Genomic DNA, 57,671 nt, shown 5'->3' on the forward strand with positions numbered 1-57,671 from the left:
AGCCAATGGAGCCAACCCCATTCCGGTACTGCTGCCGTGTCATCGCATTATCGGTGCCAATCGCAAGCTGACCGGTTTTCGCGGAGGACTGGAGATGAAGCGAAGACTGCTGGACATTGAACAAATCGAAGGCGTGACCGATGACGGGCATGCGCGGTTTAATTTCTGATTATCATATTTTCATATAAAAAAGAAGCGGTTTGAACTATTAGCTAAGTGCTTCGCTCGGTTCTCAAATGTGCAGGCACTCCCTAGTGCCTGTTTTTTGCATTCTCTACGGTTAACGGTTAGAAGAATGGATGCTGAACGGAAATATCGCGGAAGTTTTCTTTTCCTTCTGAGTCACGACGCTACCGAATCTCCTACACCTTATTGTGAGCAATAGCGTGATATGCAAAAGCTAACGAACGTCAGGCGCTTTATTCCGGTAAAAACCAGCAGATTGATGCGGTAAGACTCACAAAGCAAGGGTATAAGCTGTCTATGGTTCATTACGATGATTGATCCGTGGAATTACGCTAAATAGGGTGTTCTGGATTCGTTAAAAAATAATGATTGTCTGAGAGCTGAGCTGTCACTGTAAATGGCTTAAACGATCCTAAGATGTACGCATATACCACATTTTGGGTTATGATGGACGTAGATTATTAGGAAGGCGAAGTCATGGTTCATTTATGAAATCGATGATCAGTGGATCCGGACTGCTCAGGCATAACACCAAGGAAAGGGAAATGGAAGCGAAGAAATGAACAATCATAAAAATACATTTTATTTAAAATTGAGTAGTGTTTTAATCGTTGCTACCATAGGCTGTCTGCTAGTTGCTTTCTACTTGCGTACCAAATCAAACACAAACGTGTATCAATTTTTGACGTGGGACATTTTCTTGGCATGGGTTCCATTCATCATTTCATCAACGATTAGTTATGTAAGCAATAGGAAACTTACAAGAACGAGCATCGCACTAGTCGGGGTAATGTGTGCAGGCTGGTTGTTATTTCTACCGAATTCGGCATATCTTTTCACAGAAATTTTGCATGCATTCAGATACTTTGATCCTCAAGGGCAAACTAAATTCTGGGTTAATATTGATTTTTGGTATAACCTCACCCTAACGTTTGTCGTAGCTATACTGGGTTTAGTTCTGTCCATTTGCTCGATACATCAAATCCACAGATTGTTAAATAAACGATTAAACCCATTTAGCAGTATGGTAATTGTAGGCGTTATTTTACTCCTGAGCAGTCTAGGGGTATACATCGGGAGATTTAATCGGTGGAATAGTTGGGATATCTTGAAGCAGCCTGGCCTTATTTTGAAGGATATCATGACTGATTTAAGTGCAGGCAACAGCATTCTGGTTGAGTTTGTGGCTTTGGTATTTGTGATTCAGGCTTTGGGATATATCTCACTTCGTATACTAACGGGGAAGTCCAATAATATCTAGACGATAATCGTATGGAACACCAACGTTTTAACTATTTTTGCTGAATGAAGTCCTATGGTACCATTGACCACAGATGAATCGGTACTCGATGCTCGATAGACCGAGTGGAAAGAGGGAGTGACTATGTTGAAGCAGGAATACTGGTTAACCAACGTATCATTGGAGCAAAGTTATGTAATGGAAGACGGGCAGGTAACGGGCACCCGGACAAGCCTTGGTCATCTGCGGATTGAAGATGGAGTCATTGCAGCCATCGTGGATGGGGATACGGACTTAACAAGTGAGTTGCCACAGGTTGATGGTAAAGGACTGCTGCTGCTGCCTTCGTTCGAGGAAGGCCATATTCATTTGGATAAAACGTATTACGACGGACCATGGAAAGCGGTTCGACGCATCTCCAGCATTTTCGAACGGATCGAAGAAGAGAAAGTGTTGCTGCCCAAGCTATTACCCGATGCAAAGCGTCAGGCGGAGAGCATTCTGAGCCTGATTCAGGGATACGGTTCCACCCATGTGCGCAGTCATTGCAATATTGAACCAGTCAGCGGGTTGAGACGGCTGGAAGCGACAAAGCAGGCATTGGAGACATTTTCGGGCAAAATATCCTCTGAAATCGTCGCTTTCCCGCAGCATGGACTTCTCCGCTCTAATTCGGTTGAACTCATGCGTCAAGCCATGGCGGAAGGGGCTACTCATGTAGGTGGACTTGATCCTCACACTGTGGACGAGCATATTGAGAAATCGCTAAATGCAATGGTCGAACTGGCTGTTCAGTATCAGGCAGGCATCGATATTCATTTGCATGATTCGGGAGAACCGGGTAAACAAACGCTGCTGCGATTGGCTGATTTGACCGAAGAAGCGGGACTTCAGGGCAAAGTTACCGTAAGCCATGCGTTCTGGTTCGCCCGTGCGGAACAGCAGGAAACGGAAGATATGGCCCAGCGAATGGCCTCCCTTGGTATGAGCGTTGCTTCGACCGTGCCTATCGGTAAAATGATGATGCCCCTTCCGATGCTCCATCGAAATGGGGTGAACGTGAAGCTGGCGACAGATAGCTTGACGGATCATTGGTCTCCGTTTGGCAATGGAGATCAACTGGAGAAAGCGGGACGTTTCGCCGAACTGTACGGGTTTAACGATGAGCTGTCCTTGTCTCAGTCGCTGGCCTTTGTCACAGGTGGGATGACAACGCTAGATTCTAAGGGACAACAGGTGTGGCCGAAGGTAGGGGACACGGCTAGCTTTATATTAGTTCACGCAAGTTGTTCTGCGGAAGCTGTTGCCAGAAGATCTGCACGACAGGCGGTATGGTACAGAGGGCAGTTGGTGAGCGGATCTTTGTAGGTCATAGGGACATGGTACCGACATATGAAACCACGAATATTCGTGGTTTTTTGTGTTGCGTATTCCACATTTTGGGTTATGATGGACGTAGTTTATGGGAGGAGCAATGACAATGAAGATTATACATGCTGATGAAACCGATTACAGTTATATTCTTGAACGAGATCGACATATCCATCCTTCGCTTGTGGAGACAAAGATCAAAGAGAACGAAATTCTGATGATATGGGAGCAAGAATCAAGAATTGGATGGATGAGGTACGGGTATTTTTGGGATAACATTCCTTTCATGAATATGATCTGGATCGACGAGCCCTATCGGAGTGGAGGGATTGGCAGAGCCGTCGTGCAGCACTGGGAGCACCTGATGAAGCAAAAAGGGTTTGATACGGTGATGACTTCTACACAGTCAGATGAACATGCACAACACTTTTATAGAAAGTTGGGGTATGTTGATGCAGGCTCTCTATTGTTGGACACGCAGCCTTTGGAGATTATTTTGATCAAAAAAATCTAGCTGTTTAATTCAAGGGGAGATATGAGCATGAATGGAAGGCAATTAACACTACAACCTATAACCAAGGGAAACGAATTAGCGTGCATTCAGCTTCAACTGCGCGAAGATCAACTGAATTTGGTAGCAAGCAATGCAGATTCCTTAATACATGCGACGAAGGAGATCACCTCGAAGCCATATGGAATTTTTGCAGAGGACCGCATGGTAGGCTTTATTTTATTTGATAATGAGATGTATAATGATGGATATTATTGGATACTTCGATTCATGATCGATGAGAAATACCAGGGGAAAGGATACGCCAAACTGGCGATCAAGGAAGTCATTCATAAGTTAAAAGAGAGATCCGATTGCAAGCAAATTAGGGTATCTCATGTGCCGCATAACATGGTGGCAAACGCTTTATATAAGAAATCCGGGTTTCAGGAGACGGGTGAATTCGAGGACAATGGTGACATCATATTAAGTTATTATATAAGCTGAGGAGTGGAACCTGATGATCAGAGAGGCCGAAGCAAGGGATGTCGAGGTTATTGAAAGGCTGTACAAAGAATTATTACCGAACAATCTGAATACGAAGGTACTGGCGGAGCGGATTGAAGAAGTAAGGAATAATCCCAACAGTTTCTTATTTGTTTACGAAGTCGGTGATCAGGTTATTGGGACTGCTCATTTACATATTTGTCTGGATGCTTTAGTGGAAAATAGACCGTTTGGCGTGGTGGAGCGGGTTATCATTACCGAGCAAGTGCAGAGCAAGGGATATGGATCTGAGCTTATGAAGTATATAGAGGATGTATGCATACAGAAAAATTGTATAAAAGTGTTTCTTACCAGCGGTTCATCCAGATCCGAGGCACATAGCTTTTACACGAAGTTAGGATACGATGGGGAATCCAGCAAGGCTTTTAAGAAATATGTATAAAACGAGTTCAAGCTTCAGCTTGATTGTATATTCGTTCCAAGTGTTACGTAGGGGTATTGAGCCATATTGAAGGGATTTTAAGACGTTCACTACAAGCAGGAGGCAAGAGATGCACGCTTTAACCAAAGAAACAACAGATACATTATTGGAAGCGATGGACACGTACAAAAGTATTGCACAAGAACTGATCGACAAATTGATTTCGGAAACCAGCCAGGCTGAAAAGGAAGAGATCATCAATGGAGCGTACTACTACTTGCTTTCCAATGAAGAAGTATTAAATGGTGAAGAACTTCTGAGTGGAGAATGGCATTTCGATGTTCATGGAGAGCATTGCATGTTCGAGAATGCAGAAACAGGGCAAACGTTGGAGGTTTCTCTTGGCAGTAAAGAGGATGTGGGAAACATGGACCCTTATTTTTTTATAACTATTTGAAATCCACTGCAAATTATGAACACCTGATTGCCTATTTCGAAAATCCCTTTGGGGATATGTTGGATTTTTTCGAAAGGTTGGCAGCCCAGAATGTGCTGATTCATGTTCATGGTGTTGAATATAGAAAGCTTCTTTAACTGCGTACAGCAGTATCCCGTTCATTCAAATTGGGAATGCGTTAGAAGAGAAGAACGGGATTATTCGTTACTACATAAAGAAAGATTAGCGTTGTACGCGTATGACAATATCTTGGTCATGATTGCCGAACCCGGAACCATAGAGTGTTAATCCCCCGACGTTGGCCCCCTCCTCGTCAACCGTGAAACGAAGCGTCCAAAATGGCTGCTCCAGTTGGATATCCTCGATCGTCACGTCTGACATCCGCTCTCCATCCATATACGTACCCGAGCTATCAACACGAATTGTCTTTAATAATCCATATTGATTCACATTACGATGCCACCATGTTGGTGTATATTTGCCTCGGGCAGCTCTTCCGAAGTCAGCGGGGCTTGTCCACGTTCCAAGCGAAATGCCGTTAAACGTAAATTGGATATCCGATGGCCAATGATCTCTTAAACCCGGGGCTTCAGAAGCCAGTTCCACTGAAATCTCAATGGAGTTAGCAGTCTCGTCAGGAAGCATATAGTTAGGTGTTTTGTATTCGACATAACCTCTTCCGAACCAGAGGATGGCAGCGTGAACCCGCTCAGGATCAAGAAAGTAGCGTGGGTCGTCCCAGACTCCAATTTCTTTCTCGTGCGTCCCAAGACCACAGGTAGGATGAACTTCAAACGCAGTATAGTGCCCCACTGAAATAGTCTGTTCTCTAATTCTTGCTGTCCGACTGGCGGAGGGCAGTTCGATCTCGATGTGATTTTGTTTGAGGAAACATAATTTGTGCGTGCCTCCATTCAGGCGTATCCTACGGCTATCGATCAGTCCAGCTTGCTCAAGCTTGCGTATATGCATCGTGACGATGGAGGGGCTAAGTTCTAACGCAGCCGCAATATCCTTCACATTCATTTCGCTATCTGCAATCAAATCCATGATTCTCCATCTAACCTCGCTTGCCAGCGCTTCGTATAACGGTATAAATTTTGGATCTCCGTTCGCTTTGATCATCCTTAACCATCTCCTAACCCGATCTATTGAAATCATATATATATTAATTTAATGAAATTAACTTGACCCTTCAACTCTAACGCATTGAAAGAATGATTGCGATAGTGTTTAATTTTTTTATCTGCTCATGAAGTTGGATTCTTAAATATATGAATTAGAGAAAAAGAGGTGCCTCAAATGAAATACAATAATCCGGTCATTAAAGGGTTTTATCCAGATCCAAGCATCTGCAAGGTGGATGACACTTATTATCTGGTGTGCAGTTCCTTTCAATACTTTCCGGGTGTTCCGCTTTTTGAAAGCAAAGATTTAGTGAACTGGACGCAAATTGGCCATTGTTTAACCCGAAAAAGCCAGATTGATTTGGAGACGGTGGGCAGCTCTGGAGGTGTCTTCGCCCCTACAATTCGATACAATAATGGGCGATTCTATATGACCACGACGAACGACACCACGCGTCAGAATTTCTACGTATGGACTGACGATATATACGGGGAGTGGTCAGAACCGATTATGGTGGATCAAGGGGGGATCGATCCGGATTTGTATTTTGAAGACGGTAAGGCCTTCTTTATGAGCAATGGTACCGACGATGAAGGAATTGGGGGAATCATTCAGTGTGAAATTGACATTGAAACAGGTCACAAAAAGACCCCGAGTCGTTCTGTATGGCAGGGATCAGGCGGACGTTATCTGGAAAGTCCACATTTGTATAAAATGAATGGATACTATTACCTCATGGCATCTGAAGGCGGAACCGAATACGGTCATATGGTCACGTATGCACGGGGAGATTCTCCTTCCGGTCCTTTCGAACCCTATGCCAAGAATCCTGTTCTGACCAACCGTAATCTTGGCGGTTACGAGTTGCAGGGGGTTGGTCATGGCGACCTGATTCAGGACGAGGCAGGCCATTGGTGGATCTTTCATTTGGGATTCCGTCAGAGTGGACAATGGCTTACCTATCATCATCTGGGCCGGGAAGTTTTCCTTACGCCCGTTACCTTTGACGAGGAAGGCTGGTTTACGGCAGGACATGATGGTACGACGCTTATGAGTTTTGACACGGATCGTATTTCCGACACAGTCATTCAACAAGAGAAGAAAAGCTATACGTTCGAGAACACGGATTGGAATCTGGACTGGTGTTATCTTCGTCATCCCAATACAGAAAATTACTTGTTAGCGCAAGGCAACATAAAGTTAAAAGGAACCGAAGTGACACTGGATGTTCCAGCATCCCCGACATTCATTGGCCTACGTCAAAAAGACTTTGACGCGACCATCTCTGTTGACGTTAGTCTTACGAATGGCGAGGCAGGCATCACCATCTACATGGATGAACAGCACCATTATGACTTGGCCATTCGCAAAGAGCGGAGCGGATATAAGGTAATTGAGCGTCTGAATATTGGGGATATCAAATCAGTCGAAAATGAAGTGGATCTGGGAAGTGATCATCATGCCACATTGGTGATACAGGCAAGCCATGAACGCTACAGCTTCCTGATTCATACAGATGGCAAGGATATCCTCTTAGGGACAGCACAGACGAAATACCTTTCCTCGGAAGTTGCCGGGGGATTTACAGGGGTGCTCATTGGTCTATATGCGAGCGGAGAAGGTTCTGTGGCTGAGTTTTCTAAATTTAAGTGTGATTACATTTGAGAAGGTAAGGGGAAGGACTTTTGTTCCTTCTCTTTTTTAACTTGCGTTAATATATAGAATAGGAATGGTATTAGTTGTTAAAAGAGAATTGTAATGATAGCGATGTGGGTATTACGCTAAATATAATAAATAAATCTTCGATAGACTTGTACATAGTTATGATATCAGGAAGAGGTGTTTAACGTGGAAATAAATTATGAAATCCCTGAAACATTAGTAGACATCGTCCGAATAGATAAGGAACTACGTGAACGACATGATAGAACCTTCCAGGATTATGTGGGTTTTTATATTACTTTTAATAATAATGATGATAGATATTACTGTACGCCAGATGATGCCATCGTATTTGGAAGAACTGGAGTAGATGGTGACCACTTTGCTTTTCTAACGTTTAACGGATCAATTAGTGATCTGGAAGAAGCTCCTATTATTTTTATTCAGCCTATGGCATCTGGTGATCAAGTAACTTTAGTGGCCAGAAATCTGAAGGAGTTATTAGCTTTATTCATTAATCTTAAGGAAATTTATGTATTGGAACGATTTCGACTTTATAAGAACAAATTAGATTTTATTAATGACTATAATGATAACTACATAAAAGATATAAGGCTGAGGGAGAAGGATAGTAATTTTATCATTGATCTATTGAGGAGGAATATTGAAGGTATAGTAAATATTGATGATGTATACGAATACATAACTGAGTTAAAGAAGCAAATAAAACTAGGAGAATATTAATGATGATTTTTAGTTTTCGAAGACATGGGTAGTCAATCGAATAATTTAAAATGTGACAAAAGTATTGAAAGACTTGTTGTTCTTTATATAGCTGGATTAGATAACTAAGGGAGGACTTCATGGAAGATCAATGGAGAATTGCAACGTATGATGCTGCCTGGAGGCACATGTTCCTCGAAACCGGGATGAGATTAAGAGAGGCGTTGGGAGAGACGGCTGTGCGGATTGACCATGTCGGATCAACTTCCATCGTCGGAATGGATGCCAAGCCGATCATAGATATACAAATTTCCGTATCTAAGTATGATAGTTTGCTTAACTACAAGCATGAAATTGAAGCGTCCGGCTTCGTATTCAGAGAAGAAAATCTGGATAAAACCAAGCGATATTTTCGCGAAATACCCGGAAGTAGGAGAACGCATGTACATTTAAGACAAGCAGGGAGTTTCTCTGAGCAGATGAACTTGCTTTTTAGAGATTATTTGAGGGAACATCCAACGGATCGCTTGAAATATGCGGAAGAGAAGCACAGGCTTATGGCATTATACAAGGACCAGCGTCCAAAATACGTGGAAGGCAAAGGACCGATGGTGTGGAGCATATTAGAGAAAGCTCATATATGGTCCCAAGAAATCGGGTGGCAACCGGGAGAATCTGACGTATAGGAATATTCATTGTATATGGATAACCTTATGGGAGTGGTGAGATGAACATTGGTAGAAAGCTGCTGACGACCGTTCTAACCATCATTAGTTTTACTTTAATTGCAAGTATCATATCCATGAATCAATCCTACAGCTTTGATTTTTATACTCTTGTTTATCTTGTATATGCAACGCCCCTGATCACATTGATCGGGCTACCGTTATCCTTATTGGTGGATTATCTGTTGAGCAGATCTCGTTTCGGAAATTATGTCATTTATCTAATTTTGAGAATAGTGGGTTACGCATGTGCTGGAGTCTTAGGGATGTATATCTATTATTTGTTCATGGGCGCGGGGCATGAAATTATAAATTTTAAAGAGTCGATAGTTTTGACCTTACTTGGCGTCCTAGCTGCTATACTATTTTTGTTGATCGATCTGGGATTGGAAGGTTGGTTAACGGTGCGAAAAAGGAAGACGTAGTCATAACAATTGCTGATCTAATATTATTTTCAGGAGGAATATAAGATGCCAACCCACTGTGCACTTCTTGTAATCGATGTTCAGGTAGCCATGTTCGATGAATCAGATCCCGTATATCAGGGGGACGTATTGCTTCAGAAAATACAACACGTCATTTCCAAGGCTCGGGAAAAAGGTCACTCCGTTATCTACAATCAGCATAGTGAAGGAGCAGGCAGTCCCCTTGAGCGTGGAACGGCAGGTTGGGCGATTCATCCGTCCATTGCGCCGATCACGGGTGACCTTATTATTGAAAAGCAAACACCTGACTCGTTTCACGAAACAGATCTGAATCTGAAATTGCAAGAAAACGGAGTGACTGATCTTATTCTGACTGGCATACAGACGGAAATATGCGTGGATACGACTTGTCGCAGAGCAAGTAGCCTTGGCTATGCACTAACCTTGGTTCGTGATGCTCATAGCACGTGGAATTCCAACATTCTTCAAGCTGAGCAGATTATAGAACATCACAATTCGGTTCTGAGCATGTTTGCGAATGTGGTGGATACCGAAAATGTAATGAATGGATGAGATAAATTGACGTTTAATAAAAGAATATTTAATCTTTCGGCTTGGCTTGCCATTTTAGCTGTGGTCTTTATTCCAGGAACGACCTATACGGAGGAGCCTTTGCGAACAGAGTATGGTTTTCCTTTGCGATTTTTCACTGATTATCATTATAAGAAACCTGATGATACGATCTGGTTCCTTTCCAATGTATATGTGAATGCCCTTCTGTATGTAATTAATGTCCTGTTTATATACGCTGGAATTCACGTTTTACTCTATGTAAAGAAGAGAATGACGAAGCCAAAAGAGTAAGTAGAATTCCGTTTATCTCGAATTTTTGTATATCCATAGTGAAATCCAGAAGCAGGGTTATGGACAAGAAATGATGCAAGCGTTAACCCGATTGTTTTCCGAGCTGGGTTATAAGGAAATCAGAATCAACGTGGCGCTCAAAAATTGGCCTGCCTTACGATTTTGGACCAAGTCGGGATTTGATCAGATTAGCGGGATCTACGGAGACCTTGAGCATTCGGGCAAGACTTTTGCCAATATGGAATTGATCAAAACATTTAAATCGGATGATATAAATTGAACTAAACATTTACACGAGAACGGAGAGGACAGAAATAACCTGAAGAAGCGGAGCTACAAGCTTTCTGAAAGAAAGCTCCATCGGAAGCATACACCTCGCCTTTATCCCCGGATTTTCCCCTTTGAAAAAGGGATTCCAAAAAATCTGGGGATAACAGCGATCGGAAGGTTGTTCTGTCATCGGAGTACAAGTGTAAATATTCTTTAGTTCAATTTATATAAAAAAGGAGATTGGCTAATGGAATCTTTCTTTCGTTATAACTGGATTGTGCGAGAGCAGTGGTTTCAGTGGTGTGAGGATGTACCGCTGGAAGAGCTGCTTCGGCCCCGAACAGGCGGAGTAGGCAATATATTGCAAACGTTTTTTCATATCATTGATGTGGAGTGGAGCTGGCTTCAAGTATTACAGGGCAAACCGGATGGTATGGAGAATTTTGATAACTATAAAACACTGGAAGCTATACGACAGTTTGAGCGCAAACTGCGACCCGAAGTGGAGGCATTTGTTCTATCCTGGGACCCCAGCATGGAAAAGAGACCTTGCATCGATCCCGAATGGGATAGCTCCGTCGCCAAGGAATCGTGGGGAGAAGTGATGCGTCACGTGATTGCTCATGAGATTCACCACATGGGGCAATTATCGGTATGGTCCAGAGAATTGGACAAGAAGCCTGTGTCTGCCAATTTCATTGGTAAAGGACTTATTACACCTGATAACTAGAGTGAAAAGGATACAGAAAGATTCAAATTCTAATTTCACAGAGAAGGGTCGGGCAAAATGAGTATAACGCTGGAAAATATCCGTTAGATGGAGTTGAGCGAAGAAATTCGCTGTCTGCTTGAAAAACCATACAAGATGCTTCCCCTGTCACCAGGGCTGGAAGCAGACGTTGTGAAGATAGAATGTACAGATCACAATTATGTGTTAAAGATATGGAACAAGGACTCCAAACCCAATATTCGCAACCAATATGAACTATTATCTGAACTATACCAGAGTGGAATACAAGTCTCCAAACCGTACGGTTGGGGCATGGATGTGGATTCTAATCAAGTCCTATTAACGAGTTATGACGGTGAGCCTATAGCCAAGTTAAGCAAAACCAAGTTGCAGCAATTGGCTCAAAAGTTAATTCAAGTCCATGGTTATGATGTAAAGGATACAGGTAACGCGGCTGCAAATTACATACCACAATATGATTTCGTTGGATATTTTTTTCCCTCCATTGAACTGCATGGGGATATGCATCAGATTCTGACGACCCTTCTTCAACGGACTGAGTTGAGGCAAGATCATTTGATCCATGGTGATTATAACCTGGGAAATGTTCTGGAGGCAGGTGATCAATATACGATCATCGATTGGACAAATGGGCAGCGTGGTGATCCGAGGTACGATATGGCATGGTCCATTTTTTTGATGATGGTCTATGCGGGGGAACGAAACGGTAAGATGTACAGTGCTCTATTCAAGAGTTTGACGGAATACACACCAGACGATGCGGAGATTTTTGAAGCGATGGCTTGTTTGCGCTGGATCTTATTAAAGCGAGTGTCTAATGTTCCAATGGGTCAGGGTGTGATGCAGCGGATTAAAAAGATTATTGGCAATAATTCATATTTAAATGATGATCTGCTGTAGTATTGTCCTAAACTATCCTTCACTGCATACCTATGGTATAGAGGAGCGTGATGGGTATGGAACAGAAGGTGCAAACCTATTTTGAACTGAAACAGCAACAAAAAGAAATTGAACAACGTCTATCTGTGTTACGAGATGAGATTGTGGGGTATTGTGAGGAGCAGGGTGTCTATGAGACGCAAGTTGGTGGATACGCCGTGAAAACGGTGCTTCAGCACCGCAAGGAATATGATGATCAGAAGCTGTATGCTTCCCTTCCCGATCCGGACATCTGGCGACTGCTGTCCAAGGTGGACAGTCATAAGCTGAAAAGCCTGATCAAACTGAACATACTGACTGAGGAGCAGATTAGTCCAGCTTGTACGGTGAAGCCGGTAACATTATTACAGGTGGACAAGTTGTAACCCTTCGCACGGCATTATATATTAACCATTCTATATTGTTATCACAAAACACCTTCCAAGGCCTATTGCTCTGTTGCCATCTGCAACGGAATACGGAGGTGTTTTTGTTTTGTGTGGATGCAAAAGTTAGCTTTTGGTGTTCGATCAGCAGTTAAAGCCGAAGGAGTGGTTCTGGACTATCATTAAGGAGTAGCAATCATACTTTCTTTTCATTCGAACATATATCCAACGCTCCCCCAGGAGCGGATTGAATCGGTCACGAGGTGGCCGGTTTTTTTGTTAGGCCATATGTTGCGCCAATCCCAGCCGTGCGTTTTAAGGCATCTGTAAGCATAGGCCTGATTCAGTGCCGTAATGAAAGTAAGTGAATTGCTTTAAACCGTTATGCGAGTAGTTTATATGTTATAATTTGTAATTAATTCATATGCCATCTTTGATAGGGGGGGAATGAAGACTTTCCCATCCCTGTCCATATTCAATGGAATGAAGATCAGGAAGAGACTGCATATCTTCAAAAGTTGTAGACCGATAAATTGAGGAGATGGGCCATGAAGAAAAAAATCATTTCGATCGTGCTTGCCATCTGGGTATTGATGATTGTGATCAGTGTGATTCTTCTGTTTCTGCCCAGAACGATCCATCTTGATGGTGTGGGTGTAAAATATCGGCTGGGGGGAGAAGACAACAGGGAACCAGAGCAAAAGGTTCATATCAACATGGATGGCAAACGTTATCTAACGACCTCGGGTGATTACATATTCAGAGGAACTATTGATATTGAAGGTGAGCCTTTCCCTGTACCCGAAGATCAAAAGGCACTCGAAATTCGTTTTCATAAAGGATACGGATCGATGGAATACATCATTTATGAAAATGGAAAAACGGATATCTTCGTGTACGGAACACTATTTGTTGATCGTGCATTCAGCAAACTCACCATCGCCATTTCGGAGGAGGATTCAAGCGGAGAGCAGAACAGTAAAAGCTGGAGTTCCGAAGATGGGCTCATGCTCTCGATGCCCGCAACGAATCGTTCCGAAGCTATTCAGCTCTCTAATGAACTGATGGAAACTTATCTCGGGGGCTATACATTAAAATGAGAAACAAAATCATAAACATAAACATAAACAGGCATGCATTTACGTTGAGGGCCTTCCCCCTTCATGTAAACGACATGCCTATTTTTTTTTATTTATGCTGCAAATCTCTAGTCATCTTGCGTTCAGTTTCCAAGTAAAGCTTGTTCTACTTCATCCAGAACCTGACCATAGGCTATCGGTCCAAATCCAGCTACCCAGACCATGTTGTCCACCAGGTATACCTGGTTGCTCTTCACAGCCTTCAAGCCTTTCCAGACCGCATTGTCACGCAGCTTGGTGAGTGCTTGTTCGTTATCTGCTTCACTACCGGAGATGATCATGAAAATACGATCCGGATTCAATTCAGGCAACAATTCGAGCGACACATTCTCAATAACTTCATTCATGACGATGCCTGCTTTGGCAAGATCAGGTGCATGGAGTCCGGCTATATCGTACAGCAGGTTCGGAGAATAGAAGGCGTCAGGTGATTTGTCACTTGGAGCAAATACCTGAATCTGCTTATCGGTCAAACGAAAAATCAGAATGGTATCATCAGCGGCATCGCTGGCAGCAACCTTGGTGCCCAGATCCTTCGCCTTTTGATACAACTGATCCACGATTTCGTCTGCCTCTTTTTCTTTGCCCAATACTTTGGCTGAATCCTTGAACCATTCAAGCGAATTGCTGAAGTAGCTACTCATATAGACCGGTCCAATTGCGCTGATCGCGTCGTATTCATCAACAAGTACTTCATTGGACAGGATGAGATCCGGCTCTGTGTCCAGAAGTGCTTCCTTGTTGAATTCATTGACGGAACCGAGCGGTACGACGCCTTCGAGCTTGTCCTTCAGATAGGCAGGCATCTCCTGACCGACTTGGGTCACCATGGCGTATGGTTTCATGCCCAATGCCACGAGGTGATCGGCATACGCATAGGTCAAGCCAGCGATACGCTTGGGTTCAGCAGGAATATCAACAGGACCCTTAATACCCTCAACGGTACGTGTCTCCGTACTGGTTGCCTCACTATCCGACGATGAGGTGCCGTTGGTGCTCTCTGTTGACTCACTGGTTGAGGAAGTGGATTCACCCGTAGAAGCCTGTTCAGCCTTGGCGCACCCGGCAACCAGAATAAGCATCAGCATCAGCATGATGCTTGCCTTCAAATTGGTTTTAAATCCTCGTTGGTTTCTTCTATCGGTATTCATATGTGCATGTTCCCCTTTACTGATTATCATTCTCAATTACTAGTATAGGAGAGAAGATTCCGTGCGTCGAGGCACAAAAGGAACCATTCACATGCACGATAGTGACCGAAGGCGCTCGGGAATTTCCCGTAATAACAGATCATGCGAGAAGGCATTATAGCTGCCGAGTACATAATTCATCTGATCCAAATAAACCCGCCCCCGCTTCACCGCTTCCCGCGCTTTCCACCAGGGTGAGTTCAACCATCTCTGCCGCTCGGCATCACTGACAGAAGGGTGGAACACTAGCATGATGTAATCGGCGTCCAGATCGTCCATTTTCCAATCCTCAGCAATATAATGGCTCTGCTGTTCATGGATCAGGGAAGGGGTGGACAATTGCAGATCCTGATACAGGACCGCACCCATATGGCGGTAGCCGGCAACAAAACAATCCTGACTTCGAACGAGTAATGACACGATTGAAGCAGAGCCGATCTGCTGACGAAGATGGGTTGCAGCCTGATGGGATTTCTCATCATATTCATCCAGCCAGCTGCAAGCTTGTTGATTTCGTCCGGTAGCCTCAGCAATTTCGAGGAACTGACTGCGCCAGTCCTGGGATTGAAAAGCAATCGTCTGTGTAGGTGCAATCTGGTGCAACTGCTGAACATGTGCCTCGTCTGCATATTCACTGGTCAGAATCAGATCCGGTTCAGCCCGAAGCAATGTAGTTGAATCGGGCGCATCCCCTTCATAGGCATTCATGAAAAGCGTATGATCCAGCAAAGAGGTTTCGGCTTTGAAAGAAGGACCCGTTGCGGCGCAAGGCTCCAGTCCCAGTGCTAGCAGATGACCTGTATATTGATTATTCATGGCGGCCACCCTGATCTGACGTGGATTCGAATGAATATAGACGGTGGGCGAGAGGCCCACGGTTTTTTTGAATATGCGACTGAAGTATAAAGGGTTGTTATAGCCCACTTGAGCGGCTACATCCTGTATGGAGCTTTGTTGCCTGGTGAGCAGCCGTTTGGCATGATGCATTCGAATGTCGGTCAGATATTCTTGCGGACTTTTGCCCACGTTTTTCTTGAAAAAACGGGAGTAGTACCCCTCGGAGAAACCTGCCCGTTCGGCAAGCTGTTGGCGTGTAATCGGCGTCTGATAGTTCTGCTCCATGTAACGCAGCGCATCCAGTACAAGACTGGCCGAGTCATAATCGGAGGTGGCTTCAAGCCGTTCTCCTACATCTGCGACCCATTGCAGAAATTGTCCTTGGATACGAATCTGCTGCCAATGATTATGCTTCTGCCAGAGTATATGCAGTTCTTTGATTAACTCGCGTTCATGGGATTGCAGAATACCCACACGGTTATGCTCAAAAAGGGGAGGAAGATTAAGAGCCGCCTCTTCGGAATCCTCTCTATTCGAGACTTGCCCCTCGATCTCCAACGCGATGATGCGTAATGGATCTGCGGAAGTCTGTCTAATCTGCAACTGCTTGCCATCCTGGAGAAAAATAAAATACCCTGCCTTAAGATCGCAATGCTGACGATTCACGGTCAGACAGATCTCTCCATCCTCCAGCAGCAATAACAGTTGTCCTTCTGTATGTGTGAACGGGTTGCCGTTAGAGGGCAGCCTGGTGTGGTGCTCAATGGATGTAAGATTGTACATTGGCATATCCCTCTCTATGAAGCCGATTTGAGTATGTGTTAAAAGGCATTAAAGTCAAAGCCTATGTATTATCTTATCATTCTAGCGAGTAACAGAAATGCTATCAATCATCTTCGTCATCTTCGATGTTCACTTCGTTGTTCTCCCATCCTCTTTAATGATCCAGTACGCGATGATAATTGCTTTAATAGCGTTTACATTGAAATTCGAAGTGAAACACCGAAATTAAATGGATTATCCTTATAAAACGCTCGATCTGCCGTTGATTATGTATGCCAAATGTGGGTTCGATTTTATAAGCTTATTCTGTAGGCCAGAGGCTTCTGGATTATACAAAAATAAAGAATAAAGGAGAGTCTTTGTGAACGCGAACAAAATCGCAAAAGAACGCCTCCCCTGGTCAGCTCTGCTCGCTTTGGCCATGGCTGGATTTATATGCATTCTTACAGAAAGCCTGCCGGCGGGGCTGCTGCCGCAAATAGCACAAGATCTGGAGATCGGGGAAGGTTTGGCTGGACAGCTCGTCACTTTGTATGCGGTGGGATCTCTTCTGGCGGCAATTCCCCTGACGACATCAACTCGTGGATGGAGACGCAGGCCGCTGCTGCTATCATGCATCTTCGGTTTTCTGATTTTCAACACGATTACGGCCGTATCCTCGGTATATGGTTTGACCCTTGCTGCACGCTTCATGGCGGGTGTATCTGCTGGAGTGTTGTGGGGGATGACTGCAGGTTACGCACGCCGGATGGTTTCAGACTCGCTAAAGGGAAAAGCGATGGCTGTCGCCATGGTGGGAACACCGCTCGCCCTTGCATTGGGCGTTCCCTTGGGAACCTTTTTGGGCAATTACGCAGGATGGCGTCTTATTTTTGAAACAGTCTCATTATTGACGCTAGTACTTGTATTGTGGGTGCTCTGGAAAGTACCTGACTATGAGGGGGAGCCTGCACGTCAGCAGCTTGCGCTTCATCGGATCTTTGTTATACCGGGGGTTCGCCCCATATTGTTTGTTGTTCTGACCTGGGTACTGGCCCATAACATTCTGTACACGTATATCTCACCTTATCTGGGCGAGACGATGCTGTCCGAAAGGGTGGACCTGGTTCTGATGATCTTTGGAGTGACTTCGGTAATCGGTATATGGATTATTGGACTGTTGATTGACCGTTACATGAGATTATTGATTCTGGTTAGCCTTGTTCTATTTGCGCTGGCATCGCTGGCAATGGGGATCTTTATCCATCAACCGATAATGATCATTCTGGGAGTAGTCGCTTGGGGGCTTACATTTGGCGGAGCGGCTACGTTATTACAGACTGCAATTGCGCAGGCCGGAGGCCAAAGTGCCGATGTTGCCCAATCCATGCTGGTGACAGCATGGAACCTGGGGATCGGAGGGGGAGGGATTGTTGGAGCTATCCTGCTGGACCAGACAGGCGCTCGTTTCCTGCCCATTTCCCTGATCCTGTTGATCGTTATGGCCTTACTCGTCGCCTGGTCCGCCAGTAAACATGGTTTCCCAAGATAGGTTATTGAACAGAACATTTACACAAAAACGGAGAGGCCAGAACAAGTCTGGAGAAGCGGAGCGTTCGCCTTTATCACCGGATTTTCACTTATGTATAAGGGATCAAAAAATCTGGGGATAACAGCGATCGAAAGATGGTTCTGACCGCGCAGTGTTCCAGTGTAAAATCATTTGTTCAACTTATTTCGATGAAGCATTTACACCGGATTCGTTCCTTCGATGAGATTTTTGGTTGCAATAGGTGAGGACATCGCGATGAGGGTGGTGTAGGTACCGTATTGATCGCATCGGTCTCCAAATGCTTCAAGACCAGCAATCGAATCCGTCATGATTTTCAACAGGTAATTATGTTCTCCACTGACGCGGTGGCATTCGACCACTTCGGGTGACGAGCGGCAAAAATCAAGAAAGGCATGACAATCCCGTGTGCGAAAAAGAAGATAGGAAGTACTCGATCTCCCTATTTTCTGCGGGGAAATGATAGTACGGTACTCTTCGATTACGCCGCTTTCTTCCAAGCGCTTCACGCGTTCCGTAACGGCGGGTTGAGACAAACCGACCAGCTTGCCCAGTTCCGTCATGGATATCCTTGCCTGGTTTTGCAAATGAAAGAGGATATTAGTATCGATTTGGTCCATAAGATGGCCTCCTTTTAAATTATAGGAAATATTTTGTGAATGCCTTTATATTCATTGTAGATTAAAGCAGATAACTTGGTTGTCTTATGTAATATGAATGAGATCATTTATATAATAAGCACACTTACTTTAAATAATCAAGCACGTGGCACATGGAGGGGAAGAGAGAAATGGGAGACAGAAATATGAAGTTTAATCCTGCATTTGTAGAAGAAGTGATTCACCGTACGTTGGCAGAAAAAAGAATTGTGGGTTCCGTTGTTCAGATTGCGTGGAAAGGGGAAGTGGTCTATAACAGCGCGGATGGCCTCGCCGATCGAGAACAGAACAGACGCATGCAAGAAAATGCACTGTTCAGGTATGCTTCTGTAACCAAACCGATTGTATCCACCGCCGCCATGGTATTGATATCCCAAGGTAAATTAAAGCTGGATGACCCGGTTATGAAATGGCTGCCTGAATTCCGTCCCAAACAGCCAAATGGGGAAGTTGCCTCCATGACGGTTCATCATCTGATGACACATACGGCGGGTTTAACGTATCGTTTTTTTCAGGAAAACGGAGGAACGTACGAACTTGCCGGAGTATCAGATGGAATGGATATCGCTGGCATTACGCTGGAAGAGAATTTGCAGAGGATTGCTTCTACTCCACTGCTGTATGAGCCCGGGAAGATGTGGAGATATTCGATTGCAACTGATGTACTCGGTGCAGTTATTGAGAAAGTGACCGGGCTGACACTGCGAGAGGCAGTACAACTGCTCGTAACTCATCCGCTGGGCATGAAGGATACGGATTTTGTCGCTGTGGACTCGGAGAGAATGACGGCTGCCTATGCGGACAGTTCCGACATTTCTGGGCAACCTCGTCGCTTGCGTGATGAGGACCAGGTTCCTTTTATTGAAGGAACGGCAGGCTTCCAACTTGCACCAGAAAGATACCTTGATCCATCGGCCTATCTCTCGGGTGGTGCGGGCATGGTAGGAAGTGTGGGAGACTTTCTAGTATTGCTCGAAACGCTGCGTCAAGGTGGAGGTTCGCTGCTTCCTAAAGCGCTGGTCACCGAAATGACGACTAATCAGATTGGCGATCTGGACATGCCTTATTGGCCGGGCAGAGGATTTGGCCTGGGATTCACATTGCTGAAAGATCAGGTAGAAGCAGGTACACCGGAGTCTGCTGGAACGTGGCGTATGGGAGGAACCTATGGTCACTCGTGGTTTGTTGATCCGGCGGAAGAACTGAGCGTTGTCGCGTTTACGAATACAGCTCTGGAGGGCATGTCAGGCAGGTTCACAACGGAACTTTACGAGGCTGTCTATGAGGGGATTGAGCGAGAGAGATAAGTAGTGTGATGGATTATTATGGAAAAATGTGATAAAGTAAAGCAGCAGATTACAGTGAATTCTAAATTTGATTCCGAAATGAGATGAGAAGATGGATCGCATCCGCAATTACTTGTTTGTCTTCGCAGGCAATTTTGTAGCTGCCTATATGATCTTTCCAGAAAGAACTATTGGTAAATCCGTGATGTTTGCTTCACTGATGCTGCTGCTGAGCATGGGAATGGATTTCATGAAAAGCAAAAATCAGCATTCGCTGGAGCAGCAGTAAGCCAGCTTATCATTACATGTCACTCGGAATACCTTATCCGTATTTAATAATGGGGCCGATTCTCGACAGAGGATCGGTTTTTTGTGTACATTTGAAGCATGAATAGCTTGAATGTTGATCGAGTCAGAAGGTGGGGGAGCTTTTCATATGATCCGAAACCAAAATCTCTTTGTCCGGCTCCCATTTACATGATCGCGATTGTTCATTACACTTGGTTTATAGTACTTACTTAATCCAAACTCAGATATTCAGGGGGAATATATTTATGCATCAATCCGCACATATTCAGGAAGCCAGAGATTACATATTAAACCGTATTAATGACAAACCTGTCGTGGGTATGATTCTCGGATCAGGGCTGGGAGCGCTCGCGGACGAGATCGAGAATGCTACCGTCATTCCATATACGGACATTCCTTATTTTGCTCAATCCGAGGCGATTGGTCATGCCAACGAATTGGTCATCGGAGAGCTGATGGGCAAGACTGTCGTAGCGATGAAAGGACGTCTTCATTATTATGAAGGGTTTACGCTGGATGAAGTCACGTTCCCTGTCCGGATTATGAAAGCACTGGGTGTCGAGCAGTTGATCATCACCAATGCTTGTGGAGCAATTAATACCAGCTTTGAACCCGGACAGCTTATGTTGATTACCGATCATATCAATCTGGTAGGCAATAATCCGCTGATGGGGCCGAATAATGCTGAGCTGGGTGTGCGTTTCCCGGACGTATCACAGGTATATAATCGCGAACTTCGCAGTATCGCCCTGAAGGTAGCGGAGGAGCAGAATGTTGGTTTGCAGCAAGGGGTGTATGCATGGTGGAGTGGTCCGGCGTATGAGACGCCAGCCGAGATTCGAATGATTCGTACAATGGGTGCAGATGCTGTGGGTATGTCGACGGTACCTGAAGCGATTGTAGCCATTCATGGCGGCATGAAGGTGCTGGGCATTTCCTGTCTGACCAATATGGCTTGCGGCATACTGGATCAGCCGTTAAGTCATGATGAAGTGATTGAAGTCGCGGCAAAAGTGAAAACAACCTTCATTGGACTGGTTAAAGGTATTCTGAAAGAGATGTAATCCGGAAGCGAGAAGGAAGCTCTATTATCAAAGCACTAATATATTTAAGCATTGTCCAAGACGGAGTGATTCCGTTGGGCAGTGCTTTTTTCTTTGGTGAACAAGGCTGTTTGGCAAGATGGGAATAAGCTCCCTTGTATTTTTCAGACCTCATATCGTACTGTTGAAAGATAAGAATTATCAGCGCATCATTTATATCCCTGGGGAGAAGTGTGAAGTATAGACTTTCTGTATGAACGGATGAGGCGACTATATAGCATACAAAAAGGAGAATGTAGAATGATTGAGCAAGCTGAGCTGCTGTGGCAACGTATGATTGCAAAAGGTACGGGAGCAAATGCAGATGTGGAGGCAGCACTCCATCTTCAACCAGGTGCGAGCGATGAAGATTTTCGATCCGTAGAAAACGAACTTGGTGTGACCTTGCCTGAGGAGATGAAGGCTCTGTATCGTGTGCATAACGGACAAGCCTGGAATATTGGCGTAGATTCCTTTGTGCGTAACCTGACATTGTCACCTCTGGATCAGGTGAAGGAGAACTGGGCCTTTTTGCAGGAAGAATTCGACCCGGACGAGATGGAGCCCGAGATTGAAGATGATGCCATTAAGCCAGTACTGTGGAACTGCAAATGGATTCCGATTGCGGAAAATGGTGGTGGGGATTATCTATGTCTGGACACTGACCCATCTAGTGCGGGAACGGTAGGACAGGTGTTGTACTTTTGGCATGATTGGGGACATCGGTCGGTTGAGGCTAAGGGATTATTTGAATTTATTCAGAAATGTATCGAAGAAAAGGATGAGGACGAAGGAACGTAGGAGCACGAGTTCAGAATCGATGCATAAAAGGAGATTTTCCAATGATCCAAATAACCATGCGTCAATCCAAACAGGCAGATCAGGAGCACCTTGCAGAGCTGCGAGCCCTGGTTCTATATGATGATCTAAACAGGCTGGGAAGGTATGATGAGGTGAAGGTTCGTGAACGTTTCCGTAATACATTTGACCCTGAGTGTACATGGATTATCGAGGTCGAGGGTGCACTGGTGGGGTGTGTAGCGCTGAAGCCCAAGTTGGAGGAGATGCTGCTGGAACATTTCTATATCCATCCCGACTATCAGGGTCAGCAAATAGGAACTCAAGTGCTGAACATGCTGCTGAAACGGGATGAGGTCCGGGGCAAACGTGTTATTTTAAATGTATTGCAGGGCAGTCCGGCTCGGCGTTTGTATGAACGTTTTGGGTTTGTTTTGGACAGTGAAGATGAGGTGGATGTGTTCATGTCCGTTCAAGTGCAGTGATTGTTACTGTACATCTATATAAGTTGAACTATTCATTTACACAGAAACGGAGAGGACAGAAAAAACTTGGAAAAGCGAAGCGTTCGCCTTTATAACCGGATTTTTCCCTTGAGAAAAGGGAATCAAAAAAATCTGGGGATAACAGCGATTGGAAGGTTATTCTGTCATCGGAGTATTCAGTGTAAAACGTTAGTTCAAATTATATAACAGATCCATTCATTTAATTGTTGAATGGGTCTATTGAACTTTTCTATTATACTTTCCAGTGACGGTATCCTAATATGGATAATAACCTACTTTTTATATAGGAATTATATAGTATGGAGAATACCAAGATGCCGCATTGGAAGCGAAATCTGTATATTCTGTGGTTTGGTCTATTTTTTAATCATATGGCTTACACCTTGTCTGTGCCGTTCTTTCCACTGTTTCTGCAAAATAATCTCGGTATCCAGAGCGGATTGGAAGTCTGGTCCGGCATTTCGATCTCGATCAGCTTTCTGATTAGCGGACTATGTGCTCCATTCTGGGGCTCCCTGGCTGACAGATACGGAAGCAAACTGATGCTGATTCGTTCAGGCGTTGGTCTCGCCATTGCTCATCTGGCTAACTATTTCGTTTATGACCCTTACACGTTTATCGCTGTGCGGATATTTCAAGGACTCATGGCCGGCTTTAATCCTGCATCCATTACGTTGGTTGGCACCAATACTCCGGAGAAGCATGTAGGTTATGCACTTGGTGTCATCTCCACATCCACGGCTGCCGGAGGAATTCTGGGGCCGCTTGTGGGTGGTGTACTGAGTCATTGGATCGGGCTGCGCGGATGCTTTATCGCCTCGGGAATCATTACGCTGCTCTCGGCTGTGATGGTGATATGGGTAAAAGAAGCCCGCGGCCCCCGCACTGTGGTTCGCACAAGTATTCTGGGGGATCTGAAAAAAGCAGTCTCCACTCCGGGATTAATGCGCATCTATGGTTTGATTTTGCTCGTTTCAACTTCCGTGCTCATTATCGAACCTGTGCTGACGCTTTATGTGGTCCAGATCGGTGGAGACGTCAGTAGTGCAACACTTAGTGCAGGAATCGTTTTCTCGGCTATCGGCGTGGCAACAGTAATCATGGGGCCGCGCTGGGGAAGAATTGGCGGGAAGATCGGATACGAGAAAACGCTGTTTATCGGTCTACTGGGCGGTGGCATTGGCAGTTTACTGCAACTAACGGCGGTTAACCTCATTTATTTTGGAAGTCTGCGATTTGTCTATGGCCTGTTCTTTGCTGCCGTGTATCCGGCCTTGAATGCGTTGATCATCAAATATGCTGACCGGGATTTCCGGGGGAGGGCTGTCAGTCTGAGTCAGACTGCGAATCAATTTGGTATTGTACTTGGCCCGTTACTCGGCGGTTTTCTGGGCGGATGGACGGGGATTCCTTTTATTTTTCTCCTAACGGGCATTGTCCTTCTGGGAGCAGCCTGGACAGTCCGGTTAAGCGAAAGGAACGAGGCGAATAAACCGGGATTGGGTATGGCAACAGCAGAAGCAGGCGGAAACAGCATAAAGAAATGATGAAATGAAGAAACGACTCTCAGAGAAAAAAGGTACTCGGACTGAATTAAATGGTCATCACCACAACATAGGGAGGAATTCATATGTCACAACGACGATTGAGATTGGGAGCAAACTTGAATGGAGTCGGAAATAGCATCTCTTTTTGGCGACACCCGGATATTCCGATCAATGCCAGCGTAAATCTGGATTTCTACAAGAAGCAGGCGATGAAGGCGGAGGAAGGGAAATTCGATCTGCTCTTTATTGCGGACGGCCTCTTTATTAACGAGAAATCCAATCCACATTTCCTGAATCGTTTTGAACCGTTAACCCTGCTCTCCGTTCTCGCGGGAGCAACCTCACACATCGGGCTGGTTGCGACGTTGTCCACCTCATATAGTGAACCGTTCACAGTGGCAAGACAATTTGCTTCCCTGGACCAAATTAGCGGAGGGAGAGCCGGATGGAATGTGGTTACTTCACCTCTGGAAGGCTCGGCGCTGAACTTTGGCAAAGGTGAACATCCGAACCACGCGCTGCGCTACGAAATTGCAGAAGAACATCTGAATGTGGTCAAAGGGCTGTGGGATTCCTGGGAGGATGATGCATTTATCGGGGATAAAGAGAACGGTGTTTTCTTCGACCCATCCAAACTGCATACGCTGAACCACAAGGGAGATCACTTCTCCGTTCAGGGACCACTAAATGTAGCGCGTTCCAAACAGGGACATCCGGTCGTTTTCCAGGCAGGTTCTTCCGAATCCGGCAAGGATCTGGCGGCCCGATCGGCCGATGCTGTATACACGGGGCATGAGACGTTGGAGGAAGCTCAGGCGTTCTATTCGGATGTGAAAGCAAGAGCGGTGGCATACGGACGTAAGGCAGAAGATATCCTGATCTTCCCTGGCATTGGTCCCATTGTGGGCAGAACGGAGGAAGAAGCGGAGCGCAAGTATCAGGAGATTGCGGAGTTGGTCAGTATTGACCAGGCACTGAACTATTTGGGCCGATACTTCGATCATTATGACTTCTCCCAGTACCTGCTGGACGAGCCTTTCCCTGAGATTGGGGAGATTGGCAGCAACAGCTTCCGCAGTACAACGGATAAAATCAAGCAGCAGGCCCGAGAACAGGGGCTGACCCTCCGCCAAGTGGCATTGCTTGCATCGACACCTCGCACATCGTTCATAGGTACACCGGATCAGATTGCAGATCAGATTCAGGAGTGGTTCGAAGGCGGAGCTGCGGATGGTTTCAACATTCGTACAGTTGTGCCGAACGGACTCGCGGACTTTGTGGATCTGGTCGTACCTGTCTTACAAGATCGCGGCCTGTTCCGTACCGAGTATGAGCATGAGACACTGCGGGGTAATCTGGGTCTTGAGATTCCACGCAATCGATATACATTGGAGACGGTAAAATAAATAAAATCACAATGATGTTACGTCGAACTTGCTTCCAGTTCAGAATGCTATAAAAGCGATTCAGAAAGCTCCTATCCTAACGATCGACACGAAAAAAACCAGCAGGTCGCCCATCATCTGGGGACTTGCTGGTATCTTTGGTTAAGCTGCTACAGTTATAGGATTATACTCTCAGATCAATCTCAAACGTCTTGATTTCATAAGGTTCAAGAGCAAAGGTTATCGGTGTATCATTCAGGAGTTCGCCCTCCGGTACTTCCATAAGATTGCATTCTCTCCACGCGTGAATCCGTAGATCGCTTGTCAGTTCAAGCGTATTCATGCTGCCGGAATAATCATGGACGCGTAAAATGACACGCTCGGAATCCTCCGCCTTCTTAACTGCCGAAATCATGGCTGTGCTGCCGGACAAGGTGAACATGGAGCGACTTGGCTCCTCTGATACGCCCTGTGTATATCGAGCTGGAGCATTCAGAAGCCAGGCCTGCTGCACGGTTCCGCCAACGAGCCAATCTCCCTGATGCGGAAGAAGAGCATAGGTGAAGCTGTGCAGTCCCTGATCGGCATGTGGATCAGGGTGCGTAGCGCTCTTGATCAGGGTCAGACGCATGACGTTATCTTTAATGTCATAACCGTATTTGGAATCATTTAGCAAACTGACGCCATAACCTCTGTCGGATAGATCAGCCCATTGATGGCCAACAGATTCGAAACGCGCCCAGTCCCAGCTTGTGTTCCAGTGCGTGGGCCGTTTAACGTTACCGAACTGAATATCGTAGGTGGCTTCCGTAGAGCGGATGCCGACTGGGAAGGCAACTTTCAGCAGTTGCTGCTGTTCATGCCAATCCACCTCAGTGGCGTAATCGATTCGTCGCTGCCCGGTATATACAGTCATGTTCTGCGTAATCGTGGAGCCGAGGTATTCCCAAGCGAAGCGGATTACGGCCTGAAGCGGACCAGTCTCTACGACTTCAATGCTGGTGCATTTCGTAATCTCTCGCATATCCTCCTGATAGAAGATATCAATATCCCAGGCCTCGTGGGCAAGTGGTTTGTCCTCGAACACCTGAAGCACATTGCCTCTAGCGCCTTTGGCAAGCACCTCACGGTGTGACTCTTTATCGTAAAGGCGTGTCAACTGCCCATTCTCGTTCCACTCTAGCAGATAGAACGGGGTCTCAATCCCATTGGCTGTGTGTATGAATGGCGATTGCTCAGGGATATCGTGTACCGTACCACTCTGGAAGTGAATGGTGGTATACCCCAGCGAAGGAATATTATTCACCTCGACGGACCAACGTGCATCCTGGTATTGAGCATTCATGATCTCTCCAGAATCGCTCAGCCAAGTTCCCGTTTCCAATTCGCCTGATGGCGCAGGAATGCTCACGATTTCTGTAACGACCCATGGGGAGGAGTTCCAAATGGTGTACGTATGCGGAGATTCTCCGCTGCCAGCGATAGCCATCCGAGCCTGCGTGTCTACGTGACTGCCAATCTGCTCAGCTTCTGCATATTCAATTCTGCTATCCTCATACACCTCTGTGATGGAGGAACCGGGAATGATGTCATGGAACTGGTTGCGCAAAATGATTTTCCAACCCGCAGTCAGGGACTTCGCTTGATACAGGTTCCAGTCATTGTGCACAATACTTTGCAATGCATTCAGCCACTCCGCTTCGCGGTAAGCCAGCTCAAGCTTGCGGTTCATCCGTTTGTTGTACGCCTGACTGGTATACGTTCCGCGGTGATACTCCAGATACAGTTCGCCATCCCATGTATGGATGTACGAATCGGTTTTCTCCACCGTCTCCTGCAGCTTTTCAAAATAATCATCTGCGCGTCCTGTCTTGACCTTGGGCAGTCCGGGCAGTTGATCCAGCCTTCGTCTCATCTCCAGCATTTCGCGGTTAACGCCGCCTCCGCCGTCTCCGTATCCGTACGACAGCAGCAGATCCTGGTTCATCTCCTTATCGCGGTAAGCATCCCAGATACCCTTAACCGTCTTCGGAATGATTTTCCCGTTATAGGTATAGAACCAAGACCCCGGCTCGGACCAAGGCTCGGGTGTAGTAATGAAGTGGGTCAGCACCTCTGAGCCGTCAATGCCACGCCAGTGGAATGTATCGAATGGCATGCGGTTGTATTGGTTCCAGCTGATTTTGGTTGTCATGAACGTATGGATGCCGGATTTTTTCAGAATTTGCGGCAGAGACCAGCTGTAGCCGAAAACATCGGGCAACCATAGATATCGGCAATCCGTCCCGAATTCTTCTTTGAGAAAACGAGTGCCAATCAGCAATTGTCGGACCAGGGATTCACCCGAGGTCAGGTTGCAGTCAGCCTCCAGCCACATGCCGCCGCCCGCTTCCCAGCGACCTTCAGCGACACGCTCCTTGATGGATTCGTACAGTTCCGGGTAGTCCTCTTTCACATATTCGTACAATTGGGGCTGTGTCTGAAGGAAAACATACTCCGGGAACATCTCCATCAGGCGCATGACCGTAGAGAAGGAGCGGGCGCATTTCTCACGCGTATGCTTCAACCGCCACAGCCAGGCAACGTCAATGTGAGTATGGCCGATACAGGTAACGGTCACATCAGAGGCTTTGTCCATCGCATTCAGTCGGGAGCTCAAGTCATCCCTTGCGTCATGCACAGAGGAATAGAAGACATCGGACTTAGGCTGCGACCAATCGATCAGGCGGAAGGACTGTTGAAGCGCATGAAGCAGCTTTGTGCGTTCAGGTGCATGGGCATCCAGAATGTTGACCGTTTCCAGAATCGCCGATCCTGTAAATACAAGATCATCCACAGCTTCATCCAGCCAACACAGTTCTGCATGTCTGAACGTATGCGTCTGGTTGCGGGGCTGACCGCCACCTTCCAGACCGGACCATAAGCGGAAGACCAACTCGTTGGTGCTGCCTGCCGCAGAGGCTGGAAAGAACACTTCCTTGTGGTTGGAATCTACGCCTTGAAACGGCTTTCCATCCCAGTAGAACAGTGATTCAAAGCCGGAATTGTTACCACCCCCGGTATCGCCAAAATCAAACAGTCCGACAATCCGTTTATCTTCCCAGGAGGCAGGGAACTCGACTTTTGTACGCAGCCACAAATAGAGATCTCGACCGGACCAACTTTCTCCTGTATGCATAGGCTTCCAATGGCTATCGTCTCCCGGCAGGGCAGGGTTAATCTCTTCCCTGCGGTCTTCGCAGGCAAGAAAATGATTTAAAGGCAACCGATCCTGGTAACGCAGCTCGGATAATTCATGAATACGTGCTTGTAGTTTGTTTTCAGTAAGAAACATCGTTAAAAACCCCCAGTTCATTTTATCGGGGAGTGATTCATATATAGAGAGCATCCAAAGCGATTATGTATTACATAACTATTATAGGGGAATGCGCCCATTATAGCGCTTCCATTCGCTTTTGACAAATCAAAATATGGATTACTGATTCTGAGCGCTGGTGATTGTCGAATTTAACCAAACGGTGATACACTGAGTTGGAAATGGGTCTGGAGGAGGTGTTCAGGCGCGAATGTCCAGGATACGAACCATGTATAAGAACTACTTGAAGAAAAAAATGTTCAACAAAATCCTGCTGTTTTATTCCATGGTTATGGTCCTGTTATTCATCAGCATCTCGGTGTTGGCCTACCGCTACTATGAACAGCGAGTGGTACAGGAACAAATGGATGCCAGTTTGCAGGAGCTGGATATTGTCAGTATCAACCTGAATCAGCAGTACGAACGGCTGTATAATGCCGTGCAGCAGATTTATACCGACGCTATGATCGGCGATGATCTGAAGTATTTTTTGACTCATGAATACGAGGATTTTCTCAATTGGCGTCTGAATCAATATGCTTACAGCTACCGTACGGAGCGAGGGAACTTCGATTATCAATTACGTCTGCTGCTAAAGGATGAGGCTTCAATTGCAAATGTCGTGTTATACAGCACGGATCAGGATTTCTTCTATGTTCTTAATCGGGAGACTCAGCACTTTTACGATCATCCCAAGCTGTCTGCAGGGCATCAGGACTGGTTCCAGCAACTGAGGAGTGCACCTTGGCAGTACATGGGCAGCGAACCGCTGTTCGAAGGGAAAATGGATGATGAGCCTACTCCATATAGCTACGCGAATGTGCTCAAGGACTCCGTGACATTGAAGCAGTATGGTGCAATTATGTTTGAGCTGAATACAGACCGCATCAAAGAGCTTCTTCGAGACAGACCGGGCGGCAAGAACAGTCGGATCATGCTGATGACCGGGGAAGGTGAGGTGATTTTCGATTCGCAGGGCAAGTATGACAACACCGTCTACCCGTATTGGGGAAAGATGAATTTGCCGGAGGATTGGGTGGATCTGGAGGAACGCTCCAAGGTGCAGCTGCTGAATATCGGGAATACGGGCATGGTCGTGGCTTCTATTATTCCGGAGTCGCACATCAAACAGAGCCTTCAGGCGATTCGTTTCAGCCTCATTGGGATTGTGATTCTGTGCATCATGATTAGCATCGCGGTGACGTTCACCATCATCCGCCGTTATTCCAAAAAAATTCACAGACTCGTGCTTTACATGCGGCGTTGGCAGGAGGGTGATCTGAGTAAACGGATCGAGATGGAGGGGGAAGATGAGCTGCAGCAGATTTCGCAGAGATTCAATCATATGTGTGATCGGCTGGAGTCTTACATAGAAACAGTGTATGTGTCAGAGATCAAGCAAAAGAACGCTCAGCTTGTCGCTTTACAAGCCCAGATCAATCCCCATTTTCTGTACAATACGCTGGAAAGCATCCGCATGAAAGCCATCAGTATGGGAGCCAGGGATGTTGGGCAGATGATCTACATTCTTGCCACGATGTTCCGTCATTTGATCAAAAAGCAGACCCATGTAACCTTGGCGGAGGAAATAGAGCTGTGCGGCATGTACCTGGCTTTGGTCCAATATCGGTATGAGGACAAGCTGCACGTGGAGACCCATATCGAGAATGCAGCGGCGGGAAGCATGGTCGTCAAGCTGCTGGTCCAGCCGATTATTGAGAATTACATTGTGCATGGTTTTCGTACGAATGATGATGGTAACCGGATCTCCATCACAGCCGAAGAAGAGAACGACGTGATTCGTATCCGTGTAAAGGATAACGGAAAGGGGATTTCCGCGGAGAGATTGCTTGAACTGCAACATGGGTTGCATAAGGGCGATGAAGCTGCTGAGACATCTGACCGATCTTTGGGTCTTAAGAACGTGCACGACCGCATACGTCTGAATTATGGCAGTGATTATGGTCTGCACCTGAACAGTGCGGAGGGCGAAGGATGTGAGGTGACCATCAGCATTCCAGTTACAAGGGAGGAAACGGGATGAGAAGTGTAATGTTGGTCGATGATGAGCCGCTTATTGTCAAAGGAATGCAAGCGATCATTGATTGGGATCAGAATAACATGCAGATTGCCGGAACGGCATGCAATGGGTTGGAAGCGCTAGCAATGATGGACGAGGTTCCTGTCGATCTGATTATTACGGATATCATGATGCCGCAAATGACCGGACTTGAACTGATCCGGGAGACTAAAGCGCGCAATCCATATACCAAATTCATTATTTTAAGTGGTTACGAAGAATTCAAATATGTGCGGGAGGGCATCTCACTGGGGGTTGAGAACTACCTGCTCAAGCCAGTCAATATGGATGAACTGGAAGCGACCATCAAGCATATGCAGCGGGATTGGGAGCACGAAGAGATGCGCCAGATTCAAATGGATCAGAGCTGGAGGATTCTGCGCAACAATATTTTGCAGCGGTGGGCGAACGAGACCATTGACGCCAAAGAATTCCGTGAGCGTGCGCAGATGCTTGAGATTCCCATGAACAAATCCACATATTGTGCGGCTTCTCTAAGGATTGTAGGAGATGACAAGGGGGATGATCCCCAGATGTATCTGCCGGGAATTGCTGAGCAGTGTGAGCAGATCGGGAACAAAGGCCTCCCGGATGGCTGCGGTATCATCTGTTTTCCTGATCAGAACGGAGACATCATGCTGCTGTTCGTTTCAGCCGGTACGGAAGGTAGTGATGAATGGCAGCTTCAGGCACTCACCAAAATGAAGCAAGCGGTTGCTGAGGACACAGGTGCACGTGTATGGGGGATCATCGGTCAATCCGAGTCGACCTATCTGGGTTTTCCGAAGAGCTGCAAGTCCGTAAAGCTGTGGCTTCAGAATCATTTGTTTATGGATTGTAATACCTTCATCATGCAAGTGGAGAACGAAGAAGCTAGCAATCAGCATCAAGAGAAGCCTGGGCCAGCGATGGAGCAGTTCCACAAGCTGCTGCGGGATGGGGAAGGTACTGAAGTGGATCGATTCATCGACGAATTCTTCATTGTTGAGGGTAAGGAACCCTGCCTCCCGAGAACACCGTTCTTCAATTCTGCGATCCAGCTTATGCTGGCCGCCAAGGAACTAGAGAAAACGCCTGACTACGGAGACATTTTCGGACCCCTGTCCAGAATTCATACGCTCAACAAACTGAAACAATTGGTCAGAAAGGTTGTTCATCGCACGCTGGATACATATCATACCGCCGAGAAAACGTACAGCCCGCATATCATGGCTGTGCTGGAGGTGGTGAAAAATCACTATCAGGATGAGCTTTCACTTAAGACACTCAGTCAGAGGCTGGAGCTTCATCCGAACTACCTCGGCCAATTGTTCCAGCAAGAGGTTGGTACCACCTTTTCTGATTATGTGAACCAGTACCGAATTGAGCGTGCCACTCATTTGCTGTTATATTCGGACAAAAAGACGGCAGAAATAGCGGGCGAGGTGGGCTATTGGGACTCCACATATTTTTACAGACAGTTTAAGAAATATGCTGGCGTTTCTCCTACGGAGCTGCGCTCGATCTACATGAAAAAATAAGCCGGGGGCTCCGGCTGAATGAAGACACTCCCCATGTGGGGGTGTCTTTTTTGTTATGCAATGAAAGCACGATCTTTAATTAATCCATCAATTTATTGGGTTTTTCAACTATCTCCAAATTGGTAGCGCTTGCATAATGGAGGTAGGAGTGAACGAGGAAATCCAAAGCACCAAAAGGGCTTAGATCCAGTGTTGATTATAGGGGATTAATGCTGGATGCAGCTAAGCGATAATGAACGAGATTATAAGGAGGGACAGCCGTGCAGGGCATCTTCAAAAGTCTGATGAAGAACAAGGCGTTTCTTCTGCTGGTACTGCCGGGAGCAGCTTGGTTTATCATTTTTGCCTATTTGCCAATGTTCGGAACGATTATTGCTTTTAAGGACTTCCGGATACATCCGGGCGGATTTCTTGAAAGCGTTCTAAAAAGCGAATGGGTTGGGTTCAAGAACTTTGAGTTTCTGTTCTCCACCAGTGACGCCTATATCATCACACGTAATACCATTCTGTATAACCTGGGGCTGATCTTTCTCGGGTTGGTGCTCGCGGTGACGCTTGCGATCATCATGAACGAACTGTTGAACAAACGGCTGGCGAAGATTTACCAGACCGCTATGTTTATGCCTTATTTCCTGTCATGGGTTATTATCAGTTATTTCGTCTTCTCGTTTCTGAGTGTGGAAAAGGGTGTGTTCAACCAGATCATCATGTACTTTGGTGGAGATCCGGTCAGTTGGTACAGTGAGACAGGGTATTGGCCGTATTTTCTCATTCTGCTCGGCCTGTGGAAAGGTGCAGGTTATGGCAGTGTAGTGTATCTGGCAGCAATCGCAGGTATCGATCGTTCTTATTATGAGGCAGCGATGATCGACGGCGCTACGAAGTGGAAACAGATCCGGTACATAACGCTGCCACTGCTTAGACCGCTAATGATCATCCTCACCATTCTGGCGATCGGGGGGATCTTTCGTTCCGACTTTGGACTGTTCTATCAGGTTCCGCGGGACTCTGGTGCGCTGTATCCGGTCACCAATGTCATCGACACCTTTGTATACCGCGGCTTGACCATTATGGGTGATACGGGAATGAGTACAGCTACAGGATTGTATCAATCGGTTGTCGGTTTGATTCTTGTCCTGCTGGCAAACTATGCTGTGCGTAAAATTGAAAAGGATTATGCCGTATTCTAGGCTGCGGCAAGGGGGTGCTTCCATGAGTAATTTAAGCGAACCGGTAAAGCGGGCATCTGCCCATACGAGGAGGACCGGAAAGAAATCGAAAGATTTGAATGCCATTTCGCCTTTATCTAATGTGATTTTTAATATAGCTATCGGTCTGTTTGCCTTATCTTGCATCTTTCCGTTTCTGTTCATCGTTATCATCTCATTTACCGATGAGAAGACGCTGGCGATCAATGGCTTTAAGTTATTCCCTGAAGTCTGGACGCTGGATGCCTACCGATTCCTTATGGAATCCGGACAGCAGATGGCCCAATCGTTTGGGGTTACCTTAACGGTGACGGTTGTCGGAACCGCGCTGACACTGTATTTGGTCACCACGTATGCGTATGCCATCTCACGCAAAAATTTTGCGCAGCGTCGGTTCTTCAGCTTTTTGGCCTTCTTCACCATGCTATTTTCCGGCGGTCTCGTTCCCAGTTACATTGTGGTTACGCAGGTGCTGCACTTGCGGGATTCGATCTGGGCGCTGATCCTGCCGTCAATCATGAACGCTTTTTACATTATCGTTATGCGTACATTTTTCACGACCACTGTGCCGGATGCGGTTATCGAGTCGGCCAAGATCGACGGAGCTACTGAATTCGGCATCTATACACGCATCGTACTGCCGATTTCGTTGCCGGGCATTGCGACTATTGGATTGTTCAGTACATTAGGATTTTGGAATGACTGGTTCAATGCGCTGCTCTATATCGACAATGCGAATTTGATTCCACTCCAGACATTGCTGATTCGAATACAGAACAATATGGACTTTGTAGTACAAAACAGCAGCCGGGTTGTGTCCTATGACATTGCCTCGACACTGCCAACGGAGACCGTCCGCATGGCGATGGTAGTCTTGGCTACACTGCCGGTTGCGCTGGCGTATCCGTTTTTCCAAAAGTATTTTATACAAGGCTTGACCATTGGTTCGGTCAAAGAATAAGTCTGGTTGTGCCTGCCCTCAAAGGGCAGTAACAATAACATTGATAAGGGGGATACACATGAAGACAAGAAAAATCGCTCTGCTCATGGTTACATTACTGCTTGCTTTTTCTACTGTTCTAGCAGGCTGCGGCGGCAGTAATACCAATGATACAAGCGGGAATGCGGCATCTGGGGGAGAATCCAGCGATAAGGACACGGTAAAGCTCAAGGTATATCTGATTGGTGGTCCACAGCGCGATCTGCCAATGGTGCAGGAAGAAATGAACAAATACTTAATGGAGAAAATAAATACAACCGTCGACATCACGATGATTGACTGGGGTGATTATTCCAAACGTATGCCAGTCATTACCGCTTCGGGCGAAAATTATGATATCGCTTTCACCTCTTCCTGGGCTTATGACTATCTGCCAAATGCCACCAGAGGAGCATTCCTGCCAATCAATGATTTGTTGGATAAGTATGGTCAGGGCATTAAAGAGCAGCTTGATCCACGATTCCTCACAGGATCGCAGATCGATGGCCAAAACTATGCTGTGCCAGTGAACAAAGAGTTGGCTTCGCAATGGGTATGGCGCTTCAACAAGCAGTACGTTGATAAATACAACATGGACATCACCAAGATTCGCACATTAGAGGATCTGGAGCCTTACCTGAAGCAAATTAAGGACAATGAACCAGCCGACATTACTCCGCTGGCTGTTCCGAAGGGCTTTAAGCCTTATCTGGCGTTCGACTTCCTGCTCGGTGACGAATTCCCGGTGGGTATCAACATGAATGGTGACACCGGTAAATACGTTAATGTGCTGGAATCCGAAGAGCTGAAAAGCTCGTTAAAAACCATCCGTAAATACTATCAGGCTGGTTATCTGCGCAAGGATGTAGCAACACTGGAAGGCATCGACAACATCAAAACAGGCAAATGGTTTGTTGACCGTGAACAGACGCAGCCGTACGCCGAACTGGGATGGTCCAGAAGTGCGGGCTATGATATCGTGACTACACCGATGCAGGATCCGGTTATTTTCACTGGTTCGGCAACAGGCGCTATGCATGCAATCTCGGCGAACTCCAAGAACCCGGAACGGGCCATGATGTTCCTGAACTTGCTCAATACCGATCCATATCTGCGTAACCTGATCAACTACGGTATTGAAGGTACACATTACAAAAAGATTTCGGATAATGTTATTGAGGATCTGCCAGCAATGAAGGACGGATTCCAAATGCCTGGCTTTGCACTGGGTAACCTGTTCCTGACCTACATGCACAAGGAAGATCCAGCAGATAAGTGGGAAGCGTTCAAGGAATTCAACAATTCCGCGAAGGTTGCTCCGAGCTTTGGCTTCAACTTCAATCCTGACCCGGTGAAGACCGAAGTGGCTTCCATCTCCGCCATCGTGAAGGAATTCTACCCATCCATCATGACGGGGGCTGTTGACCCGGATGAGCATCTGCCGAAAGCAATCGAGAAGTTGAAAGCGGCAGGTCTGGATAAAGTGATTGCAGAAGCGCAAAAGCAGTACGACGAATGGAAAGCTGCAAATCAAAAATAAACCTGAAATAAAGAAGACAGGGAAACGTCTGTCCGGCTTGGCGGGCGTTTCTTTTTACCCTGATTGGATTGTCGTTATGTATAGCTGTGAAATTAGCAAAAGAGGAACCATGCGCCCGATCCGATTTCTATTACGGCTGGATATCCTTGAAGTATCCTGTCTTCTAATGAGTGTGCCGCATTGTATCAGACTACGACTGAATAGGATTGAATTTGAGGCTCACAGATCATTGGATCTTGCGAGTCTTTTTACGTTTATGCTGGATTCACTTGCAAAGGATATGAAATCGTTGTTTTAGATAAAAAATCGGTTTTGCAATCAAAGACAATGCGAATGAAAAGTCTTATATTGTAGTTAAAAAGATAAGAAAGGAGTGAAGGTGATGAAGAATAGAAAGATCATGTTTGCTCGTCCGCTGCAAGTGGAAACGGTAGAAGAGGATTTTATTTTGCCAGCCCTAGGTGAGAAGGAAGTATTGGTTAAATTGATCTATTCCCTCATCAGTCCGGGGACGGAGCTGGCCATGTTATCGGGAAAAGAGGAGTGGGCCAAGCTTCCCGTATGTCCGGGGTATGCAAGTGTAAGTGAAGTGATCGAGGTGGGACAGGGTGTACACCATGTTCAGCCCGGGGACGCTGTATTCCATTATGGTCAACATGCTGAATATCAAGTGGTATCCACAGATCATGTTTTCATCAAGGTACCTGAGCATTTGGATTTGAAGTGGGTTCCCTTCACCCGTATGGCAACGGTGGCATTCACCTCCGTTCGTGTATCCAATATTGAACTTGGGGACGTTGTTGGCGTGACGGGGCTTGGATTGGTAGGGAATTTGGCGGCCCAATTGGCACGCCTTCAAGGTGCAACTGTGATTGGCGTGGACCTGTCACCAGAACGAATCCGAACTGTCCAGACATGTGGGGTTGACTATACGCTTCATGGCGGAGAAGATAAAGTAAAAGAAAAGATACTTGCCATAACGAATGGAGCAGGTGTATCCACCCATATTGAGGCGACGGGTGTACCCAGTGTTGGTGTTCAAAGTCTGGAGTGGATCGGGAAGCTGGGAGAGATTATTTTCCTGGGTAGTCCACGAGGCGAATATAACACGGATGTCACCGATATATTGAACTACTGCCACCTGTATGGACGAGGCTGCATTACGTTTAAGGGGGCACATGAATGGCGCTTCCCGGTTGAGCCGAACGAATTCGTGAAGCATTCCCTGGTGAGAAATTCGAACATTGTATTTGAACTGATGTTAAAGAACAAGCTGCATATCGAACCATTGATCAGCCATGTGATGAAGCCGGAACAAGCGCAAGAAGCATATGAGGGACTGAGATTGAATAAAGACCAGTATAACGGTGTACTATTTGACTGGTCCTAGGAGGAGATTGGGATGATTAGAGGGTTAACAAGAGCAGGCTTAGGGAACATCGAGTCCAATGAACAATATATTACGAATGCTGCAAAATACGGATTTCAGTCTGTAGATTTGAATCCGCTCTCATTGATTGAAGAGGTTGGCAAAGAACAGGCCAAACATCTGCTCAAAAGCAATCAGGTGATCATCGGTTCATCCGATCTGACCGTGGACTGGAGAACCACAGATGAACAATTTCGTGAAGGACTTCAATCGCTGGTTCAAATGGCAGAAGCCTCCGCTTCGTTGAACTGTTACAGCTGTTGCACCTATATTTTACCTTCCACAGATCAGCCAGCAGCATCATTTATGGCGGCAGCTACCAAACGATTGAGATTGTGTGCAGATATTCTGGACGCCTATGGAATAAGGCTGGGCCTGGAGTTTGTGGGTTGCCATCATCTGCGCACTCAATGGAAGAATCCATTTATTTGGAGTGTGGAGGATACGCTTGACTGGATCGAAACCATCCATGCTCCTAATGTAGGTTTATTGGTGGATTCCTATCATTGGCATACAAATGGATTAAAGATTGAAGAGGTGTTGGATCTTAAGAAGGAACAGATTGTCCATGTTCATATCAATGATGCTTATGATCTGCCCATAGAAGAATTGCTGGATCATGAGCGGTTATACCCTGGCGAAGGAGTAATCGATCTGCAAGGTTTCTTGAAGAACCTGAAGGCGATTGGTTACACGGGCGTTGTATCTCAAGAGGTGCTGGCGCCAACGCCAACCCTTGATTCAATTGAATTGTTTGCCAAGTCCAAAGCAGGCTTCGATAAAGTGTTTGCCAATATATAAAAAGGATCAGTGAGAAGGCAGTTGGGAGGAATACATGTGTAAGGTATCACTCCCAGTAAATATGTAGCCATGAAATCAAGGATAGAGTGGGAATAGAATGATAGTTGCTAACTAAATATAAAAGATATATAGTATGTTCAGAAAAGAAATAGTTAGGATGAAGACCATGGCATACTCTACAGCCTTATCACAGGGAATCTCGATTCTGCTCTATATTCACGCTCTATCCGAGGAGAACTGTTCGAATTATTTGTCCACCAAGTTGATATCGGAGCAGCTAAATATTCCGGTTCCTACGACGGTAAAAGTCATTCGCAACCTGAATAACGCCAAACTGACAATGGCCAAAGAAGGTGCCAAGGGCGGCATATTGCTTGCTCAGCCTTTATCGGAAATCACGATGTTGGATGTATTCCTGGCGGTTGAACCCGGCAAAGACTTGTTTAAAGTTCATACCGATGTAACACTCCAGGGACAAGACGTGGATGACGTGAAACAAAAAGTCGTTCATCATCTTGAAGGCGCGGAGATCGCCATGCAGAATTATTTAAAAGACATACGGTTAACCGATCTGTTCCATGAAGAGAAGAAGGGTTAACCCCTTTTTTGGGATTTAACTAGATATAATATATATTTAGTATATTTCGTTTTTTTGAGAGGAGCAGTCAAAATGAATTTGCATACTAAAGTGGTTGAAGCCAGAAACGGAGTTTCTATTCCCCAACTGGGTTTTGGGGTTTACAAAATAACGAAAGAAGCAGAATTTACAATAGCGACTCGCGAGGCCATTCAGGTCGGATACCGACATTTTGATACTGCCCGAATCTATGGGAATGAGAAAGCGCTGGGAGCAGAGATCCGGCATAGTCCAATTCCGCGCGAGCAATTTTTCATCACGTCGAAAGTCTGGAATACGGATCATGGCTATGAAGCGACCCAGAAAGCTTTCCAGAAAACGATAAACAAGCTGAGTGTCGATTACCTCGATATGTATTTAATCCATTTTGCTTCGCCCAAGTATATCGAAACGTGGAAAGCCATGGAGGAATTATATGAGGAGGGCAAGATCAGAGTCATCGGGGTCGCGAACTTTGAGATTGAGCATCTGGAAGAATTAAGGAAGCATGCGAAAATCTTGCCGATGATCAACCAGATCGAGACGCACCCGGAATTTCCGCAGAACGAACTACGTGCCTATATGGATCAACATCAGATTTTGCATGAGGCGTGGGGTCCACTGGGGCAGGGCAATAAAGTATTATTGCATCATCCGATATTGAAGGAAATCGCTGATCATCACCATAAGACGGTGGCTCAAGTGATTTTGCGATGGCATCTGGAACGGGGCGTTATCCTGATTCCCAAATCATCCAATCCAAAGCGGATCAGAGAGAATAGTGAAATCTTTGATTTTAAGCTGTCGGCTGAGGAAATGGAAAAGATCAGTCGTCTAAACTCGGGTAAGAGGTATTCGATCCATCCGACAGGTTATATTGTGAATCCGATTTTTAATGTGTTGATGAAACTTTTTATTCGGTAGAACGAAGCAATCCATCAGTTGCAATGGAATATCTAATTTTTATGAATAAATCATTAACGCTAACTAGGGGATGTCCCATACGTCATGAATATGACAAGGGGCATCCCTTGTTAGCGTTATTTTGTTCGAATGAACCTGAGACACGCTATTCGCTCCCATTTGCCCGGAGCTGAGATCTAACGAATCACAGAGACCTTATTTCGTCGATTCGGTCGATTTTTAGGTTTTGACACCGTTTTATGACGAAATAGCGTGAGTGAGGTTCGTTAAATCTTGCAACCGTTGATGATCCGCCTTTTAAGATGCGGTAGGTTCGTTAGTGCTTGGAGGGAGCAGCAATTCCTTTTTGAGACAGCCCCATCGTTTTTTTATGAGAAAAAAATCCCCTCCTTATTCTATTGGTTCTAAGGTGTTCAGTGATTGTTAAGAGCTGCTTAGTATATTGAAACAGAACGTCATCAGAAAGGTTAAGGAGGAGAACATTTGAGTCTATACATTGGAAGGGGTGCAAGAGTGAAGTTTATACGATGGACTGTGCTTGCTCTTGTCATTACATTACTCACAAGCGTGGGTTTTTCATCTTCATCGGCATTGGCCGCATCAACACCCATTTCATTAAGCCAACCTACAGATATCGAGTTGTATAAGACGGATGATGGGAAAAGCGAGATGCTGATCGCAGACAGCGGCAACAATCGGGTTATTCGAGCTACAGCGGAAGGTGAAGTGCTGTCGACCATGGAGGTCAACCAAGTAACGGCGGTCACGATGGGGAAGGATGGACTAATCTATGCAGCCGAGTCGGGTGCATCCTTACAAATCCATATTTTTAACCCGGATGGTACAGTAAACGCACCATCTATCGACTTAAACAATAAAGATTGGATGAGATTTGGTCAAGGCGCGGATCAAAGGTATATCCGAAATGTCATCAGATTTAAACAATACAACAAAGAGGCTATAGGTGTTACCTATAGCGAGAACAATTTGGTGAATAATGCAATACAGAAAAATACTAAATTTTCTTATACTAACCTGGACAACTCAGGAGGTGGAAGCACGTTGAATTTAAAAGAGTATTCCAGTGTAATCTCCGGTACGAACGAGGCTGGACAAAATGCTTGGTATTCCTATGCTAATGGAGTCTTTATCTACCCTTTGGTTAGTATACAGAATTCAACAGACAAGCTTGCAGATCTGACACTGGATTTAGTAAACAAACGTTTATACGTTGTGAGCGAGAATCAGATCATGCAAACGGGCTATGAAGGCTTCGAATATCCTAACACTCCTGTTCTGAGCACTTGGGTAACTGGAAACGAGGCATATCCGATTGATCTCAGTAATCAGATTGCTTTTGAACCAGAAGGTGACTTGTATATGGCTGATACAGCGAGAGACCGGATTGTTGTATTCAGTGCAGACGGAACTTCTGCTCGTATTCTGGGTCTTAGCCAGGATGATACCCCTAAGCCGGCTGCGGGCGCATTTTCCAAAACAGTTATCAAAGGGCTTCCGGTATCCTTTACATCCACGGATTTCACCAGTAACTATGCCGACCCAGAGAACCGGTCTATGACGGACATTCGCATTTCATCTCTGCCTGACAGCGGCAAATTGCAGTTGAACGGCGTTGATGTCGTGAAGGATCAGGTAATTCCTGTCGCAGAGTTGAACACATTGGCCTTTGCTCCTGGTTCAGCTTTTACAGGGATCAAGACAACGTTTGGCTGGCAGGCCAAGAATGGAGTTGTGTTTTCGGATAGAGCGGATGTAACGATCATGCTGCGAATTAAAGGTGATGCGAATGGAGACGGTGTGATTACACCTGCAGATGCCTTATTGGTGAATAAATATATCAAAGGTTTAATCAAGTTAACACCTGGTCAGATTGAAGCATTGGACATGAATGATGATGGTGTACTGGATGCCCAAGATTCAGCCCTGATTATGGGCGTTTTCTTGGGGATTAATTCATAAAATTAAGAAGGGAGTGACTATCTTGCCAAACCATAAGGGACATTTATTTTCAGCAAAATCGAAACAATCCATGAAGGCTATTCTGGCTGCGCTGCTTATGGTCTCCATGATCTTTTCGTGGCTTCCTCAGGCACACGCCAGTGTAGATCCTGTTATTCATATTGGAGAAGTATCTGGCAAACCAGGAGACATCGTCGAAGTACCTGTATCCTATGATTCAAAAGGCTCAGAATTTTCTTTTTATCACTCTGAATTGTCCTTTGCCTATGATTCGGCTGTGCTTGAACTCGTTGAAGGGGACGAGGTTGTAAACCGCCAAGCCTATGAAAATTATCAGGGGGTCAGCCTGACTGAAGATACGTCTGCTCCAGGTTATATTTCAGTGATCATGACGACACAAAATTTCATTCAGGAATCTGCGGCATTATATTCCCTTCATTTCAAAATCAAGGAGAATGGGACTACGGGTCCAAGTTCAGTAACTTTGCATACGGGCGCATTGGTAGTGGAATATGATCCGTTTCAGGTGACTGGGGAAAATGGGCAAGTTACTGTGCTGGCCGATGAGAAGCCGGTTGGGTATGGTGTTGTCTATATCGGATCAGAAGAAGGAAAAGCAGGTGACCAGGTAACGCTAACGGTTGATACGGCGGTGCTTTCTCAACCGATTGGCTCTTATGGGGTACGTCTGAAGTTCAACCCTGCAGCTTTGCAGGTGACTGATGTTACAGGCAGTCCGGGAATACGACATCATGCGAATAATGAGACAGGATCGCTTATCGTGGGCTGGAGTGATGAAAATGGAGGACTGAGTCCTATTCCAGCATCCGAGAACTACCAAACGTTGTTCAATATTGAATTCAAGATCACCTCCAGTGCTGTCGCAGGTGTGTATCCGGTGCAGTTCGTCAACGAGACGCTACTCGAAAACTTCACCGTGACGGATACCGATGGGATTGAAATGATGAAACAGGCAGTATCAGGCGATATCAAGGTCGTTGGTGAGCCAACAACGCCAACAACGCCATCCAATCCGGGTTCGTCCGGTTCAGGAAGTTCATCCGGTGGTTCGTCAACACCATCCACGCCTGCAAGCACTTCCGAGAAGATTACCGTAAATGTGACCAATGAGCGGAATGCAACTGCCGTTGTCTCGGCAACAACGATTGAAAGAACAACCGGGGCAGATGGACGCAAAAAAGACGAGGTAAATCTGACGGCTGAGCAGACTTCTCGTGCAATTGCAAGCCTGAAGAAGGCCGGTTCGAATATTGCCCGAATCCTGATTCCGGATGAGAAGGACGAGGTATCCGAGCTGAACGTGAAGCTGCCTGCCAAGTCTACTTCACTGATGGCAGACGAGAAGATGAATCTGTATATTGAAACGGATAACGCATCCCTGCAACTTTCGCCGAATACTTTACAGGGACTGGACTCGGAAGTATACTTCCACCTTGTGCCGATCAAGGATGCAGCAGGACGTGAAGTGGTGGAGCAACGTATCCACAAAGATCCATTAATCGTCAAACAGTCAACCAATACCGCTGATTTCCGCTTGGTAGGTCGTCCAATGACGATTGAGACGAACATGAGCAGTCGTCCAGTGACGGTTGTGCTGCCCATCAGAGATATGAACCTGACGCAGAAGGAACTGGACAAGCTGCAAGTATTTATTGAACATAGCGATGGAACGAAGGAGCTCGTTAAGGGGAAAATCGTTAAGTTTAATGGAACAGATCAACCGGGAATTGAGTTTGAAGTCACCAAGTTCAGCACATTTTCCATTGTGCTCATGAGTGGCAGCAATACATCAGCCTACATTCAAGGTTATGCGGATGGCACGTTCAGACCGAATCAAGCCGTTCAGCGTGCTGAAATGGCTGCCTTATTGTCTCGGATACTGCCGTCTGGCAGCGACGAGGCTGCGCTCAATACATCATATCGGGACATGCCGGTTGCTGAATGGGCACGCGAAGCGATTACAAAGGCTACTGCGGCAGGTTACATGCGTGGCAATGCTGCCGGGGATTTCATGCCAGGGCGTTCCATTACACGAGCCGAGATGGCTGTCATTATTGAGCGAATTTTGAAAACTCAGGAATCAGCTGCGGATGTAGATGCAGAAGCAACTACAGCAACAACGGCTGTGTCCAACGAAGCTGCTGATCTTACACAGCAATGGGCACGTGAAGCCGTTCAGCGTGTATTGGCAGCAGGTATCATGAGTGTGTCCCAAGACGGGGCATTCCGTCCGAACGATGCTGTGACACGAGCAGAGGCCGTTACATTGCTGAATCGTCTGGTTCATATCGAACCTGATCTGTCCAGTACATCCAAATGGAAGGATGTATCTGTTGGTCATTGGGCTTATGGTGCAATCCAGGCTGCATCCCAGAATTAAAATGTTGAATGCTGATCATGCCTGTTCCTATCCTGAGCTAGGGACGAGCATGATCAGATGAAAATCCAGGAGGCATCTGCGGATGCCTTTTTTTCATCGTTATATCGCAGCCTTGAAAAAGGATGGACAGCGTCAAGCGTGAGTGCGAAAATAACGCTATATTGAGAGGTAGCTGCTACGGAAGAAGGAGAGATGACTGTCATCAGAACGGATCGGTTTTTGTTAGGGGTTGGATTAATGACAATGCTGCTCGCACTCGTGGTTGTGTTGCAGATCGGGGGTGGACGAGAGACGCCTGTTGCCAAGCAGGGGACTCTGGAGCTGGCAGACTTCTCATGGACCAGCCATACCATTATTCCGCTGGATGGAGAATGGGAATTCTATCCTGAGCAGCTGCTCTCACCACAGCAGATCCATCTAACGCATATCAAGCCCATCATGATGCAAGTGCCTGGTAACTGGGATGAGGCTGTGATCAATCAAGGCTATCCAATGAGCGGGAAGGGGTACGGGACCTATCGCCTGATTGTGCGGAATGTGCCTCAAGGGGAGCAGCTGGCAATTGCCAAACGGTATGTTCGATTCGCGGATGCGATGTATCTGGATGGGCAGCTGATGAGTCGATCAGGGCTTCCCGGCACATCTGCGGGATCTTATAAACCACGCAATGAGCCATATACGATTTATTTTCATACGGAACAAGCAGAGCTCGAAATTGTATTACAGGTAGCTAATTTTGATTTTCGCAGCGGTGGCATCTACAACTCGATTGAACTGGGGTATGCCAGTCAGATTGAAAAAAGAACGATGATTCAGTCTGGACTGGAGCTGTTCATCATGGGGATTGTAGTTATCTTTGGATTGCTGTTTTTCTATCTCTATCTTCGTCTGCATCGTGATCGGATTCAGTTGCTTTACGCTCTATTTTTCTTGGGTTTTGCCGTCATTGTGGTGACGAATGGAGAGCGTCTGTTATTACAGCTTGCGCCGGGAATTCCCTTTGAGTTCGCCTTCAAAATGAAATATGCAGCGGTATATGGTGTCTCCGTCGTTGTTAGCATGATTACATGGAAACTTGCTCCTGGACTGGGGCAAACGATCAGAAGGTGGCTTCAGCTGCCAAGTGTTCTGCTTGCTCTATACGTCGTCCTGATCCTGATATCCCCATTTCGAGTGTATTCGTCCATTCAGGAAGGCATGTATAGCGTTAACCTGTTGTCTTATGCTGTAGCCTTTGCTGTCATTCTACATCACTATGTTATGAAAAAATATGAGAGCAAGAGTCGTGCCCAGTTACAACTGCTTATCACATGTATCTGGCTTATGCTTGTAAACTACGTTCTTGGCATCCTCGTAACGTGGTATCCGGTGAGTCAGATTCTACTGAATTGTACAACATTAGTTATTTTGAGTGTATTTGCCGTGCTCCTGATCTATCAATATGTTAGAGCTTATGATGCGATGCAGCGGCTTACGCAGCAGCTCCAATTATCGGACAAGGTAAAGGATGAATTTTTGCTGCTTACATCGCATGAGCTGAACTCGCCGCTTCACAGCATCATTCATTTATCCCGTTCTCTTCTAGGAACATCGTTGAGACGCACGAATGAGACCGAAATTCGAAGCAAGCTTCAACTCATACGCAATACGTCATACCGGATGTCCAATCTGGTGAATGATCTGATTGATATGTCCCGATTTAGAGACGGCAATATGAAGATTGGGGTGGGCACTGTTGATCTGGTATCCTGTCTTTCGTTGGTCACGGAGGTGCTCGGGTTTCTGGCTACGGGAAAAGGAATCGTTATGGTACGCAGGCTGGAGCCTGAGGCCCGCTATGTTATGGCAGACGAGAGTCGTCTGCTGCAAGTGCTGTACAACCTTGTCTATCATATGATTGGTCAGCATAGTCACAGGGAGCTGGTATTCGAGTGTGAGCGGCATCAAGAGCGAGTGCGGATTATGCTTCGTTTCGAAGCACATACGGAACAGATTACCCCATTGGGGACAGAAGAACGCCCTGATTTAGAGAGTATGTATAACGGTTCAGCAGGCTTGTCTGTTGCAGCAGAGCTTGTCAGCATGATGGGGGGACAGCTTAGCGTCAACGATGCAGCAGAATCAATTCAGATCGAGCTTCCATCCGCAGAAGTTGCTGGCATGGAGAACGTCATAGAGACTGCAGTATCTCAGGAGAAGCTCGGAGAGGATTTATCGGGATTGCCGTCCGGCAACGCTTCAGCAGCCATATTGATTGCAACAACCGATCTTGTGGACATGGAGCACCTGAATACATTACTTTCTACAGAAGGTTTTCAGGTGAGCTTTGCGGACTCCGACATGGAGGTGCAATCGCTGCTTGCAAGCGGCAAGCTGCCCGATCTCGTCATCGTGGATGCGATGCTGCCTGCGGTTACCGGTTATGAGGTGTGTAAACAGATTCGACTGGAATTCAGCCAGGTGGATCTGCCGGTTTTGTTTATCAACATGCGCAGTACACCCGCGGATATTGAGGCATGCATTAAGGCAGGAGGTAACGATTTTATTACACGCCCGCTGGATGCGGGTGAGATTCTGGTCCGAGTACATACCTTGCTCGGCATGAAACGGCTGGTGAAGGAAGCAGCGAACAACGAAATGGCATTTCTTCGTTCACAGATCAAACCGCATTTTCTGTATAATGCTTTGGGAACGATTATGTCATTATGCTTCACAGACGGGCCTAGAGCGGGAGAGCTGTTAGGCAGCTTCAGTCGTTATTTGCGAATTCTTTTTCATCTGGATAACTCGGAGGAACTGATTCCGCTCAGCAAGGAGATGGAGCTGATTCAGGCCTATGTGGAGATCGAGCAGGAGCGCTTCGGTTCACGTCTTCAGGTTAAATTGGATGTGGACAGATCACTGTATTCCTGTAAAGTGATGCCACTCCTCATCGAACCGCTGGTGGAGAATGCTATCCGGCATGGGGTGTCGAAGAAGATTGATGGAGGAACGGTTCGGCTATACATTCAAAAATATGAAAATCGGGTTCAAGTGGTGGTTGAGGATGATGGAGTTGGCATGTCTCCTGAGCAAGCCGCAAGTATTCTGGACAGAAGCCATACCGAACAGGGAATTGGCTTGCAAAATGTCCAGAGGCGACTGAAACATCTGAATGGACAAGCACCTGTGATCCAGAGTGAACAAGGTCACGGGACGAAGATAACGTTTGAATTTCCATACCAATAAATGAAGGGGGAACCTGTAGTGATGCAAGCGTATTTGGTGGATGATGAGCCGCATGCTTTGAATATGCTGGAAATGTTCCTTGCTCGAACAGGTAAAGTACATGTCGCAGGGCGTGCGGCTAATGGCTTCGATGCGCTTGCTGCACTTCGGAACATTCACCCGGACATCTGGTTTCTGGATATTGAGATGCCAGGAATGAGCGGATTGGAGTTGGCGGCGAACATACACGAGGTGGAACCGGATGCCTTGATCGTGTTCACGACTGCCTATGATCAGTATGCTGTGGCCGCTTTTGAACATGAAGCACTGGATTACCTGCTCAAACCGATCGAGATGGAGCGCTTGTCACGGACCATTGAGCGATTGACGAAGGAGAAGAACAGACCCACGGAGCCCGTTGTCGTCAACACGGATAATACGGACAAGTTGTTTGTCCAATTACTTGGAACATTCCGTGTTGCAATCACCAATGGAAAGACGATGATGTGGCGAACAGCCAAAGAGAAGGAGCTTTTTGCTTATTTGCTGCTGAATAACCCTGCGACAAGTGCAGTTCACCGGGATCGCATTATCGAAAAGTTATGGCCTGATGAACCTTATGAGAAAGCCAAAATTTATTTGCACACCTGTGTGAGCCTGTTACGGAAAAATTTGCGGAACATGGGTATTGAACATTTGTTGAGATATAAAAGTGAGCACTATATCTTGGATAAAGAACGGATCAGAGCAGACGTATATGATTTCCTGGACATTTCGTTCAGGGTGGAGCAAGAAGCAGATATGCCGATATCTCTCATCGAGCAAACCTTACATTTGTATCAGGATGAACTGTTACCTCAGGAGGATTATCCATGGATCGTGGAGCTGAGTCATCGGCTTGAGCAATTTTCACTGGAGCTTAAACTGAAGCTTTCCGAGAAATATCTGGATTCCCATAACGGCAGAAAAGCAGCAGAGGCAGCAGAACGTGCAATCAGTCAATCGCCCTATGAAGAAGAAGCCTATCGTCGTGCCATGCAGGCATACTTGTATATGGGTAAACACGATCATGTGCTGCGGATCTATCGCAATCTCAAAGAAAGATTGACCGAGCTTAACATTCAGCCCTCCCTTGTCACGAGACAATTATATGAACAGATAGAGGTCTGAAGAATCGACATGTTCTGATACTGGAGCCGCATTTTAACTCACAAAAAACGAGTCATGGATCATAATCCATCGACTCTTTTTTTGTATTTATGAAAACATTGACAATTCGTTAACAATTCCAGGATTTCCCGTTTACAAATCTCTCCTATAATTACAATGGTGATAGGTCATTTTTACGATGAACGTGGAAGTTTGGGGGGATGAGCCGGACAAGCTCTCATAAAGACGATACATGCAGAATACCAGACAGCAGGGCATGACAAAACAAGGCAAAATTAAATGGAATAGAGAAGGGTGACAAGAGCCAATGTCGATGAAAAAGGTGTTAGTGGTGTCCATGGTAGCAACAGTGTTAGGTACTTCTGTGGTTAGTGCAGTATCGGCTGCTCCTGCAGTGAAACCTGCGGCTAATGCAGCTCAGGTGCAAAATTCCACGCTTACAATAAACGGTAACAGCGTCGTCGTTCGTTCCATCGTTAAAAATGGCGAGACACTCGTGTCACTTCGTGATGTGATCAAAGCCATCGGCGCACAAGCCGAAGTACATAGCGGAACGACGGTGATCAAGCTGAATGATCACAGCGTGACGCTCCAAAACAATAGCAAACAAATCGTGGTAGATGACGTCAAAGTGAATCTGAATCAACCCGTTACTATCATCGGTGGTACCAGTTACATCGCTCTTCGTCCACTGGTGTCGGGCGTTGGCGGTACGATTGTCAAGCGAAACGGACTGCTTGAGATCAGTACGGTATCCTTGATCGATGAAGTCGAGAATCCTCGTTTTGCCGGAGCAGATAAGCTGATTGTCTCCAAAAGCGATAACAATGGCAGAAACGATTATCTCGTCAATACAACAAGCGGCAAATATGAATTGTTGTTAACGACAGACGGTGGATCGGATCTCGTTATTTCGCCGAGTGGTGATCAAGCGGCGTATACGAATGCCGAAGGAGCGGTTTATGTTATTGATCTGAAGACCAAGGCTTCCAAACTGATCACGAGTGACAACAGCATCAAGCCTGAGTTGGTATGGTCTGCTGACGGGAATGCAATCTACTTCCTGCAAGGGGATAAAGGGTCCGTGATTGCCAAGCTGAATCTGGCGGATGGCGCGATTACGAAAGTGGTCGAAGACAAGGTGGACTATAAGGAAAACCTGAATGTTTCTGCTGACGGCAAGAAATTCATCTATACCGTAACCACCCTTGGTACCGTAACTTCGGATACAACCAATGTGGATGAAGACAATGTCTCCATTGACTTCTCATCCAATCAACAGCAAATATTTTCGTATAACACAGGAAATTCAAAACCAGAGGCTGTGAAGCTCACAACATCAACTGACGACAAAGTATTTGTATGGTCTGCTGACGGACAAAAAGCCTACTACGTAAGTGTACCTTCCGAAGACGGTAAAGCATCATTGCTGTCTGTGGATTCATCTCAAAAGTCTACGCCGGTGTATTCCGAGTACGATGTAGAACAAGCTATTCTATCGGGTGGCATCTTGTATGTACTTGCGGCCCAGGATGACAGCAACAGCGTGATCCTTTCGATCGACCCGGTAACTGGAAAACAAACCAAGCTGTACACCGTATCTTCCGATGTATCATCCATCGCGGTTGCCGGAACACAAATCTCTGTGGTTGAGAACGGCCGAGTCCTGGTACAAGCTGGCGGAAGCTGGAGAGCCGTTACGAAGTAATGTTATATATCAAATATGATCACAAGCTTTTTAATTCGAGAGGAGTTTAATTAACATGAAAAAATGGATCAAACCCTTCACAGCAATGCTTATGGCTGTATCTCTGATTGGTGGACTGGGTGGCGCAACGACAGCATCAGCTGCCAAGAGCACAGAGAAAGGTAAAATTGTCATTAACGGTTCCTCCGCATTGCTTCCGCTGACACTTCAAGCTGCCAGCGAATTCAAAAAAGATAATCCAAAAGTTAAAATCTCGGCTTCCGCAGCAGGTTCCATCACAGGTCCTCAATCCGTTCGTAAAGGGATCGCGGACATTGGCGCTGTAGACTGGGATGCATCCAAAGATGTACCTGGCTTCAAGAAATTTGATGGCTTGGTAGCCAATCCGGTAGCTGTAACAGTGTTCACGGCTGTTGTGAATACCAATGTGGGTGTAAGTAATCTGACAACAAAACAACTGCAGGACATCTTCTCCGGCAAAGTGACCAACTGGAAGGAAGTCGGCGGATCGGATGCCAACATCGTTGTGGTTAACCGTAAATTTGGTTCCGGTACACGGGTTAACTTCCAACAAAAAGCTCTGGATGGCAAGGATTTCATGAGCAAAGGGGACAACTACAAAGAGGTTGGCTCCAGCGGTGATATGAAAACAACCATTGAAACAACACCAAATGCAATTGGTTATATTGACCTTCCGTACGTGACTAGCAAAATGAAGGCTGTATCCATCAATGGCGTGGCACCAACAGAGAAAAACGTCCTGAACAAAACATACAAAGTATGGGGCATTGGATATTACATGACCAAAGGTCAGCCTACGGGAGCAACCAAAGCGTTCATCGAGTATATCCAAAGCAGCAAGTTCCAGAACGGTTCCCTGAAAAAACTGAAATTCATCCCGCTTGCTGCCGTTAAATAACGAAAGCTGCGAACGTTTATCATTCTCGCATTTCATAAGGAAAGGGATAGCCAGCTTCTGCGCATGGTCGCCAAGCTGGCTTCTCTATGTGAAAGGAAGAGCCCTTCATGATCGATTTAAATCCATCCACGAACAGCCCTGCTCCGAGTGAGCTTGGTTCAAGCATCGGCAAGGCTCCCGGATCGGGAACCCGATTTGACCGTAAGGCGCGTTTAAGATGGTCCAATAAACTGTTTCGCATGGTCTGTATTGGCAGTACATTGTTCGTTTGTCTGGTTCTGTTATGCATTCTGGTCCTTATGCTTCGTACGGGCGTTCTGACCTTTGCGGATGTTTCGCTCAGCGAATTCTTTTTCTCTACCAACTGGGACCCGGAAAATGAGCATTACGGTGCGCTGACCTTTATTCTGGGAACGCTGGCACTGACGGGGCTCACGATGCTGTTTGCCATTCCAATCTCCGTCATCATTGCCGTATTTCTCGCGGAAATGACGCCAAAATGGCTTCGCCATATTCTGCGACCCGTATTGGATCTGTTGGTGGGTATTCCTTCTGTGGTATACGGTTTCTTGGGACTGACGATTCTCATCCCCTGGCTCAGGGATATCAGTGGACATGATCTGGCGGACGGTTTGCTCGCAGCGTCCATCGTTCTGACGATTATGGTGCTGCCTACCATTAGCCGGATCAGTGATGATGCCATATCTGCTGTACCGAACAAATACCGGGATGCAGCTTATGCGCTTGGTACGAACCGATTCCAAACCATAACTCGTGTGGTCTTGCCTGCTGCAAGAGGCGGAATCATGTACGCCGTCATTCTCGGGATGACTCGTGCCATTGGAGAAACGATGGCGGTGGTGATGGTCATCGGCAATACGGCGCAACTCGCTAACAGTCTGTTTACACCAACAGCGGTGCTGACAAGTAATATCGTCATGCAAATCTCAAGCGTCGAATTCGATTCCACCTGGAATCACGGGCTGTATATGATGGGCTTTATCCTGCTTGCCATTTCCATCTTGATGATTGTAGCCGTAAGAATGCTTCAGAAGAAAGGGGGGCGCTACTCATGAGTATGAAGAAACAGGCGAACGCTGTCCCCGCCTATTCGTTCGGCAAACGCAGAGGTGCATCCACGCTGATGGACCGGATTTTTACGGGCATGGTATGGGGTGTAGGGATTGTCGTCATTTTATTCATTGTTGGACTGTTATTTCTTCTTCTGGAAAAAGGGCTGCCTTTGCTGAGCTGGGACTTTCTATATGGTGTTCCAAGCGAGATTGAAGAAGGAGGAGGGATTGGGCCGGCGCTGTTCAACTCGTTCTATGTGCTGATTCTATCCCTCCTGATCTCGATTCCCATCGGCATGGCAGCCGGGATTTACCTGGCGGAATTTGCCCCAAACAACAAACTTATGGAGATCGTGCGGATTTGCGTGGAGGGACTGTCTTCTGTTCCATCCATCATCTTTGGTTTGTTTGGTATTGCCCTGTTTGTGGAGTTCTTCGAAATTGGTCTTACGATTCTGGGCGCCGCCGTCAGCCTTGCCTTTCTGAATCTGCCTGTGCTTACCAGGGTAACCGAGGAATCGGTTCGGGCGGTTCCGGTTGAACTTCGTAATGCGTCCTTTGCCCTTGGCTCTACCCATTTGCAGACGATCCGTAATGTATTGCTGCCGGTGGCTATAAACGGGATCATGACAGGTATTTGCCTCACGGCAGGTCGCGCATTCGGAGAGAGTGCCGTCATTATTCTGACCGCAGGGGTATCTACATCCGGGGAAATGTGGGACTTCAATTTGCTATCGCCAGGAGGAACCCTTGCTGTACATCTGTGGTACATCCAATCCGAAGCAATTGTTCCGGATGCCGAGGAAATTGCGCAAAAGACAACGGCTGTACTGATCTTTGTGGCCTTGCTCATTAATATTCTGTTCCGTGTGCCAATTTGGCTGAATGCACGCAAAAATCAAGCCTGATGGGTCAGGCGGATCCAGTAACAAGATCAATTTCAACACCGGGAGGAACTATTGTGCGGTCAATCATTGAGATCAACCAATTGAATTTATATTACGGTCAGTTTCAGGCGCTAAAGGATGTTTCCATTGAAATTCCGGAACGGGCCATTACCGCTTTCATCGGACCGTCCGGTTGTGGCAAATCGACGCTGCTGCGGACCCTCAACCGCATGAATGACCGGATACCGGGAACACGTATCGAAGGTAAAGTGGCCGTAGGCGGGACGGACATCTACAGCGGCGAGGTGCATGTGGAGACCATTCGCAAGAAGATCGGTATGGTTTTTCAGCAGCCGAATCCTTTTCCGAAATCCATCTACGATAATATAGCCTTTGGCCCACGACAACATGGCATTCATGGCAAAAAGAAGCTGGATGAGATCGTTGAACAGAGCCTGCGTTCTGCCGTCCTGTGGGATGAAGTAAAGGATAACCTGAAGCGTTCCGCGTTAAGTCTATCCGGAGGACAACAGCAGCGCCTCTGCATCGCACGGGCACTGGCAGTGGAGCCGGACATTCTGCTGATGGATGAGGCTACGGCATCGCTTGATCCCGTCTCGACCTTCAAGATCGAGGAGTTGGCTCATGAGTTGAAGGAACGATATACCATCGTGATGGTTACGCATAACATGCAGCAAGCAGCTCGGGTCTCCCAGCAGACGGTGTTTTTCCTGAATGGAGAGGTCGTAGAATACTCTGCGACCCAAGATATGTTCGCCGAGCCCGTCGATTCACGTACGCAGGATTATATTAGTGGTCGATTTGGTTAATTGTGAATCGGCAAGAGGTGGAAGTCTTTCAGATATGATCTGAAAGGCTTTTTCTATTTTCCATTAGTTCAACAGACCGTATTGCTCCAGTAATTGTGTCGTAACCTTCCACAGCTTGTTTTGCATTCCAGTATCTCCACCCGGATACACAGGAGTGATGGATGCCCCCCTTCCAACATTGAAATACCCTCCCGTAACTTCTCCGAAATTCGGCTCCACAGCCAACCGGGTCATAATGTCCGCACCCCGCCGTGGGTCGCCGATGTGTAAAAAGGTTAAAATGCGCTCAAGCAAACTCGCAAACCACAACTCCCGACCAAGACCCGTAACATTAAAGCCTGGATTCAAAGCATTCACTCGGATTCCTGTTCCTTCCCATTGACGGGCAAGTTCGCCAGTAAACATAATATTGAGCAGTTTGGTTTTGCCATAGATGACAGAGGAGCCGCGTGCAGTAAAGGGATCGGTATCCGTCAAATCATCGGGCAGCACCAGTTTGCCGTGATTCTGCGAGGCTTCAGAGGCAACATTGACGACTCGGGCGTGGCCTGCCTGAACCAGAGACGTATGCAACGTGTGCGTTAGCAGCCAAGGTGCCAAATAGTTCACGGCGATCATCTCGGCAAACCCTTCGGAAGTGACCCTCTGTTCAAAAGCATGAAGACCCGCATTATTCAAAAGAACATTGATACGCGGATAAGCAGCTGCAATTTCAAGCCCCATACGTTTGACATCGCTCAGTAAGGACAAATCTCCAAAGAAAAAGTTGATCTTGGCGGATGGCTCAATTTCCCTGATTTTGTTTCTGGTAGTCTCGGCGCGTTCTTCGCTTCTGGCTGTGAGTACAAGATGTGCACCATGTTTGGCAAGTTCAATGGCGGCAAGCTGCCCCAGTCCACTTGTTGCTCCGGTAATTACAATAATGGGTTGTGTTGTTTTCATAACGAGGTCTCCTTTTGACACGAATAGGATCGAACTATATAATGGACATAAATCAACTATATAATTTAATTGATATTTGTCAACTATATATTCATAAGCCTACTTTGATGTATCGAGGAGAGGGAAAAAACAATAATGAGTGAAAACCCGGTTAAAACCAAAGATAGAGAAACTCTGGAACTTGCACTTGGTGAGCAGATCCATGCGCTAATTAGTGCTTCGCATGCGCTTTATGTCCGATCTGCCGAGCGTTTTGATGCGACTATGCAGCCGGCCGCTTTTCATTTGGTGCGGTGGTTGTATTCTTACGGTCCTACAAGCGCAGCAGCTTTGGCAGAAGCGACGGCAATGGACCGCAGTTCGGTGAGCCGTTTGATTAAACAACTTGAGAAGGCAGGGTATGTAAGCAAGGAGCCGGACCTCGAAGATCGACGCGGCGTTTTGTTGTCTTTGACGGAGCTTGGTCAACAATCGACGGTGGGTGCGCTCAAGGAGAAGGAGTCAGCTTTTTATGAACGCATATCGAGATGGAATGATGAGGAACTGGAACGTTTCACCACTATGCTTCGGCGGTTTAATGGGTTTAATGGTTAGGGAGAGATGTCATTTCACAACCCGTTAACTTCCCCTTCACAAAAGTAAACATGTAAAAGCTACATCAAAATCCTAACAAACCCAGAGCACCTACGGATTCAGGGCGCATTGCGCCTGTGCATTCGTGGGTTCTTTTTTCTATATTCGGCAAATGTTCCGTCCTCAGATGTTTACAAAGACCTTCATTTATACCTCTTCAGCACCTCTGATCTGCTAATTCTCTTCCTAATGCTCCACTAGCTGTGGTGGAACTTTCCTGAATGGTGAACAAAATCTGAATTTTATCCCACCCTCTTGCAACCTCTCTCTAGTACATTTCAGCACCTCAATATGGAGGAAGACAGAGCATGATCTTCATAGACATAGCAAAAGAAATCGTTAACGAAATGTAAAGCAATGCAGGGATATGTCAAATTTTTAATAGGCGCTTTCATTGCGTTGACCCTGCCCTCAAAGTTTCTTATATTTACTCCCGACACAACAACTCAGAACGGTGGTGGGATGATTTTGTTCAACAATAAAGGAAAGAAAATGCTCGCTATGCTTACGCTTATACCCTTGGCTACAGGAATGGTCATGGGTGCTTTTCCTGCGGCTGTATCCTATGCAGATGCGGGAGATAACACGCCGGTCAACAGCTCGGCAACAGGTTCATGGCAAACGGGCGATCTGCACGTACATACGTTTGAGTCGGATGATGCGCAGAATTCGCTGGAAAATGTACTTGACGCGGGACTGACGAAGTATGGTCTGGACTGGATCGCGCTTACGGATCATTTGCGGTTATCCAAGCGGGATCACAACGGTGTAGACATTCCAGGCGGATCGATTCCGATGTCCAAAGGGATGAACGAATATCAGGTGCCACAGATCAAGGCCCTTCAGGAAGCAGGCAAATACGCAGGCAAAACGATTTTCTCCGGTTTCGAATGGGACATGCCGACACATGAACACGTTGGTGTAGGGATTCTCACGGATGAGCCGAATTCGACCGAAGCGCTGGAAGCTGCGAATGAATTTGAGTATCGTTTTACCAATCGGGATGCAAGTTTATTCGATGCGGCTGACGTAGCGAATTGGGATCAGACCGGTGGACGTGCCTATACAACTCATCAGGATGCACTAGCTGCTATCAATTGGCTGGCAACCAAGTATCCAACGACGAGTTATGCAATGATCAATCACCCTTCACGAGGCAAAAACAAATATACCATCGCGGACTTCCGGGAGTTCAACGATCTGGCTCCACAAGTTGTTTTTGGTATCGAAGGTATGCTGGGCAACCAGATGGAACCGGATCGTGGCGGGTATAACACAAGCTACAACGTAGCCAATCCGACCGCAGATGATGGATACAAATACCGTACATACGGTGGTGTGGATTATATGGTCGCCAAGGTGGGCGGTCTGTGGGATGCATTGTTGGGAGAAGGGCGTCACTTCTGGAACTATGGTAATTCGGATTACCATTTCAAGACGATTGGCACCAATTCCAGCGGTTATTTTCCGGGCGAATATGCCAAGACCTATTCTTGGGTTGATGGTACAGGGATGCAAGCCGTGCTGGAAGGACTGCGTTCGGGGAAATCATTTTCCGTATTCGGTGATCTGATCAACGCACTGGACTTCACAGCTTCCGGTGCGGGTAATCAGGCTGAAATGGGCGGAGACCTGGGTGTGACCCAAGGTGACGAAGTGGAACTGAAAATCCGTTTCAAGAGTCCAACCACAAGTAACAATTATGAAAAACCTATCAACAGCGGCACGTCCGCTGAGCAAGTTCCAGAGGTAGATCATGTGGATCTCATCGTGGGAGATGTGACGGGCAAGGCCCAGAAGGGCACAGCCGCATATAACAAAGACACCAACGACTCTACCAAAGTGCTGGCAACCTTTACGTCCAACGATTGGACG

The 57,671-nt window shown here is 46.4% G+C and carries 50 protein-coding genes and 1 pseudogene (2 of these 51 only partly in view); 45 read left to right on the top strand and 6 right to left on the bottom strand.

Annotated features, from left to right (window positions below):
- The 7 genes from BMW94_RS07790 to BMW94_RS07820 all read left to right on the top strand — a co-directional run.
- Positions 1-169, top strand: the final stretch of a protein-coding gene (locus BMW94_RS07790; RefSeq protein ID WP_254790161.1) for a methylated-DNA--[protein]-cysteine S-methyltransferase. 371 nt of this gene lie to the left of the window's left edge; 169 of the gene's 540 nt are visible here — the last part of the coding sequence; its start codon lies off the left edge, out of view; the stop codon is at positions 167-169.
- A 576-nt stretch (positions 170-745) separates the two neighbouring features.
- Positions 746-1,447, top strand: coding sequence for a DUF1361 domain-containing protein (locus BMW94_RS07795; RefSeq protein WP_090996643.1), 702 nt, complete (start codon positions 746-748; stop codon positions 1,445-1,447).
- A gap of 123 nt (positions 1,448-1,570) precedes the next feature.
- Entirely contained in the window at positions 1,571-2,794 is a 1,224-nt protein-coding gene (locus BMW94_RS07800; protein ID WP_254790162.1) for an amidohydrolase family protein, read from the top strand.
- Between the two features lie 112 nt (positions 2,795-2,906).
- Complete coding sequence (locus tag BMW94_RS07805; RefSeq protein WP_090996646.1) at positions 2,907-3,311, top strand: GNAT family N-acetyltransferase; 405 nt, start codon at positions 2,907-2,909, stop codon at positions 3,309-3,311.
- Between the two features lie 27 nt (positions 3,312-3,338).
- Entirely contained in the window at positions 3,339-3,794 is a 456-nt protein-coding gene (locus BMW94_RS07810) for a GNAT family N-acetyltransferase (protein WP_175480617.1), read from the top strand.
- 13 nt (positions 3,795-3,807) lie between these two features.
- Entirely contained in the window at positions 3,808-4,236 is a 429-nt protein-coding gene (locus BMW94_RS07815; RefSeq protein ID WP_175480618.1) for a GNAT family N-acetyltransferase, read from the top strand.
- A 109-nt stretch (positions 4,237-4,345) separates the two neighbouring features.
- On the top strand, positions 4,346-4,672 hold the full coding sequence (locus BMW94_RS07820) for a DUF6896 domain-containing protein (RefSeq protein WP_254790163.1): 327 nt from the start codon (positions 4,346-4,348) through the stop codon (positions 4,670-4,672).
- Positions 4,673-4,894: 222 nt separating this feature from the next.
- Here the strand turns inward: BMW94_RS07820 and BMW94_RS07825 are convergent, their stop codons facing one another.
- Positions 4,895-5,797, bottom strand: coding sequence for an ArsR/SmtB family transcription factor (locus tag BMW94_RS07825; RefSeq protein ID WP_090996656.1), 903 nt, complete (start codon positions 5,795-5,797; stop codon positions 4,895-4,897).
- A gap of 177 nt (positions 5,798-5,974) precedes the next feature.
- Between BMW94_RS07825 and BMW94_RS07830 the strand changes: the two genes are divergently transcribed.
- The 10 genes and pseudogenes from BMW94_RS07830 (at position 5,975) to BMW94_RS07880 (ending at position 13,624) form a co-directional block, all read left to right on the top strand.
- Positions 5,975-7,465, top strand: coding sequence for a glycoside hydrolase family 43 protein (locus tag BMW94_RS07830; protein WP_090996659.1), 1,491 nt, complete (start codon positions 5,975-5,977; stop codon positions 7,463-7,465).
- Positions 7,466-7,648: 183 nt separating this feature from the next.
- A complete protein-coding gene (locus BMW94_RS07835) occupies positions 7,649-8,206 on the top strand; it encodes a hypothetical protein (RefSeq protein ID WP_090996662.1) in 558 nt (185 codons plus the stop codon).
- Positions 8,207-8,325: 119 nt separating this feature from the next.
- Positions 8,326-8,871 carry a GrpB family protein gene (locus BMW94_RS07840; protein WP_090996664.1) on the top strand — a complete coding sequence of 182 codons (546 nt, stop codon included), beginning with the start codon at positions 8,326-8,328 and terminating at the stop codon, positions 8,869-8,871.
- 41 nt (positions 8,872-8,912) lie between these two features.
- Positions 8,913-9,335, top strand: coding sequence for a hypothetical protein (locus BMW94_RS07845; RefSeq protein ID WP_090996667.1), 423 nt, complete (start codon positions 8,913-8,915; stop codon positions 9,333-9,335).
- A 45-nt stretch (positions 9,336-9,380) separates the two neighbouring features.
- Complete coding sequence (locus BMW94_RS07850) at positions 9,381-9,908, top strand: cysteine hydrolase family protein (RefSeq protein ID WP_090996670.1); 528 nt, start codon at positions 9,381-9,383, stop codon at positions 9,906-9,908.
- A gap of 313 nt (positions 9,909-10,221) precedes the next feature.
- Positions 10,222-10,479: pseudogene (locus BMW94_RS07860) on the top strand (GNAT family N-acetyltransferase); the annotation flags it as partial.
- A gap of 237 nt (positions 10,480-10,716) precedes the next feature.
- Positions 10,717-11,199, top strand: a complete 483-nt coding sequence (locus BMW94_RS07865) for a DinB family protein (protein ID WP_090996675.1) — start codon at positions 10,717-10,719, stop codon at positions 11,197-11,199.
- An 87-nt stretch (positions 11,200-11,286) separates the two neighbouring features.
- Positions 11,287-12,120, top strand: coding sequence for an aminoglycoside phosphotransferase family protein (locus BMW94_RS07870; protein WP_254790165.1), 834 nt, complete (start codon positions 11,287-11,289; stop codon positions 12,118-12,120).
- 56 nt (positions 12,121-12,176) lie between these two features.
- Complete coding sequence (locus BMW94_RS07875; protein ID WP_029881333.1) at positions 12,177-12,524, top strand: hypothetical protein; 348 nt, start codon at positions 12,177-12,179, stop codon at positions 12,522-12,524.
- A gap of 548 nt (positions 12,525-13,072) precedes the next feature.
- Positions 13,073-13,624: a hypothetical protein gene (locus BMW94_RS07880; protein ID WP_090996678.1), complete on the top strand. Its 552-nt coding sequence runs from the start codon at positions 13,073-13,075 to the stop codon at positions 13,622-13,624.
- Between the two features lie 122 nt (positions 13,625-13,746).
- On the opposite strand, the gene BMW94_RS07885 is transcribed toward BMW94_RS07880, so the two are convergent.
- Positions 13,747-14,814 carry an ABC transporter substrate-binding protein gene (locus tag BMW94_RS07885; RefSeq protein ID WP_175480619.1) on the bottom strand — a complete coding sequence of 356 codons (1,068 nt, stop codon included), beginning with the start codon at positions 14,812-14,814 and terminating at the stop codon, positions 13,747-13,749.
- 87 nt (positions 14,815-14,901) lie between these two features.
- On the bottom strand, positions 14,902-16,473 hold the full coding sequence (locus tag BMW94_RS07890) for a helix-turn-helix domain-containing protein (RefSeq protein ID WP_175480620.1): 1,572 nt from the start codon (positions 16,471-16,473) through the stop codon (positions 14,902-14,904).
- A 421-nt stretch (positions 16,474-16,894) separates the two neighbouring features.
- Between BMW94_RS07890 and BMW94_RS07895 the strand changes: the two genes are divergently transcribed.
- On the top strand, positions 16,895-18,004 hold the full coding sequence (locus tag BMW94_RS07895) for an MFS transporter (RefSeq protein ID WP_090997079.1): 1,110 nt from the start codon (positions 16,895-16,897) through the stop codon (positions 18,002-18,004).
- Between the two features lie 197 nt (positions 18,005-18,201).
- Here BMW94_RS07895 and BMW94_RS07900 read toward each other — a convergent pair whose 3' ends face one another.
- Positions 18,202-18,642, bottom strand: a complete 441-nt coding sequence (locus BMW94_RS07900; protein ID WP_079697324.1) for an Lrp/AsnC family transcriptional regulator — start codon at positions 18,640-18,642, stop codon at positions 18,202-18,204.
- A gap of 185 nt (positions 18,643-18,827) precedes the next feature.
- Between BMW94_RS07900 and BMW94_RS07905 the strand changes: the two genes are divergently transcribed.
- The 7 genes from BMW94_RS07905 to BMW94_RS07930 all read left to right on the top strand — a co-directional run bounded on the left by BMW94_RS07905 (position 18,828) and on the right by BMW94_RS07930 (position 25,615).
- Complete coding sequence (locus BMW94_RS07905) at positions 18,828-19,988, top strand: serine hydrolase domain-containing protein (RefSeq protein WP_254790166.1); 1,161 nt, start codon at positions 18,828-18,830, stop codon at positions 19,986-19,988.
- A gap of 91 nt (positions 19,989-20,079) precedes the next feature.
- The gene (locus tag BMW94_RS30410) at positions 20,080-20,256 is read left to right on the top strand and encodes a hypothetical protein (RefSeq protein WP_175480621.1); all 177 of its coding nucleotides are present in this window, start codon (positions 20,080-20,082) and stop codon (positions 20,254-20,256) included.
- A gap of 265 nt (positions 20,257-20,521) precedes the next feature.
- Positions 20,522-21,340: a purine-nucleoside phosphorylase gene (locus BMW94_RS07910; RefSeq protein WP_079697326.1), complete on the top strand. Its 819-nt coding sequence runs from the start codon at positions 20,522-20,524 to the stop codon at positions 21,338-21,340.
- Positions 21,341-21,619: 279 nt separating this feature from the next.
- On the top strand, positions 21,620-22,159 hold the full coding sequence (locus BMW94_RS07915; RefSeq protein WP_090996687.1) for an SMI1/KNR4 family protein: 540 nt from the start codon (positions 21,620-21,622) through the stop codon (positions 22,157-22,159).
- Between the two features lie 41 nt (positions 22,160-22,200).
- Positions 22,201-22,641, top strand: a complete 441-nt coding sequence (locus BMW94_RS07920) for a GNAT family N-acetyltransferase (protein ID WP_090996690.1) — start codon at positions 22,201-22,203, stop codon at positions 22,639-22,641.
- 320 nt (positions 22,642-22,961) lie between these two features.
- Positions 22,962-24,209, top strand: coding sequence for an MFS transporter (locus BMW94_RS07925; RefSeq protein WP_090996692.1), 1,248 nt, complete (start codon positions 22,962-22,964; stop codon positions 24,207-24,209).
- A gap of 83 nt (positions 24,210-24,292) precedes the next feature.
- Positions 24,293-25,615, top strand: a complete 1,323-nt coding sequence (locus BMW94_RS07930) for an LLM class flavin-dependent oxidoreductase (RefSeq protein WP_090996695.1) — start codon at positions 24,293-24,295, stop codon at positions 25,613-25,615.
- A 163-nt stretch (positions 25,616-25,778) separates the two neighbouring features.
- Here the strand turns inward: BMW94_RS07930 and BMW94_RS07935 are convergent, their stop codons facing one another.
- Positions 25,779-28,928, bottom strand: coding sequence for an alpha-mannosidase (locus BMW94_RS07935; protein ID WP_090996698.1), 3,150 nt, complete (start codon positions 28,926-28,928; stop codon positions 25,779-25,781).
- 232 nt (positions 28,929-29,160) lie between these two features.
- Here BMW94_RS07935 and BMW94_RS07940 point away from each other — a divergent pair, with 232 nt between their 5' ends.
- The 18 genes from BMW94_RS07940 (at position 29,161) to pstB (ending at position 54,221) form a co-directional block, all read left to right on the top strand.
- Positions 29,161-30,993, top strand: coding sequence for a cache domain-containing sensor histidine kinase (locus BMW94_RS07940; RefSeq protein WP_090996701.1), 1,833 nt, complete (start codon positions 29,161-29,163; stop codon positions 30,991-30,993).
- Complete coding sequence (locus BMW94_RS07945; protein WP_090996705.1) at positions 30,990-32,549, top strand: response regulator transcription factor; 1,560 nt, start codon at positions 30,990-30,992, stop codon at positions 32,547-32,549. The genes BMW94_RS07940 and BMW94_RS07945 overlap by 4 nt, the downstream gene beginning before the upstream one ends.
- Positions 32,550-32,809: 260 nt before the next feature.
- Entirely contained in the window at positions 32,810-33,739 is a 930-nt protein-coding gene (locus BMW94_RS07950; protein ID WP_090996708.1) for an ABC transporter permease, read from the top strand.
- 22 nt (positions 33,740-33,761) lie between these two features.
- Complete coding sequence (locus tag BMW94_RS07955; RefSeq protein ID WP_090996711.1) at positions 33,762-34,718, top strand: carbohydrate ABC transporter permease; 957 nt, start codon at positions 33,762-33,764, stop codon at positions 34,716-34,718.
- Between the two features lie 58 nt (positions 34,719-34,776).
- Entirely contained in the window at positions 34,777-36,276 is a 1,500-nt protein-coding gene (locus BMW94_RS07960; protein WP_090996714.1) for an ABC transporter substrate-binding protein, read from the top strand.
- A gap of 382 nt (positions 36,277-36,658) precedes the next feature.
- Entirely contained in the window at positions 36,659-37,666 is a 1,008-nt protein-coding gene (locus BMW94_RS07965; RefSeq protein ID WP_090996717.1) for a zinc-dependent alcohol dehydrogenase, read from the top strand.
- 12 nt (positions 37,667-37,678) lie between these two features.
- Positions 37,679-38,506: a sugar phosphate isomerase/epimerase family protein gene (locus BMW94_RS07970; protein ID WP_090996720.1), complete on the top strand. Its 828-nt coding sequence runs from the start codon at positions 37,679-37,681 to the stop codon at positions 38,504-38,506.
- Between the two features lie 166 nt (positions 38,507-38,672).
- Positions 38,673-39,104, top strand: a complete 432-nt coding sequence (locus BMW94_RS07975; protein ID WP_167434680.1) for an RrF2 family transcriptional regulator — start codon at positions 38,673-38,675, stop codon at positions 39,102-39,104.
- Between the two features lie 72 nt (positions 39,105-39,176).
- Complete coding sequence (locus BMW94_RS07980) at positions 39,177-40,046, top strand: aldo/keto reductase (RefSeq protein WP_090996725.1); 870 nt, start codon at positions 39,177-39,179, stop codon at positions 40,044-40,046.
- A gap of 483 nt (positions 40,047-40,529) precedes the next feature.
- The gene (locus BMW94_RS07985; protein ID WP_090996729.1) at positions 40,530-42,026 is read left to right on the top strand and encodes a dockerin type I domain-containing protein; all 1,497 of its coding nucleotides are present in this window, start codon (positions 40,530-40,532) and stop codon (positions 42,024-42,026) included.
- A gap of 22 nt (positions 42,027-42,048) precedes the next feature.
- Positions 42,049-44,427, top strand: coding sequence for an S-layer homology domain-containing protein (locus tag BMW94_RS07990; RefSeq protein ID WP_090996731.1), 2,379 nt, complete (start codon positions 42,049-42,051; stop codon positions 44,425-44,427).
- A 192-nt stretch (positions 44,428-44,619) separates the two neighbouring features.
- Positions 44,620-47,655, top strand: a complete 3,036-nt coding sequence (locus BMW94_RS07995; RefSeq protein WP_090996734.1) for a histidine kinase — start codon at positions 44,620-44,622, stop codon at positions 47,653-47,655.
- A gap of 21 nt (positions 47,656-47,676) precedes the next feature.
- Positions 47,677-48,804: a response regulator gene (locus BMW94_RS08000; protein ID WP_254790185.1), complete on the top strand. Its 1,128-nt coding sequence runs from the start codon at positions 47,677-47,679 to the stop codon at positions 48,802-48,804.
- A gap of 313 nt (positions 48,805-49,117) precedes the next feature.
- A complete protein-coding gene (locus BMW94_RS08005) occupies positions 49,118-50,512 on the top strand; it encodes a stalk domain-containing protein (protein ID WP_254790167.1) in 1,395 nt (464 codons plus the stop codon).
- A 55-nt stretch (positions 50,513-50,567) separates the two neighbouring features.
- Positions 50,568-51,431 carry a phosphate ABC transporter substrate-binding protein gene (locus tag BMW94_RS08010; protein WP_063565318.1) on the top strand — a complete coding sequence of 288 codons (864 nt, stop codon included), beginning with the start codon at positions 50,568-50,570 and terminating at the stop codon, positions 51,429-51,431.
- Positions 51,432-51,538: 107 nt separating this feature from the next.
- Positions 51,539-52,507 (top strand): phosphate ABC transporter permease subunit PstC, encoded by a 969-nt coding sequence (pstC, locus tag BMW94_RS08015; protein ID WP_063565319.1) that lies wholly within the window; start codon positions 51,539-51,541, stop codon positions 52,505-52,507.
- A complete protein-coding gene (gene pstA, locus BMW94_RS08020) occupies positions 52,504-53,412 on the top strand; it encodes a phosphate ABC transporter permease PstA (RefSeq protein WP_064635983.1) in 909 nt (302 codons plus the stop codon). The genes pstC and pstA overlap by 4 nt, the downstream gene beginning before the upstream one ends.
- Before the next feature lie 53 nt (positions 53,413-53,465).
- Entirely contained in the window at positions 53,466-54,221 is a 756-nt protein-coding gene (gene pstB / locus BMW94_RS08025; RefSeq protein ID WP_175480623.1) for a phosphate ABC transporter ATP-binding protein PstB, read from the top strand.
- A 63-nt stretch (positions 54,222-54,284) separates the two neighbouring features.
- Here pstB and BMW94_RS08030 read toward each other — a convergent pair whose 3' ends face one another.
- On the bottom strand, positions 54,285-55,163 hold the full coding sequence (locus tag BMW94_RS08030) for an SDR family NAD(P)-dependent oxidoreductase (RefSeq protein ID WP_090996740.1): 879 nt from the start codon (positions 55,161-55,163) through the stop codon (positions 54,285-54,287).
- A gap of 135 nt (positions 55,164-55,298) precedes the next feature.
- On the opposite strand from BMW94_RS08030, the gene BMW94_RS08035 reads away from it, so the two are divergent.
- Both BMW94_RS08035 and BMW94_RS08040 read left to right on the top strand, forming a co-directional pair.
- Entirely contained in the window at positions 55,299-55,757 is a 459-nt protein-coding gene (locus BMW94_RS08035) for a MarR family winged helix-turn-helix transcriptional regulator (RefSeq protein ID WP_090996743.1), read from the top strand.
- A 507-nt stretch (positions 55,758-56,264) separates the two neighbouring features.
- Positions 56,265-57,671, top strand: partial view of an S-layer homology domain-containing protein gene (locus BMW94_RS08040; protein WP_090996745.1) — the 5' end (the start) only. The gene runs 2,133 nt beyond the window's last position; 1,407 of the gene's 3,540 nt are visible here — the first part of the coding sequence; the start codon lies at positions 56,265-56,267; its stop codon lies beyond the right edge, outside the window.

This window comes from Paenibacillus sp. OK003 (assembly GCF_900109515.1).
Taxonomy (GTDB): Bacteria; Bacillota; Bacilli; order Paenibacillales; family Paenibacillaceae; genus Paenibacillus; species Paenibacillus marchantiae.

Coding starts and splice junctions, on each gene's coding strand:
- BMW94_RS07795 (WP_090996643.1), top strand. CDS start 746: ATGAACAATCATAAAAATACATTTTATTTAAAATTGAGTAGTGTTTTA.
- BMW94_RS07800 (WP_254790162.1), top strand. CDS start 1,571: ATGTTGAAGCAGGAATACTGGTTAACCAACGTATCATTGGAGCAAAGT.
- BMW94_RS07805 (WP_090996646.1), top strand. CDS start 2,907: ATGAAGATTATACATGCTGATGAAACCGATTACAGTTATATTCTTGAA.
- BMW94_RS07810 (WP_175480617.1), top strand. CDS start 3,339: ATGAATGGAAGGCAATTAACACTACAACCTATAACCAAGGGAAACGAA.
- BMW94_RS07815 (WP_175480618.1), top strand. CDS start 3,808: ATGATCAGAGAGGCCGAAGCAAGGGATGTCGAGGTTATTGAAAGGCTG.
- BMW94_RS07820 (WP_254790163.1), top strand. CDS start 4,346: ATGCACGCTTTAACCAAAGAAACAACAGATACATTATTGGAAGCGATG.
- BMW94_RS07825 (WP_090996656.1), bottom strand. CDS start 5,797: ATGATCAAAGCGAACGGAGATCCAAAATTTATACCGTTATACGAAGCG.
- BMW94_RS07830 (WP_090996659.1), top strand. CDS start 5,975: ATGAAATACAATAATCCGGTCATTAAAGGGTTTTATCCAGATCCAAGC.
- BMW94_RS07840 (WP_090996664.1), top strand. CDS start 8,326: ATGGAAGATCAATGGAGAATTGCAACGTATGATGCTGCCTGGAGGCAC.
- BMW94_RS07845 (WP_090996667.1), top strand. CDS start 8,913: ATGAACATTGGTAGAAAGCTGCTGACGACCGTTCTAACCATCATTAGT.
- BMW94_RS07850 (WP_090996670.1), top strand. CDS start 9,381: ATGCCAACCCACTGTGCACTTCTTGTAATCGATGTTCAGGTAGCCATG.
- BMW94_RS07865 (WP_090996675.1), top strand. CDS start 10,717: ATGGAATCTTTCTTTCGTTATAACTGGATTGTGCGAGAGCAGTGGTTT.
- BMW94_RS07870 (WP_254790165.1), top strand. CDS start 11,287: ATGGAGTTGAGCGAAGAAATTCGCTGTCTGCTTGAAAAACCATACAAG.
- BMW94_RS07875 (WP_029881333.1), top strand. CDS start 12,177: ATGGAACAGAAGGTGCAAACCTATTTTGAACTGAAACAGCAACAAAAA.
- BMW94_RS07880 (WP_090996678.1), top strand. CDS start 13,073: ATGAAGAAAAAAATCATTTCGATCGTGCTTGCCATCTGGGTATTGATG.
- BMW94_RS07885 (WP_175480619.1), bottom strand. CDS start 14,814: ATGAATACCGATAGAAGAAACCAACGAGGATTTAAAACCAATTTGAAG.
- BMW94_RS07890 (WP_175480620.1), bottom strand. CDS start 16,473: ATGTACAATCTTACATCCATTGAGCACCACACCAGGCTGCCCTCTAAC.
- BMW94_RS07895 (WP_090997079.1), top strand. CDS start 16,895: ATGGCTGGATTTATATGCATTCTTACAGAAAGCCTGCCGGCGGGGCTG.
- BMW94_RS07900 (WP_079697324.1), bottom strand. CDS start 18,642: ATGGACCAAATCGATACTAATATCCTCTTTCATTTGCAAAACCAGGCA.
- BMW94_RS07905 (WP_254790166.1), top strand. CDS start 18,828: ATGAAGTTTAATCCTGCATTTGTAGAAGAAGTGATTCACCGTACGTTG.
- BMW94_RS30410 (WP_175480621.1), top strand. CDS start 20,080: ATGGATCGCATCCGCAATTACTTGTTTGTCTTCGCAGGCAATTTTGTA.
- BMW94_RS07910 (WP_079697326.1), top strand. CDS start 20,522: ATGCATCAATCCGCACATATTCAGGAAGCCAGAGATTACATATTAAAC.
- BMW94_RS07915 (WP_090996687.1), top strand. CDS start 21,620: ATGATTGAGCAAGCTGAGCTGCTGTGGCAACGTATGATTGCAAAAGGT.
- BMW94_RS07920 (WP_090996690.1), top strand. CDS start 22,201: ATGATCCAAATAACCATGCGTCAATCCAAACAGGCAGATCAGGAGCAC.
- BMW94_RS07925 (WP_090996692.1), top strand. CDS start 22,962: ATGGAGAATACCAAGATGCCGCATTGGAAGCGAAATCTGTATATTCTG.
- BMW94_RS07930 (WP_090996695.1), top strand. CDS start 24,293: ATGTCACAACGACGATTGAGATTGGGAGCAAACTTGAATGGAGTCGGA.
- BMW94_RS07935 (WP_090996698.1), bottom strand. CDS start 28,928: ATGTTTCTTACTGAAAACAAACTACAAGCACGTATTCATGAATTATCC.
- BMW94_RS07940 (WP_090996701.1), top strand. CDS start 29,161: ATGTCCAGGATACGAACCATGTATAAGAACTACTTGAAGAAAAAAATG.
- BMW94_RS07945 (WP_090996705.1), top strand. CDS start 30,990: ATGAGAAGTGTAATGTTGGTCGATGATGAGCCGCTTATTGTCAAAGGA.
- BMW94_RS07955 (WP_090996711.1), top strand. CDS start 33,762: ATGAGTAATTTAAGCGAACCGGTAAAGCGGGCATCTGCCCATACGAGG.
- BMW94_RS07960 (WP_090996714.1), top strand. CDS start 34,777: ATGAAGACAAGAAAAATCGCTCTGCTCATGGTTACATTACTGCTTGCT.
- BMW94_RS07965 (WP_090996717.1), top strand. CDS start 36,659: ATGAAGAATAGAAAGATCATGTTTGCTCGTCCGCTGCAAGTGGAAACG.
- BMW94_RS07970 (WP_090996720.1), top strand. CDS start 37,679: ATGATTAGAGGGTTAACAAGAGCAGGCTTAGGGAACATCGAGTCCAAT.
- BMW94_RS07975 (WP_167434680.1), top strand. CDS start 38,673: ATGGCATACTCTACAGCCTTATCACAGGGAATCTCGATTCTGCTCTAT.
- BMW94_RS07980 (WP_090996725.1), top strand. CDS start 39,177: ATGAATTTGCATACTAAAGTGGTTGAAGCCAGAAACGGAGTTTCTATT.
- BMW94_RS07995 (WP_090996734.1), top strand. CDS start 44,620: ATGACTGTCATCAGAACGGATCGGTTTTTGTTAGGGGTTGGATTAATG.
- BMW94_RS08000 (WP_254790185.1), top strand. CDS start 47,677: ATGCAAGCGTATTTGGTGGATGATGAGCCGCATGCTTTGAATATGCTG.
- BMW94_RS08005 (WP_254790167.1), top strand. CDS start 49,118: ATGAAAAAGGTGTTAGTGGTGTCCATGGTAGCAACAGTGTTAGGTACT.
- BMW94_RS08010 (WP_063565318.1), top strand. CDS start 50,568: ATGAAAAAATGGATCAAACCCTTCACAGCAATGCTTATGGCTGTATCT.
- pstC (WP_063565319.1), top strand. CDS start 51,539: ATGATCGATTTAAATCCATCCACGAACAGCCCTGCTCCGAGTGAGCTT.
- pstA (WP_064635983.1), top strand. CDS start 52,504: ATGAGTATGAAGAAACAGGCGAACGCTGTCCCCGCCTATTCGTTCGGC.
- BMW94_RS08030 (WP_090996740.1), bottom strand. CDS start 55,163: ATGAAAACAACACAACCCATTATTGTAATTACCGGAGCAACAAGTGGA.
- BMW94_RS08035 (WP_090996743.1), top strand. CDS start 55,299: ATGAGTGAAAACCCGGTTAAAACCAAAGATAGAGAAACTCTGGAACTT.